Origin of the sequence: Coprococcus sp. HCN-4056, assembly GCF_037892645.1 — a bacterium.
Taxonomy (GTDB): domain Bacteria; phylum Bacillota; class Clostridia; order Lachnospirales; family Lachnospiraceae; genus Coprococcus; species Coprococcus ammoniilyticus.
The window spans coordinates 57,672-115,342 of record NZ_JBBKBL010000001.1 but is presented as its reverse complement, the minus strand read 5'-3'; the positions used below and the strand labels follow the sequence as shown (position 1 = coordinate 115,342).

The following is a 57,671-nucleotide window of genomic DNA, read 5'->3' as shown; positions in this document are numbered from 1 at the left end:
GTAATTTAATACATACCATATAAAAAACAGGCATATATCATTTTGATATGTGCCTGTTTTTTATATGCGTTATGCCGGCATTTGGTAACTGCAAGCCAACTGGTGCAGCGAACAGTCTGTATTTGACTGCTGCTGTGCTTATTTGTTATTTACCAGCTCCTCAATCATGCCGACTATAATTGAAGTGGAATCTGTAAGATTACTCTTCTCCATTGTTTCGATGTAAGTCTGTTTGTTGTTGTATACATCATCGATCGCAGCGAATAATGTTTCGGAGGATAATTCCTCTTCCTTTATCACATAGCTGTAGCCGCTCTTTTTGAAGGATTCCGCATTTAAGATCTGGTCGCCACGGCTTGCAGCAGCGGATAACGGGATCAGGATATTCGGCTTGCGAAGGGCAAGTAATTCACAGATCGCATTTGCACCGGCACGGGAGATCACGAGATCGGCAAGAGCGAGCATGCTGCTCAGTTCCTTCTTTATATATTCATATTGAGCATAGCCCGGCTTGTTATCTAAGCTGTGATCCAGATTATCCTTACCGCAGAGATGGATCACGTTGAAACGCTCCAGCAGTTTATCAATATTTTCGCGGATCGCTCTGTTGATCACGGCACTTCCTGAGCTGCCGCCAACGATCAGGATGACAGGCTTGTTGTCTGTAAATCCGCAGAAGTTGATCGCATCAACTGCATTTCCGTTGAAAAGCTCTTTACGGATCGGAGTTCCGGTCACAACTGCCTTGCCCTCCGGAAACATATCCTTTGTCTCCGGGAAGTTACAGCATACACGGGATGCCTTTGGAAGCTCCAGCTTATTTGCAAGTCCCGGTGTCATATCAGATTCATGGATGATGACAGGGATGTTGCAGGATTTGGCTGCAAATACGACAGGAACTGTTACAAAGCCACCCTTTGAGAATACGACATCCGGCTTCAGTTCCTTCATTAACTTCTTGGCTTCTCCCATACCCTTAATAACGCGGAATGGATCCGTGAAGTTCTTAAGGTCAAAATAACGTCTGAGCTTACCGGAGGAGATTCCATGATAAGGAATGTTCAGATCCTCGATCAGCTTACGTTCCATTCCGTTATAAGAACCAATATAATGGATATCATATCCAAGCTTCTGTAATTCCGGTATCAACGCTATATTTGGTGTAACATGTCCGGCAGTTCCGCCACCGGTAAGGATGATTCGTTTCATATATTTATGCCCCCTGAAGATAATTCTTAAGCGCCTTTGCTAACTGATCCGGACAGGATGTTGGCTTAAAGCTGCATGTTGTTCCTTCCAGTTTATCAATGACATCTTCTACTTTCATACCTTCGACTAAGGCACTGATACCTTTCAGGTTACCATTGCAGCCACCGGTGAAAGAAACATTTTTAACTTTTCCATCTTCTACTTCAAAATGAATATTAGTAGAGCAGGTTCCTTTTGTTTTGTAATCCATATTAAATTACCTCTTTTCTATTATAGTCCAAAATAACTATATACATTCTTAAATGGGTTCAAATCGAAACCAGTATACCAAAAATGAAAATAAAGGTAAACATTTGTCGTGTGATTTGGCTTGAAAAATCAAAAAATTCAAAACTATAATGGAACCACCCTGAATCCGGAGCGGGGTATCGGAACTGAAAACATGAAAAATTATTTGAAAAGGGGAAATGGTTATGTTTGGAACTATTTTGGAACAGAGTATTTTTTTGTATGTGATCGCGGCAACGGGAATATGCGGAATTACAGCAAAGCTGATAATGAATGGATTTTTAAAGGGGCTGGTCAGAGAAGTCGGAAGTATGAAAAGTACAAAAAAGAAAGCACTGGTGGAGATACGAAAAAGGTACGAGGAGTTATCGTATCTTGATGTGGGTATCCGGGATACGAGATCGTTTGTCGAGAAATACATATATAAACTGAAGCTTGGTAAGAGCTACGTCAGCTCCTGGAACAGCTTCTGCAGTAATATGATGATCCTTGCCGCCGGAACAGGCATGATCGGAACCTGGTGGGAATATCGGACAGGCAGTTCTATATTTGCAAGTACACAGATTGGCATGTGGGGCATTGTTGCATGTGGGGTTATGCAGATGGTCTACAATGTATTCAATACCCGGAGAAAATGTGAAATGCTATCAGCAGAACTTGTCAACTATATGGATAACAGCCTGGCAAACCGCCTGAAACGGGAACAGGAAAAACAGATGGAGAGCAGTAAACAGGAAGCAGAAGACAGAAGCCGGAGTGGTCTGAAACAGACAGCAGCGGCTATTATAGAGCCAAATGTGATCGATATTGATGCGGCGCTGGCACAGATGGGAGAGCAGAAGGACAGACGGAGCGAGAAACAGACAGAAGCAGAGCGTAAAAAAGGACGGGAAGCGGATAGCAAGAAGAAAAACATGCAGGAGTCTGATCCTGCACGGGAAAGAATCACGGCAAAATCGAAAAAAACAATGCGGGCAGAGCAACGCAGATCAGAGAAAAACCGGCGGCAGCCGGCAGCTGAAGAGCAGCAGTCTCTGAAACAGACCGCAAAGGCTGAAGAGCGGGAGGTAACGGAGGAACAGATTGCGGCGTGTGATGCATTATTTGACAAGCTGCTGCAGGGAATCAGTACAACCTGACAGGTATAGGTATAAACAGCAGAAGAAACAGCATATATTATATCCAAAATAACAATTGGAAGTGGTTGCAGTCAAAAAACTGTATGTAGTTTCGGGAATTATGATGTGTCTGTTTCTGACAGGCTGTGCCGGAATGGCAAAGAGCAGAGCTGGTAAAAACGGAAATGTAGCAACACCGGGAGACTGTCGGGTGCAGAAAGAGGGAAATCAGGCAGCTGATGGTTCCGGTGGACAAAATGACAGTACGGATGGACGAAAAGGAGGAAATGATAATGGAAGTGTAGAAGACCAGACAGAGGCGACGACGGAGGATATGACGCTGCTTCGGGATTATGATGCGGTCAGCAATAAGAAGTTTTCATGGTACATTGTACGGGATAAAAATCATGGGATCAGTGACTGCGATCACAGTTTTTCGATCGAACAGTATGATGCATATTATGTGGATCAGGATGCAGGAGATGACAAAGTTATGTATCTGACCTTTGACTGCGGTTATGAGAACGGATATACAGAACAGATACTGGACACGTTAAAGAAGCATAATGCAAAAGCTTGTTTTTTTGTTACACAGACGTATATCAGGGATAATGTGGAGCTGGTAAAAAGAATGAAAGAGGAGGGCCACCAGGTTGGCAACCATACCGTTACCCATCCTTCCATGCCCGGTATCAGTGTGGAGAAACAGAAGGAAGAATTGCAGACCTGTGCCGATTATATGAAGGAGGCCACGGGCTACCGGATGGATCCGTATTTCAGACCGCCAAGTGGTGAGTACAGTGAAAGGGTACTCCAACTGGCAAAGGATATGGGGTATAAGACCATCTTCTGGAGCATGGCATATTTAGATTATGATGTAAATAATCAGCCGGGGAAGGATTATGTGATCGAGCATTTTGATAAATATTATCATAATGGAGCGATCCCGCTCATGCATAATGTGTCGGAGTCAAATGCGCAGGCGTTAGATACGGTGTTGTCAAATTTAACAGAACTTGGTTACAGATTTGTATCACTTGATGAAATGTTCGAAAAATAGTTGATTATGGGGGTTCCTTTTGCTACAATTATCCATAGCTTTGAAAAATCATATAAGCAAGGAGAGATAATAAAATGGCAAAGACAGTAAGTTTCGATTTTAAGAATGTTGCTGGTATGGCTTCCGCTGAGGACATCGCAGCTATTAAGGAAGAAGTTGTTGCAGCAAAATCAACACTTGTAAACAAGACTGGTGAAGGAAACGATTTCCTTGGATGGATCGATCTTCCGGTTGACTATGATAAGGAAGAGTTCGCCAGAATCAAGAAAGCGGCAGCTAAGATCCAGTCAGATTCAGATGTTCTGGTAGTTATCGGTATCGGCGGTTCTTACCTTGGTGCAAGAGCAGCGATCGAAGCTTTAAGACACAGCTTTTATAATTCAGTAGATAAAGAGATCCGTAAAACCCCTGAGATCTATTATGCAGGAAGTAATATCAGCAGTACCTATATGGCACATCTGTTACAGGTGATCGGAGACAGAGATTTCTCTATCAACATTATTTCCAAGTCAGGTACAACAACAGAGCCTGGTATTGCATCCAGAATCTTCAAGAAGAAATTAATTGAGAAATATGGCAAAGAAGAAGCAGCTAAGAGAATCTATGCTACAACAGATAAGGCAAAGGGAGCATTAAAGACACTTGCTACAGAAGAAGGATATGAGACATTCGTAGTACCTGATGATGTAGGTGGACGTTTCTCAGTTCTGACAGCAGTAGGTCTTCTTCCAATCGCAGTAAGCGGAGCAGATATTGATAAGCTCATGGAAGGTGCTGCATCAGCAAGAAAGGATTGTCTTGCAGAGAACTTCGACGACAGTGATGCTATGAAGTATGCAGCAGTTCGTAATATTCTGTACAGAAAGGGCAAGTCTATCGAGATCCTTGCCAACTTTGAGCCGGCATTACATTTCGTAGCAGAATGGTGGAAGCAGTTATACGGCGAGAGCGAAGGAAAAGATGGTAAGGGATTATTCCCAACAGCAACTGACTTTACAACAGACCTTCATTCATTAGGACAGTTTATCCAGCAGGGTTCACAGAACCATTTCGAGACAGTAATCAATGTGTTACATCCAACATGTGAGATCGTTATGGAAGAAGAGGATTGTGATCTTGATGGTCTGAACTACCTTGCAGGCAAGACAGTAGATTTTGCAAATAAGAGTGCTATGAACGGAACAATTCTTGCACATGTTGATGGTGGAATCCCAATCATCCAGATCAACATCGACAAGATCGATGAGTTCACATTAGGTGAGCTGTTCTACACATTTGAGTTTGCATGTGGTATCAGTGGATACACACTTGGTGTAAATCCATTTAACCAGCCAGGTGTAGAAAGCTACAAGAAGAACATGTTCGCATTACTTGGCAAACCAGGAAACGAAGAACTTGGCAAAGAGCTTCTTTCCAGAATCAATGGTTAATAAAGTTAGATAGAAGATGACGATAAGCCGGCGGCATACGCATGAAAACGCGGATGCCGCCGGTTTTCAAAATAGTCGAAAGGTTTATTTTGAAGCACATGAAGATAGTATTTTATATAAAACAGGTGTTGAAAATGGCGATGCAGCAGATCTATCTGCCGATGCTCTACAAACGGTATGCCGGAAAGCCGGTCGAAAAGGGACTGGTAATTTTTGCCGATGCACATCATGAGGATCTACCTTTTTCCATGAGAAAAATGTATGAAACACTGCAGGGAGATCCAGAGTATAAGAATGAAACGTGGGTCACTGATTTTGGAAAGATGGGATATGGCAGTCTGTTAAAATGGTTGAAGCAGTTTATGAAACGGTATGCGGCCGCCGAATATGTGTTTATCTGTGATAATTTCCTTCCGGTTTCTGCCTGCACAAAACGTCCGGAGACGAAGGTTGTGCAGCTCTGGCATTCCGGAGGACTGCTTAAGAAAAGCGGATATGACACGACGGAAGATATTCCGAAGATGTATAAAGGTGATTCGGTTTACAAAAACTATGATTTGCTGACCGTCAGTGCACTATGCTGTGTGCCGGTATTTACAAAGACGATGCGGCTTGCACCGGGTGTTGTACAGGCAACCGGGATCAGCCGTTCAGACTGTTATTATGATGAAGCGTGGAATCAGGCAAACCGTGAGGAATTTTACCGGAAATATCCAGATGCAAAAGGGAAAAAAGTCATCCTGTGGGCTCCGACATTTCGTGGAAATGCAGCTATGCCGACGCTCTGTGGAATGGAAGAAATACAGAGAGCCATGAAAGAAACCTCAGACCGGTATTACTGGGTGATCAAGCTGCATCCGCATCTGGAAGAAAAGGGAATGAAGTCGAACTGCGATCTGCCATCCGAGAAAATATTTGCAGTTGCAGATCTGCTGATCACGGATTATTCGTCGGTATTATTTGACTATATGGTATATGAGAAGCCGTTTTTATTCTTTGCACCGGATTTTGATTCCTTTGACCATGCCAGAGGATTCTATGTTCCATATGATTCTTTCCCATGCCAGATCGTATCCGATGGAACGAAGCTGGTGGCTGCGATAGACCGGGAATTCACACAGGATCGGACAGATGAGATCCGGGAATGCCTGAAATACCATATGCAAATGTGTGATGGACAGGCAACGGAGCGGATTTTGGAGGTTGTGAAAAACCTATAGTTGAATTTTTTGTGAATACGTTATAATATTAATATATCTATGCAGAATGGGATAAGTATATACAGGAACATTCTGTGAGGGGATTGCCAGACGGCAGTCCGGTTTCATGAAAATAATTAGAGAAAAAAGGAGAAAACAGTAGATGAATATAGCAATTATTTTTGCAGGTGGAAGCGGAGTAAGAATGGGAGCAGGTGTCCCAAAACAGTTTCTTGAGATCAATGGAAAGCCAATTTTGATCCATACATTACAGTTATTTCAGTACCATGATCAGATTGATGCGATCTATATTTCTGTTCTGAAGGATTACATTCCTTATGTAGAGGATCTTGCAAACGAATATCACCTTACAAAGGTAAAGCATGTATTAGCAGGTGGAGCAACTTCACAGGATTCTATTTACAACGCACTTAAGATGGCAGAGTCAGAGTGCCCGGAGGATTCTATCGTGCTGATCCATGATGGCGTTCGTCCATATGTATCTTATGATGTTATTGCAAACAATATTGCAACCGTTAAGAAATATGGAAATGCGATCACATCAACAGCCTGCTATGAAACGATTATGATCAGTGAGGATGGTATCGAGATTGATTCCGTACCACCAAGAAAGGATACTTATTCTGCACAGGCTCCACAGTCCTTCTATCTGAAGGATATCATTGCAGCACATGATGTTGTCCGCGCTACACCAACCGGTTATGAAGGAATGGTAGATGCATGTACAATCATCAGAAGCCAGAATATCGTTGCACATATCGTAGAAGGCAACAGAGGAAATATCAAGGTAACAACACCGGAGGATGTATACATGTTCCGTGCGTTATTGCAGTATAAGGAAAATGAGCAGGCATTTGGTCTTGGAATTACAAACAAGATTGATACCAGAATGAGTCAGTATAAGAAAGACAATGAGAAATAGATCATAGACTCACATACAAATATGAATAAAGACAGGGCATTTTTCAGGATGCCCGGAAAGGATTATCTCCATGAATGATAACAGACATACAGACACCAGACATGAAATATATTTACAGATGCCGCTTTATGTGATCGCATTATTTGTACTTTGTGATATCTGGATGCTGACGGTCAGTGTTGTTGCAGGAATTGTAGGGATCATATTTACTGCAGTGTACTCGGTTGTGGTGATAGTCCTTTATATTTCTTCCAGAGTGTCCAGTGAAGCCGCATATGCAAATCGTGCAATGGAAAATGGGCGGGTTCAGAAAGATCTGATCCGTGAGTTCCCGATTCCATATGCGATACTGGATAAGACAGGCAGGATCGCATGGGCGAATGATGAATTTGCTCATATTACGAACACCAGCAAGCGGAAGCTGATGCGTCTGACTGCGATGCAGGTATTTGAGGGACTGACCCATGAGATGATACCGGGTGAGTGTGATGAGCCGGTACATGCGGATATTGAATACGATGGAAAAGAGTACAGGGTTGAGATTAAGAATATTCGGGTAAATCCGGATGGACCGGTAGACAGTGTCCAGGAACAGGAGACCTCAGAACATGAGGAGGAAATGGAGAATCTGCCGGTTACAGAGGACCAGCCACAGGAGAAGAAAACGATCAAACGGAAAAAACATACAGGAGTTACAAACTTCACCGCTATGTATCTGTTTGATATGACAGAACGGAATAAACTGGCAAAAGAGAATGAAGAGCAGAAGCTGGTGACCGGTCTGATCTACATTGATAATTACGATGAGATATTTGATGACCTGGAAGAGGTAAGACATTCTCTGCTGGTTGCTCTCGTCGATCGAAAGATCAATAAATATATGGCAAACGTAGATGCCATTGTACGTTCCTTTGAGAAGGACAAGTACATGTTTGTCATGCCGAAAAAATATCTTCCACAGCTTCAGGAGAATAAGTTTGCGTTGCTGGATGAAGTAAAAGCAATCAATATCGGAAATGATCTTCCATTGACGCTTTCAATCAGTCTGGGCACGGAATATAAGAGCTTTATAGAAGATTTTGAAGCTGCCCGTTCTGCAATGGAACTTGCACTTGGACGAGGTGGTGATCAGGTTGTATTAAAGTCGAATGACAAGATCACTTATTACGGCGGACGTAGTCAGGGCACTGAGAAATCAACCAGAGTAAAAGCCCGTGTTAAGACACTGGCATTCAAGGAATTACTGGAAACAAAAGAAAAAGTTATCATTATGGCGCATAAGAATCCGGATATGGATGCATTTGGATCGGCGATCGGCGTATACCGGATGGTAAATTCCATGAATAAGGAGGCACATATCGTAATCAATGAAGTGTCCTCTGCCATCAGTCCGATCTATGGTAATTTTACTGCCAACAGTATGTATGGGGATGATATGATCATCAACAATGAGCAGGCGATCGAGATGATCAATGCTGATACCATGCTGGTTGTTGTGGATGTCAATAATCCAAGTCTGACGGAATGTGAGGAGCTGATCTCCTATGCAAAGACGGTGGTTGTATTCGACCATCACAGACAGACCAAGGATGTCATTGCCAATGCAACCCTTTCTTATGTAGAACCATTTGCATCATCTGCATGTGAAATGATCGCAGAGATGTTGCAGTACATGGATGAAAAAATTAAGCTGCGTCCGTCCGAGGCGGATGCTATGTATGCCGGGATCCTGATCGATACGGATAATTTCCTGACAAAGACAGGCGTGCGTACCTTTGAAGCGGCCGCATATTTAAGAAGAAGCGGTGCGGATGTTATGCGTGTTCGTAAGATGTTCCGGAGTGATATTGATTCTTACAGACAGAAGGCAGATGGTGTCAGAAATGCCGAGATGGTTCTCGGAATGTTTGCGGTATCTGTATTTGAACCGAAAGAAGGTCCGGAGTCACCGATCGTATTGACAGCGAAGGTGGCAAACGAGATGTTAAATATAGCAGGCGTGCGTGCCTCCTTTGTCATTGCACAGCTTGGAGATGATGTTAAGATATCAGCCCGGTCGATCGATGATGTAAATGTACAGATCATCATGGAACGTATGGGTGGCGGTGGCCATGCGAATATTGCAGCCGCACAGTTTACGAATACAACAAAGGAAGAAGTAAAGGAACAGCTTGTCAATTTACTTGAGGAGATGTACAAGGAAGGAGATATTTGATATGAAGGTTATCTTACTGGAAGATGTAAAGAGTCTCGGAAAAAAAGGAGAGCTGGTAAATGTCAGTGACGGTCATGCCAGAAATTATATCATCCCGAGAAAGCTGGGACTTGAGGCAACACCGAAGAACCTGAATGATTATAAGTTAAAGAAAGCGCATGAAGAAAAGGTTGCAGCAGAGAATCTTGCAGCAGCAAAAGCGCTGGCAGCAGAGCTTGAAAAGGCATCTGTAGCCGTCGGTATCAAGGTAGGAGAAGGCGGAAGGGCATTTGGTTCTGTATCCTCCAAGGAGATCTCAGATGCGATCAAGAGCCAGTTGCATTATGATATTGATAAAAAGAAAATCGTGCTGAAGGATGCGATCAAAGCAATGGGAACATTTACTGTTAAGATCAAGCTGCATCCACAGGTACAGGCAGAGCTAACAGTAAAGGTAGAAGAGGCTGACTAATGGAAGACGCATTTATCAGGAAGAAACAACCATATAACCTGGATGCAGAACAGTCAGTTATCGGTTCTATGATCATGGATCGTGATGCGATCGTAGACGTATCGGATATACTTACGAAGGAAGACTTTTACAGTGCACAGAATGCAATTCTGTATGAGAACATGATCGAGCTGTTCAAGGAAGGAATGGCGGTTGATCTGATCACGCTGAATAACCGGCTCCGGGAGAAGAATATTCCGGAAGACGTGGCGGGTATGAGTTATATTGCAGATATCATAGCCGCAGTGCCAACCTCGGCAAATGCCAAGTATTATGCGAAGATCGTAGCAGATAAAGCGGTGCTTCGCCGTATGATCAAGATGTGTGAGGATGTTGAAAAGGACTGTTATCTGGATACGGATGACGTGGATGGTCTGCTTGAGACAGCAGAGAGTGGGATCTACAAGATCGTACAGCAGAGAAACGGTGCAAATGATTTTGCGTCGATCGATTCAATCGTATTAGATGTTATCGATCAGATCGAGGCTGCATCCAGACAGAACACCAGAGTTACCGGTGTGCCGACCGGATTTATTGATCTGGATAACATGCTGACAGGTCTGCATGGATCGGAACTGATCCTGGTAGCGGCTCGTCCTGCTATGGGTAAAACTGCATTTGTCTTAAATATTGCACATCATGTAGCTGTAAAGAAGCGTATTCCGGTAGCAATATTCAGTTTGGAAATGTCGAAGGAACAGTTGGTAACACGTATGATCGCGCTGGATTCACTTGTTAATTCACAGAAGATCCAGACGGGACAGCTTGTAGATGATGAATGGGATAAGATCATGGAGAGTACAGAGGTTATTGCTGATGCCCCGATCTTTGTTGATGATAATTCTGCGATCACGGTAGCCGACCTGCGTTCCAAATGCAGAAAATTAAAACAGAACAACGACCTGGGGCTTATCATCATCGACTATTTACAGTTGATGAGCACGAACAAGCATGTAGAGTCCAGACAGCAGTTTATTTCTGATACATCGCGAGCATTAAAGGTGCTTGCAAGAGAACTGAATGTTCCGGTTATTACCCTGTCACAGTTGAACCGTGCAGTTGACTCCAGACCGGATCATAAGCCGGTGCTTGCCGATCTGCGTGAATCCGGTGCGATCGAGCAGGATGCCGATGTTGTTATGTTCATCTATCGTGATGATTATTACAATCCGGATACCGAGAAAAAAGGTATCGCTGAGATCATCATCGCAAAACAGAGAAAAGGTGCGACAGGTTCCGTTGATCTTGTATGGATGCAGGATTACACGAAGTTTGCAAATAAAGAGCACCCGCAGATGTAACGGATCAGAAAAAAGATATTAATACGGAATGTATAAATATAAATCGAGAAAGAAAGTCCGAATAAATCGGAAGATCAGAGGAGAAAATTAAAATGGTAGTAGAACCAAGAGTAAAGGATTATATCTGTACCACCGCTCATCCGGTTGGTTGTGCAGAAAATGTAAAGAATCAGATTAAGTATGTAAAGGCACAGCCAAAGGTTGAGGGACCAAAGAAGGTACTTGTGATCGGAGCATCGACCGGATATGGACTCGCTTCCAGAATCGCAGTTGCATTTGGCTATGATGCAGATACACTTGGTGTTATGTTCGAGAAGGAATCCAATGGAAGAAGAACAGCGACCGCAGGCTTCTATAATACAAGAGCATTTGAAGAAGAAGCAAAGAAGGCTGGTCTGTATGCAAAATCCATCAACGGAGATGCATTCTCACTGGAGATCAAACAGCAGGTAATTGATACGATCAAGGCAGATTTTGGAACTGTCGATATGGTTATTTACAGCCTTGCAGCACCAAGACGTGTAACACCGGATGGGCATAAGTATTCTTCTGTACTTAAGACTGTGGGTGAGGAGTATTCCAATAAGACTTTAGTTCTGAAGGACAATACAGTAACAATGGCACATATCCCGGCAGCAACCGAGGAAGAGATTGAGAATACCATCAAGGTTATGGGTGGTGAGGACTGGATCGACTGGATGCAGGCATTATCAGATGCAGGTGTTCTGGCAGAGCATGTGACAACTGTTGCATATTCTTATATCGGACCAAAGATCACATTCCCAATCTATGCGGAAGGTTCGATCGGTATGGCAAAGAAGGATCTGTACAGATCAAGTGATATCATCAATGAGAAGTTTGCAAATGTTACATCTTATATTGCAATCAACAAGGCACTTGTAACACAGTCCAGTGCAGCAATTCCTGTTGTTCCGTTATACATCACGCTGTTATATAAGCAGATGAAGGCAAAGGGTGTTCATGAGGGCTGTATCGAGCAGATGGCAAGACTTTTCCTTGATAAGATGGCTGGAGAAGCAGAGACAGACGAGAATGGATTTATTCGTATGGATGACTGGGAAATGGCAGATGACATTCAGGAAGCAGTTGCAAAGAACTGGGATGCGGTTACCAGCGAAAATGTAAAAGAGCTTGCAGATATCGATGGATACTGGGATGAGTTCTACAATATGTTCGGATTTAAGATCGATGGTGTAGATTACAGTGCAGATGTAGATATTATGTAAGGAAACAATTGTGACAATAGACGGGTTCATCGGAAGGTGGATCCGTTTTTTACTTTATTCACAAAATATGTTCTGTAAAAAAGCGTTCCGGTCAGGTGTGAAAACCGCAAGGGTTTGGGCAAGGGTTTGGTTTTTATGTCTGAAAGGTTTGCTATACAAAAACAGGAATAAATAATATAATCTATAAGCGTCAGGGTTATGGGGGTATGTATGAAACAAATGAATAACGAGATAATTTATCCACGATCGGAAGAAGAAGTGTTGCTGATATTAGCGACAGCAAAAAAAGAAGGCCATCTGTTAGAGATTGTTTTTGATGAGTTTGTGAAGAAACCATTTTCCATGCCGGTACTTTGGGGGTGCCGGGCATATTTCTACGGGCTGAAAAAAGAAGAGCTGTCCGCACATCCGGTTCTGTTTACTCATCTTGCATTGCTATCTGCTATGGATGGGGACTTGAGTCAGGCAAAAACATATGTACAGTTTATGGGGAAGACACCGCGGCTGGTGAAAATGGATACATATGATATGATGGACATTTGTCGTATCAAAACAGAACTTGTCATGCCATATATAAGTGATGCAATGTTTTTTCGGATCGTAAGCTTTCTAATTGAAGAAGAACTGGTGCCCGTGATGGGTCTTACGCTTTCAGCATGCAGACCAAGTATACTGAATGGTTTTCGCGACTTTACAAGATATGGCAAATATCTGAAAAAAAGTAAGGACAGGATAACAGAAGCCGCATGCCGATTATATGGTGGAAGTGTTGGACAGAAAGTGTATGAGATCATGCTGGCAGAGTGGTATTATCAGAACAATAATTGTTTTGAGGCACTGATTCTTGTGACCGGAACGATTCCGTTGATCGAGCAGGAGAAGGATATGCGTTGTCTGTTTGTGGCACTTGCACTTCAGATGAAGATCCTTTTGGTAAATGGACAGACAAAAGCTGCACGTCCTTTGGTGGAAAAGATTCGGAAACGGATACAGATTACGGGATGGGATGAATTAACTTCAAGTCTGAATGCGATCGAATGTCTTGGTGCCTGTTATGATGGGCGACTACAGGATGTAGAGCGTTGGTTAGATGATATAGCACCGGATGAGAATAAGGGCATCTTCATGATGGATATGTATGCATGGATGGTTAAGGTGCGATGTTATATACAGACAGGCAAATATATGGCTGCCTATGTATTGACACACCAGCTTATTGCATTGTTGATTCCGGGCAGACGTTATATGGATTTGTGTGAATGCTATATGTTGTCAGCTATCATATATTATAAGATGAAGAATATGGAAGGCATGTGTGAGGAGCTTTCCAAGGCCATTGCGCTTGCAAAAAGGTGTGGTTATATCAGACTGCTTGCGGACACAGGCAATTGTATGGTACAAATGCTGGCAATTTATCAGAAAGAATATGAAGAAGATTCCTTCATAAGTGAGATTAAAGAACTTGCATATTCGGTCGGTACTTATTTCCCTGATTATTTAAAATCTCCATATGAATATTATGAACCTCTGACTCAGATGGAAGAAAAAGTCTTTCGTTTGATGGCACAGGGCTTAAGTAATGATGATATTGCACGACAACTGGGCAAAAAGACGGGAACCGTGAAGTTCCATAGTTGTAATATCTTTCGTAAGCTGCAGGTTCCGACGCGTCAGGAGGCAGTCGAACGCGGTCGGGAGATTGGTCTGTTATAAAACAGACGCTTTAATATATAAGAGCATTTGGCTCTTTTATATAAAAAAATAAAAAGGAGGAAATAAGATTGAAACAGAAAATTAAATTTGTGAAGCGTTTCATGTCAGTGGTAGTGGCTGCAACTATGGTGTTTGCAATGGTTGCAGGTATCGGTAACTTTTTTCCGAATATAAAGTCGGAAGCGGCGACACGTCAGACACTGTATATCTGTGATATTAAATCCGGTGGATTTGGTGCCAATTATGCAGGATATACAAGACTGTCTATTGATGGAAATGCGGGAAATGTAAACAGGGGATGTGGTAAAGGTTCAGATGAATACATCTGGGTAAAGACGACCACAGATCCGGCACAGGCATATACAAGGATATGGTCTGTATGGCAGAATAATTCAGGTACTTCAAGCAGTCTTGACGGATATAGCGTTGAGAGAAAGACGGGTGACCTGAATGATGGTGTAGGTTCAAAATCCGGTTATATCTACATCTATGCAACAAAGGACAGGAATGCTGGAGATCCAATCTCATCACTTGGTATCTGGAATGACACTGATAAAAAGCTGCAGTATGCCGGAGGAAATTCAGGAAGCAGTCTTAAAAGCCAGAATGCAGAGAGGGTCGAGAATGTTGACAGCAACTGGAACAAGATTGATGGAGATCTCAATAAAAATGCCGGAGGTGCATATATTTATCTTTATTGTAAGAGAGCACCTTATGTGATTCCAAATGATATAAGGATTACTTTTGATGGTGAATATCATAGGGGATATGTAGAGTCAAAGACATCCGGCGTATCGATCTCATATGATAATACCGGTATGTATCAGGTAGGAAGTAATACTACAAAATATGCGGTGTCAAAATCCGGTATGGAGACAGCATATGGTACATTTACAAATACGATCGCTGATCCATATGGCTATGACAAATATACGAAGCTGGAGGATGGACTCTGGCTTGGAGTAAAGAGCACAGCGGAAACAGCAACAAAAGATGACTATTCTTATTCGGAGACGGATGGACTTACGATCAAATCTGATAAGGAGATGATCCTGTTCGGAACAAAATCCGGTAAGGTTATGAAGGGTCAGATCAAGGCAGCAGGGGATATTGATGTGAATCTTGCGATCCGTAGTCTGACGATCACACGGAATACTCAGGGGGCAGCGATCACAGTAAATCCGGCAGAGGGTAAGACCGTGACGATCACTGCTTACGGAACAAACAATCTGACATCATCGGGAGCTTATGCAGCGATCCAGAAGAATGGAAGCGGTAAGCTGGTACTGACTTCTACGACGAAAGGTACTATAAATGCAACTGCCGGTAACAATGCGACATATGGAGCAGCCGGTATCGGTGGTGGTACAGACAAAACCTTAAAGGTTGTTTCAAATATTGAGATAAATGGAAATGTAATTATAAAAGCAAGGGGATCACAGCCATCAAATGAAAGCTATGCAGCATATGGAGCAGCCGGTATCGGTTCTCAGTACAATATGCCGGTTGATGGCATCCGGATCTCAGAAAATGCAGACGTAACAGCAATTGGTGCAAACGGAGCAGCCGGTATCGGTTCCGGTGCAAATGCTGATGCTGCCAATATCGAGATTGTAGGCGGAATCGTAAATGCAACAGCGGGAAGTGGAACGATCGGTTCTAAAAATATTGGCGGAGCCGGTATTGGTTCCGGTGCTTACATAAATGATGAAGCAAAGCTTGCTTCCGGTATTACCATTTCAGGAGGAACTGTAATAGCGACCGGTGGAGACGGCGGAGCCGGTATCGGTTCCGGATCTGATGTAGAAGCAACAGAGATTAAGGTAACAGGCGGTGTTGTAAAAAAAGCAACAGGCGGCACAGATGCAGCTGGTGTTGGCTCGGGAGCAAATGCAAAGGTATCATATATTATGATATCAGGTGGAACTGTAACAGCAGTTGGTGGAGCAAATGGAGCCGGTATCGGTTCCGGTCTGGCAGGTGCAGCCTCCGATATTTACATTTCAGGAAATGTAGCTGTAACGGTAACAGCAGGAACAGACGGAGCCGGTATCGGTTCCGGTAAGAATGCATCCGTTGATAATATCAATATTTATTTAGAGTATGCAGGAAATCTGACTGTCGATGGTACAGAAAACGGAGCCGGTATTGGTTCCGGAGCAACAGATACTGTATCAGAGGCAACAAATATTAATATTTCAAATACAGGTTTTATTAGTATCAGAGCAAGAGGAAATGGAGCCGGTATTGGAGCCGGTCTGAATTCAGAGACAAGGGATATTAATATTATCGGCGAGGTCGTTGAGACAAAAGGAAAGCTTATAGTTATTGCTGCAAATGGTCCGGCAATTGGTGCTTATGCAGGAGATGTTAAGAACGTAAATGTCTTAACAGATGCAACAGTCAACCTTAGTGCTGAAAATGGTATTGCAGTAGGAGCACTGAATGGCTCATCTGCTTCTGATATTACAATTATCGGTGATAATATCTGTGGAGCAAAGGCAGAGGATGTTCCTGTTCTGGGAACTGTTTCTAACTCTGTTCTGTTCGTAGGAAAGACATATGAGGTTTATGGAACAGCAACCATTCGCAAGAGTACACATATTAAAGCAGGAACAACATTAGAATTACCGTCATCATCCAAGCTGATCATTCCTAAGGACGTTGAACTTGTAGTTGATCCACAGCATGATGATGTACTTCCGGGTGCGCTTGTCTGGGCAGCTGACAGTGATGCACAGTTGATCATCAATGGTACTTTAACAGTTAATGGAACAATGGCGATGGATTCCGAATATGGTATCATTGTATTGAATGGTTCTCTTAATCTGGAAGAAAATGCTAATATTTACGGTAAGTTCTTTATGAATGGTAAATATACCGGAAATGGTGTTATCACAAAGGGAAAGAATCAGACTCCGGAGGAAGGGGAGATTGCTGTATACCTTGAACTGGATATTGATGATGGTGTAACCTACAATGCAAAGGGAAATCTTGCAGAGAACCAGTTGATCATTGATGAGTCCAGTCTGGAGGATACGGCAACCGGTACATACGCAATTAATAATATTGTTGCACATGACGGATTCCAGATCACAGATATCCTGTTGGATGGCAAGTCCATTATAAATGACAGCAGTTATGTTACAAAGAATCAGGAAACAGGAGAGTACAATGTAGTATTATCGGTATCTGAATATCGTGGTGAGACGATAAAATTTGCAGTTAAAGCAAAATCAACCGTAGAATCGATCAGCATCGAACGTTTCCCAAATAAGACAGCATTTGCCAAAGGGGCAGAGTTTGATCTGAATGGTCTGAAGGTAGTAAAGACATATAAGAATAAGAAGACTGCACCGGTTGATATTGATAAAGAGCTGAAGGTTACAGGCTATGATATGAACAGCGTTTCTGCACAGACGGTAACACTTCAGTATATTGCAGATGACAGATACAGTGATGATATTACAGCATCCTATGAAATAACTGTATTTGATTTTGCAGGTTTAAATAAGGAAAAGACCACACTTACTGCGGGCGGCGAATCATTTGTTGCTACAGATGTAGATAATGCGGAGCATGTTGTTAAGTTTGCATTAGGTAAGAATGTTGGTGATATCTCAGCACTGAAGGATAAGATCCGTCTTCAGGTACAGGGATTTACCAATTCAGTTGGTCAGATTGATTTTGTATCAAGTGAAGTAGTTGGACAGAATGCGGTTGAGGCAACATATGTAGCAGATATATATGTAGATAAAGCAAAAACAGTAGTGATCCAGTATACAATAGTGATCACACAGCCAACCTTATACTATGATCTTGCAGAGGCAGCAGTAGCAGTAAATGGCGAATATACCTATGATGGAACGCAGCAGACACCGGATAAGGAAAATATCGAAGTTACAATCGATGGCGCAGTTGTTCCGGACGATCAGTATACGGTAGAGTATGGTGAGAATGTGAATGCCGGTACCGGTAGACTTACGATCAAGGGTGATGGTATTCATACTACAAACAGTAAGGAAGAAACATTTACAATTGCAAAAGCGAAGCTTAAGAATATAGATGCACTTGTAAGATCAAATGAATTTACAGTTCAGAATGATGTGAAGCATGAGCTTCAGATAGAATTTGGCGAGATCGAAGGCCTTGCAGCAGATGAATATACTGTATCTTATAAGAAGATATCCGATCAGTCAAATATCGTGGCAAATGTATCAAACGGAGTTATCACGACTGCTTATGATACATCCTATTCAAAGGCAGGAACAGCAGAAATCGCTGTTAATGTAACAATTAAGGATAGTGCAGTAAACTATTATGCAGATTCTGAATTATCACATTCCATAAATGTTACATTAACAAAGTATGTAAAGGGAACCAATATTACGATCACTTCCGATTCTGATGATTTTGCGTGGGATGCATCAGCCGGTGAATATAAGGTGACGCTTTATAAGGGCGAAAAGATCTGGATCGATGCCAAACTTAACGATGGATCAACAGATGTTATTGACTATAAGGTCGCAGAAGGCGGCGAAGAGATAGCTGCTTGTGATGGAATTACCATTTCTGCGTTAGGCAAGGGATCGACCATTATCACTGCAAGTACAGGTAAGGGTGCTACAACAAAGAGGATTGCGGTAACGGTTCTTCCGACTATCAGACTTGAATTAACCGGTACGGAGGCTTATGAGAAGGTGTTTGGCGATAGCGCATTTACACTGGATGTGGCTTTAAAGGATACAGCGCTTGAATCCAAGCTCTCTGCATTACGGTATGTTTCGGCTGATCCGGAGGTTGCTGCTGTAGATGAGACCGGTAAAGTTACTATAATGGGATGCGGTGAGACTACAATTACAGTAACATCTTATACAGAAGAAAGAGCATATACATCTGACGAATATGTAGTAATAATCAAGGTTAAGGCACCACATACGAAACATATCAAAGATAATGGAACAAGAGTTGAGCCAACCTGTGAGAAAAATGGTTCTATCACATATAGATGTACCGAGTGTAATGAGGTTATAGATACAGAAGAATTGAAGGCAACCGGACATACATGGGATAAAGGAAAGGTTACAACACAGCCAACTACAAAGACAGAGGGTGTAAAGACATATACCTGCAGTGTCTGCAAAAAGACAAGAACAGAGCCAATCGCAAAGCTTCAGGAGCCAACACCGGTGAAGCCAACACCGGAAAAACCAATAGTAAAACCGATCAAGAAGGGGGATGTGGTTTCTGATGACAGTAAAGCTGCAAAGGTTCAGGTTATAAGCACATCCAAGAAAACAGTTGCATATAAAGCACCTGTAAATAAAAAGGCTAAGACTGTCAGCATTCCGGCAACCGTGAAGATCAGAGGTAAGAAATACAAAGTAACACAGATCGCAGAGGGTGCTTTCAAGAATAATAAGAAGGTAACAAAGGTTACAATCGGAAGCAATGTTAGTAAGATTTCCAAGAATGCTTTCAATGGAGCAATAAAACTTAAAACCGTTACTATGGGACAGAACGTAACGGAGATCGGAGCATATGCATTTAAGGGCTGCAAAGTTCTTACCGGTATTACGCTTCCGGCGAAGACAACGAAGATCGGAGATCAGGCATTTAGCGGATGTAAGAAGCTGAAGACAATTACAATTAAGTCTTCAAAGATAACCTCAAAGAAGCTTTCTAAAAATGCGTTTAAGGGTATAACCAAGGTTACAACGATCAAGGTACCTAAGAAGAAGGTTTCCTCTTATCAGAAGCTGTTTAAGAGCAAAGGCTTATCTTCCAAGGTCAAGGTAACAAAATAACAAAATAACAGTAAAAGCAAAGGACGCCGTTTGTGGTAGGAATATTACAGACGGCGTTTTCGTTTTATCTGGACAGTATGAGTCAAGGTGAAAAAAATTTTTAAAAAATTTGAAAACTTTAAAACCTTTTTCCATTTGCCCCTGTCTTATATAGTAGAAGGCAGGAAAATAAAATATTTCTCTTGCATCTGTAAATATTTATTGTAATATAAAAATATCACAAAAATGAAAAGGAGAAGAAGAATGATGAAAAACAAGAGCTTATGGAAAGGGTTAATTGTAATGCTGGCAGCAGCATTCGTTATGCTGGCAGTACCGGTGCAGAAGGTGTCTGCAGCAGAAACAAAACTGAAATGGGGCAGTACGTATAGTGGAAGTATAAATGTAAGTAAATGTTATAAATATGCATTTTCTTTGAAACAATCCGGAAATGTCACCTTTGTATTTCAGGTATCGGATGCTGGATATGCATTTACCAGTATGGATGAAATAACAGTTTTGGACGAAACAGGAAAAGAAGTATACAGGATTGATAATGTGGGAGATTGTAGTTTATCGCTGGATTTGCTGGCAGGTAATTATACATTAAGAATAGGCATGGAAGATGGTATGGATGGTTGTAATTTTACATTTACACCATCATTTAAGTCATCTAAGGAAACGAAGTCCGAGCGTGCAATGGCAAAGAATAATGAGATGGGAACAGCAACCTCTTATAAGATTGGTAAATCTGTAAAAGGACAGTTAGCGTTGAATGATGATATAGATATTTATAAGATGAGAGTAACAAAAAGTCAGTATCTGAATCTGACGGTATCTAGTAAGCTCCGTGAACTGAACATTAATTTGGTAAACACAAGTGGCAGTCGGAATGTTAGTATATCAGATATTGAAGCGGGACTTCATAAATACAGAGTATTTTTACCAAAGGGTACATATTATGTCAAGTTCAGAGGTGGTGTAAATTATGCAACGGACTATCATTATACAGGTAAGTATTCCTTTAGAACTTCTGTAACTGCAATACCAAAGCCAACTATTACTAAAACAAAACCGGATAATAAGTATAAGACGATGTATATACGGTGTAAGAAAAATTCATTGGCAAATGGCTATCAGTTCCAGATTGCAAGAGACAGAAAGTTTAAAAAGGGCAAAAAGACAAAGCAGGATGAATATACAGGAATGTATATGGTTGATTTGAAAAAAGGAACATATTATGTTCGTGTTCGTTCTTATGTGAAGATTGATAATTATGGTAGTACTCCGGATGAATATTATTATTCTTCTTGGAGTAAGGTTAAGACTGTTAAGATTAAATAATAATAAATACAACCCTACATAAATAAGTACAAAAACTGACATATGGATCATCATATTTTCGGAAGAAAAGATACCTGATCCGTATGTCAGTTTTTTGTTGCCTTTATTTTCTTCATCTTGCTATCCCCTGTGAACTACGTTACAATGAAATCTGGAGAGATTGTACTGAATATGCATAAGAAAGGCTATTCTTTGGATCAGATTGTCGAGATAACAAATCTGAATGTTAGTACAGTAAAAGCTATAATAGGTTAAACAGAAAAAACGGATCTGACATATTTCTATTAAAAGTATAAAAAAATGAAAAAACAGGCGTGTGGGAGGCTACAAATGATTTGCAAAACGTGTGGGAATGATCTGCAGGGAAATGAATATAACTGTCCGTTCTGTGGGGCGGCAGTCGATTATACAGAGGCGGTGGAGCAGGCAAAAGCCGGAAAGGAAGCAGGCTTTTCCTATCTGTATGAGATGACATATCGAAACAAACTGTATATAGCGATGAAATATATGAAGAATGAGGATGAAGCGATGGATGTTCTCCATGATTCCTATGTGAAAGCATTTGAGCGGCTTTCCGGTCTTCAGGATGCAAATTCATTTCCTGGATGGCTCAGTACCATTGTTGCAAATACCGCAAGGAATACATTGCGAGACCGCCATACAGTGAATTTTTCGGATATGCAGAGAGAAGATCAGGATGGGGAGGCATTTGAATATTCGATTGCAGATGAGAACATGACAGCCCAGCCGGAGATGGCATGTACAACGAAAGAAACGCAGGAAATGGTACAGGAACTGATCGGTTCATTGTCGGATGAGCAGAGAATGTGTGTGCTGATGTTCCATATTGAAGGATACAGCATAAAAGATATTGCGACAGTTCTTGGATGTTCAGAGAATACAGTAAAGTCCAGACTGAATTATGGACGTAAGAATATCAAGGCAAAGGCAGAGGAGCTTCAGAAGAAGGGCTACAAGCTGTACAGCTACACACCTATGGCACTTCTTACCTATCTGCTCATGGCAGAACGAGGAACTATGCTGGTAGCAGGAACCTTCGACAAGCTGGCAGGTGTTGGAAGTGTAGTCGGTGCCGGACTGATCCATGGTGGAGCAGCAGGTGCGTTATCTGCCGCCGGAAGTGCCGGAGCGACCGGGGCTGCAGGATCAGCAGTCGGAACAGGTGCAGCGGCAGGAGGAAAGACTGCGGCAGCCACAGCGGCAAAACAGACCTTTTTAAAGACAGTAGCCGGTAAGATCACGATGGCGGCAGCCGGGGTAGCAGTAGCAGGTGGAGCAGCCGGAGTAGCAATCTATAATCACAATAAGAATACCTGGCAGGATGCATATACAGAGGTGCTGAAGGAATATAGACAGGAAATTCAGGATTATGGCTGGCAAACTTCGCAGATGCGGGAGAATGAACCGACGTTGGTAGGAGAATCCAGAGCGATTACTGTTGCTGATATTATGGGAGATGATACTCCTGAACTGATCTTTGCGGTACAGGATGAATCAGATCCGAATAAAGCTGATCTTTATATATATACATATATAGATAATGAAGCAATACAGGTCTATAGTGGAGAACTTGATACAAGGTCAGATGAGAATCGGGACAAATGGGGATCAGAAGGAACACCATATGTATTAGTTTGCACTAGAGAAGTTTCAGAAAATGGATGCCGGATGTATATACTTTGCAGCGATGGACAAAGTGATAATACAGAGATTGGTGTCATAGATAAGATGATAGAATTCGATGTGGCTTCATCTAGTGGAGATTATCTGCAGCCGATTGTCTGGACCTGTCATGCAGAACAAGTGGGGGATGAAGAAACAGCACTGCTTGCAGAACGGGACGGTATATCTGTGGCCTGGGAGGAATATCAGACAAAACGCGACGAAATATATCAAGAAGTGGATAGTGAGGTTCTGAAGAACATGGCGGCGACAGCTCCTTATGGCATATATGATCAGTTGGCAGATATTAACAGAGATTCGTCAGGAAATATAACGGCAGATCGAAATTTAGGAGGAGTAAGTGACGGATGTGAAATGTCCTATGCAGGTGCATTGAAATATTTTAAAGAGAGCAAATAATAAAAAATTATTAGCGTGCCTTTGGCTGTTTATGAGGATCAGTCAAAGGCATTTTATTTTATAAGAGAAAGTTCATTCTATAAAAAAACTCTCCGACTGAAAATACCGAATCTCTCCGATTGTATTTCCAAAAACTCTCCGATTGAAAATGCCAAAACTCTCCGATTATACTTAAAAAATGGTGTCTGAAAAATTTTTAAAAAATTTCAAAAAATATAAAACTTTTTTGCAACCTCTGTGTCATATAGGTGAAACGATACAGAGGTTGCATTTTTTATGGATGAATTTCCGGATGAAATGTTCCTCAGATAAAGAAAAGGAGAATAAAAAAATGAAGAAAATGAAAAGAATCGAAATCGCACAGTACATCGCATTGGGAGCAACTTGTTTAACCGTTTTAGGATTTGTCCTTTCCGGTATTTTTGGTGGCAGGATCCCGATGACCATGATGGGGTATGGAGTTATGGCAGGTATTGTTTCCTACTTCTTCGGAGGGTTTGGAACTGCGGTGAGAATGGCAGGCAAGATAGCAAAATGGGGCTGGCTCATCGTACCATTTCCATATGACATCGTTACAGGTATGGTATCCTTCTTCATCTCGATCATGGTCTTTATCGGATTGCCGATCATCCCGATCCGTAAGGCATACAAAGAGCAGATGATGGATGTTGAAGTAGTTGAGTAAAAAGAATGTAGAAAGAGAGGACAGATTATTATGAGTAGAAAAATGAAACAGATCATGTTAGCAGTAATTTTAATGGTGATGATGTGTGCAGTAAGTCCTGCACGAAAGGTATCCGCAGAGGTGTTAAACAGTCCACAGCAGATCGTATGGGGACAGAGTTACAGTGGCGAGCTGGAGGATGCACAGAATACATATGAGTATACATTTACGATGAAGAAATCCGGTACATTTTCTCTTGCGATTGCGACGGAGGAAATTGGAAAGACCCACACCGGGCTTAATTATATAAAAGTCAGCGATATGTATGATAATGAGATCTATACAGCATCAGTCAGTGAAGGAAATGGCAGCTATAAGGCAGAATTATTAGCAGGTGATTATAAATTATCACTGTGTGCAGGTTTTTATACCGGCTGCAAGTTTACATTTACCGCATCATACAAGGCATCCGGCGAGACACGTTCCGAGGCATGGCTGTCACAGAACGATGAGAAAACGATGGCATTTACCTATAAGGCAGGTACGACCTATAAAGGACAGTTTGCATTTAACGAGACAACAGATATCTATAAGATGAAGATGACAAAGAACCAGTACATGAACATTCAGATCAACAGCAAGATCAAGGAAATGAATGTTGTGATCGAGAATACGAATGGTGACATTCACTATATTCAGACGGGTGTTACACCGGGAACCAGAAAATACACATTTTTCCTGCCAAAGGGAACCTACTACATCACGATGACCAAAGGCTGGCCATATAGTGTTGATCCAAATTATGCCGGAATGTATACATTTAAGACGACATTTACAGATGTTCCGAAGACCACTGTAAGCAAGGTAAAGAATCTTTCATCCGGAAAGTTAAAGGTAACATGGAAGTGCAAGAGCAAGGCGACCGGATATCAGATCCAGATCGCAACGGATAAGAAATTCAAAAAGAATAAGAAAGTATATGATGCGCCATTTAAGAATTACAATAACTGTACATTCTGGGATCTGAAAAAGGGCAAGACTTATTATGTCCGTGTCCGTTCTTATGTAAAGGCAGGTTCCCGCGAGAAGAAATGTTACTCTGCATGGAGCAAATATAAGACTGTAAAGATAAAGAAATAGAATATAATGTTATCCTGATTTTGTGGTATGCTATAATAAAGCAAAAAATATCCAAAAACTTAAAACTTTTTACCCACCTGATCTGTCCAATAAACAGGAGGTGAGATATATGGATGTGTGGAAGGCAGTGCGCGCGTTTGTTGCATTGTTAAGAAAAGAACGAAAGGAGCTGCCGGACGATCCGGAACGCAAGAAAGAATTATTTGACCGGATCGAGCATGACAGGCAGTCCAGATAAATAAAGGTATAAAGATAATATATAAATTACAGAAATAAGATAAAAAGCAGGAGGAGCAGGATAACATGAAGTGCAGAACATGTGGAAATGATTTACAGGGGAATGAATACAACTGTCCGTTTTGCGGAAGCTGTGTGGATTATACACAGGCAGTGGAACAGGCAAAGGCAGGGCGTGAAGAAGGATTTACGTTCTTATATGAGAATACATATCGGAATAAACTCTACATTGCAATGAAGTATATGAAGAATGAGCAGGATGCAATGGATGTCCTTCAGGATGCCTATATAAAGGCATTTGCCAGATTAGATAGTTTGCAGGATGCAAATGCATTTCCGGGATGGATGAGTACCATCGTGGCAAATACTGCGATCAATGCACTTCAGAAGAAAAAGGCAGTCTTGTTTTCTGATCTGCAGAATGAAAATGATGAAGGGGATGTCTTTGAGTATAATCTGGAAGATGAAAACATGAGTACACAGCCGGAGATGGCATGTACCGTGCAGGAGACACAGGATATGGTGCGGGAGCTGATCGATTCCCTGTCGGATGAACAGAGAATCTGTGTGCTTATGTTCCATCTGGAGGGTTACAGTATCAAGGATATTGCCACAGTACTGAACTGTTCCGAGAACACCGTAAAGTCCAGACTGAATTATGGACGTAAGAATATCAAGGCAAAGGCAGAGGAGCTTCAGAAGAAGGGCTACAAGCTTTACAGCTACACACCGATGTGTCTTCTTGTATATCTGCTTATGGCAGAACGTGGAAATATGATCGTTACGCATGTATTTGAGCAGATGGCAGGCATTGGTGGAAATGTTGCAGCCGGCATCATTCATGGTGGTGCTATGCAGATGGCAGGCAATGTTACAGGCGGGGCTGCACAGGTAGCAGGAGGAGCTGCACAGGCAGGAGCCACAGGACAGGCAGCAGGAGGAGTCACTCAGGCAGGAGCCGCAGGATCGGCTGTTGGTGCAGTAGAAGGCGGAAAGGCTATCGCAGCTACAGTTGGAAAACAGGCATTTATAAAAACGGTAACAGGCAAGATCGTGATCGCAGCCGCTTCCGTTGCCCTGGTAGGAGGTGCGGTCGGAGCAGGATTTGCATATAAGCACTCACAGGATAAGAAGAAAGATCAGAATGCAACAACAGAAGTCACTTCGGAAGCAAGTGATGATACTGTTACAACAGAGGTGACAACAAAGGCAGAGGTAACCACTGAAGTTACAACGGAAGAACCAACAGAGGTAACGACAGAGGCAGCCATTGATGAAAGTCTTTATAAAGCAGCATACAAAGAGGTACTTGAATCCTATAAGACACAGATCGACAATTATTTCTGGCAGTATGAATATGATTATTCCACAAAGACTGCAAAAGAGGAACAGACACCGATCGTATTTGCCGATGTTACAGGTGATGGTGTGCCGGAGATGATCCTGGTAAGATCGGAACAGAACGAAGCTTCAATTGCGCAGATGGATATATATAGCTTTGACGGAACAAATGCAAAAAGAATCTTTGGAACGGATATGGAAGAATATAGTGGCTGGGATATAAATGCCGCTTCCGGAACCAGTTATTATCTGTTTACGACTAAGAAGGGAACCTTATATGCATATAGTGGAATCGGAGATGAGGGATATACGGATCAGTATATCAAATTTGCATTAGATGATTCCGGTATGCTTCAGAAAGCAACAACCTGGGCAAGAAAAGAAGGACCAAATGAGGATTATTCGGCAACGGTTGTTTCATGTACCAAGAATGGATCTGAGATATCAGAGGATAAGTATGATACGCAGGTAAAGAAATTACAGAAGAATTTTGATACCTTGTTAATGTATAATGGCCAGGGCAAGGATAAAGCCAAGGAGGTTCTTGGTACGCTGGATGATACCGCCATGACCTATGATGAAGCTATGGAATATCTGGGAAAGATCACACAGAAAAAAACGGACAAAACGGCATCTGACAAAAAGCAGGAGAAATCTGCCGATAAGAAAGAAGTCTCTGCCGGAAATGCAGGAGAGGTAGCAATGACATTGCCGGAGGATCTGCCTGAGAGCTTTACTATGTCAAGCGGAGTAGGAGCATGGGCTTCTGGTATTAATATTAAGCCGGATGGAACATTCACGGCATCTTTCCATGACAGTAATTATGAAAGCAGTTCAGTTTCCAGTGGTTCCGGGACATTTAAGAATATTGAACAGGTGGATAAATATACCTATACGATGGAGTTGGATACTTTAAAGTATGATGATGAGATCGGTAAAGTGGTTGCAAATGATAACGGATACAAAACCACATTTACAGAACTTTACGGAATTGCGGGTGGAACGACATTTACAGTGTATCTTCCGGGTGCACCGACAGCAGATATGCCGGAAGGGATGCAGCGTTGGTTAGGTTTCCATTATTACAGTGTGCCTATACCGGAGGCACTTGACTGCTATGCAATCTATAATGTGGACACAGAATACGGATATTTTAATACAGGGTTACAGTAAATAGATAAACCTTACCCTCTCCAGTGTTTCAAGAAAGGCGATAACGCGTTTTAACATATCAGGAGCTTCTTCGGGGAACTGTTCTTCCATGATGGATACCAGATTGAATACCGTGTTGTCGCCATTTATATGAACCCATAAGGTACTGCCATATCGGTCAAGCCTGATATGGCTTTTCTTTGGTTTGTGAAAATATTTCTGGGCGATCTTGTGATAAAAACCGGTATGCGGCATCTCGATCACAATAATTCCATCGGGCGACTGTTCCCATGTATAATTCAGATTGATGCAGGGGATTTTGTCCATATAGTTTGCAGTATGGGAAAGAAAACCGGATTTTGATCTTTTTATAAAAAATTGCGAGAGGGTATCTTTACGATTATGGTTCTGTTTTGCAATGACATTTTGTATATTATATTTTTGCATGAGAAAATAAATCCTTTCCGGGTGAAGATATTAAAGTGTGTTATTGGATGATTGTTTATCCTTCGTTTTATGGATCATGTAGATCATACTGAAAAGCAGGGCAAGGAAGAACAGGCAGCCGCCCCATTTTCCAAGATGGAATCCCATAAGTCCCAGATTGATCCGATCACTTACGCCGAATACGGCAAGGACGGCAAGCAGGATTCCGACCAGCCCTTCACCTGCGATCATACCGGAGGAGAAAAGAATACCGTTATTACGGACGGTTTCGCGGGAACCCTCATCGGCAAAGCGGCGTTTCTCCACGAAAAGGCGGATCAGACCACCGATCATGATCGGAACTGTCAGGTAAATCGGAAGATACAGTCCGATGGCAAATGGCAGAACCGGGATACCTAAGATCTCGACAACGACAGCAATGCAAATGCCGACAATAACAAGTCCCCATGGAAGATTGCCATTCATAACACCTTCAACGACCATTTTCATAAGGGTTGCCTGCGGAGCAGGAAGCTCGGTAGAACCATATCCCCATGCGGCATTCAGCAGATAGAGAACACCACCGATCGTAAGACCGGATGCGATCGATCCGATCAGTTCGCCAATCTGCTGCAGATATGGGGTTGCACCGACGATATACCCCGTTTTTAGATCCTGCGAGGTGTCTCCGGCCATGGCTGCAATTATGCAGATAACAGTACCGATGCAGATGGCAGATGTCATACCCCGGTATCCTGCTATGCCGGCTTGCTTTAACAGGATCGTTGCAAATAGCAGGGTTGCGATCGCCATACCGGACACGGGGTTATTCGATGAGCCGACGACACCGACCATTCTTGCAGATACGGTTGCAAAGAAAAATCCGAAAATAATGATCAGAATGGATGTGACCGGATTGATCGGAATATTTGGAAAAGCACTCAGACCAAATGCTACGATCAGGATACCGCCGATTGCATAAGGAAGCGGAATGTCTTTGGATGTTCGCGAATTTCCATCTGTATGTCCAAAGCCTTTCAGGGCTTTGGCAAATGTGGATGCGATCAGCGGAAATGATTTTAGCAGGCTGAAGATACCACCGGCTGCCACCGCGCCTGCGCCGATATACCGCACATAATTTCCCCATAACTGATCGACTGACAGTTCGCGGATCGGAACGGAAGCGGGGAACAGGATGTTGTCACCGCCAACAAGAACGAGCAAAGGCATGATAACAAACCATCCAAGCACAGCACCGCTTAACAGATACGAAGCAACCTTTGCACCACAAATATAGCCGACACCGACCAGCGCAGGGAGGACATCCATACCGAAGCCCGATCCTTTATAAGAGGAAATCGTCCATGTGATCTCACTTGGAAACAAATGCAGACCATCAGCGATAAATTTATAGACAGCAGAGATGCCAAGCCCGGAAAATACCTGCATGGATTTGTGACCGCCGGTTTCTCCGGCGAGCAGTACTTCAGCGCAGGCAGTTCCTTCCGGAAATGGAAGTGTACCATGTTCTTCTACGATCAGAGCGGTACGAAGTGGGATCATGAACAGAACACCGATCAGTCCGCCACAGATGGCGACAAATGCAATCATCAGAAAAGATGGAGGTTTTATATCGGGATTTTCATCTGTCCACATGAACAGGGTCGGCAGCGTAAAGATAGCTCCGGCAGCCAGAGATTCTCCGGCAGAGCCGATCGTCTGAACCATATTATTTTCAAGAATTGAATCGCGGCGCATGATCATGCGCACAATACCCATAGAAAGAACGGCAGCAGGGATGGAAGCGGATACCGTCATGCCGACCCGTAAGCCCAGATATGCATTTGCACCGCCGAACACGATCGCCAGGATAATGCCTAGAATCACAGAAGTAGGTGTAAGCTCCGGCATCACCTTATCTGCCGGAATATATGGTTTAAACTGTTTCATAAACAAGCCCTCTTTAACATTTTTATTTTCCTAGTATGCACAGAGTTTGGTGAAAACATACACTGAAAATCAGATCGCAGTCGTTGTTTTTGTATTATGGCTCGTAGGCTTTGGCGGTTATGTTATTCAGACCGTTGCGTTTTCTGTTCTGTGCGCAGGTGCATGAGCGAATCAGGCATATGCATCTTGCAGAAAACTTTGTGATCTTTGATGAAGTTCCACGGGCAGATCAACTAAGTGCCGGCAATACAGGTCATCCGGGGTACTACAAATGTCCGGTAAAGCCAGCGACTTGCAACGTTCGGTATCAATGTTGTTGAGAGAAAAAAGGATCTATGCTACAATGGTGGCGTGAATTTTGAACGGATAGAAAGGCAACACTATGTATAAATACTATTTATTTGACCTGGACGGCACAATAAGCCAGTCCGAGCCGGGCATTCTCAACTGCATCCGCTATGCTCTGGATGCAGCCGGACTGCCGGAGCCATCGGAGAAAGTGTTAAAGACATTTATCGGACCATCGTTGTACGATTCCTTTACATCCAAATGTCATGTTGACCACGATCAGGCACTCTGGCTGGTAGCGAAGTACAGAGAACGATACAATGTGACAGGTCTATATGAGACATCTATCTATGGTGGAATCCCAGAGACACTCAAAGCCTTAAAAGAAAGAGGCGCAAAGATTGGAGTGGCGACATCCAAGCCTACAGCACCGACGGAAAAGATACTTGAGAAATTCGACCTTGCAAAGTATTTTGATGTTGTGGTAGGAAGCAACCCGGATGGAACCGGCTCGGACAAGCAGGTGCTGATCGCAGAGTGCCTGAAGCGGTTGAAGGAAGCCGATGCGGAAGGTACGGATATGCCACAGGCAGACCGGGAAGAGGCAGTCATGATGGACGATTCCAAGCCAGAGGTTAAGACACAGATACATGAAAAGGATGCCGTGATGATCGGTGACCGGATGTTTGACATTGATGGTGGACATGCCTGCGGAATTGATACGGTCGGTGTTTTGTATGGATATGGAAACCGTGAGGAATTTGAAAAAGCCGGCGCGGAATATATCATTAGCCGCCCGGAAGAGCTCCTGACATTGTAAGGGAGATCAGACAGAGGCCCTTTTGATATTATAAGGAGACTTTTAATGGGTATTCATAAGGATATTAAGGGTATATAGAAGGCAAATGCAGGCATATACCATAAAAGAGGAGACGAAAACGTGAGAAAATTATTGACGCTTGAGGATATCCATGAGCGTGAGAAAACAATGGTGTTCATGTTCCATGATCTGTGTGAGAAGCATGGGCTGCGGTATTATCTGTGCGGCGGCACGCTGCTTGGAGCAGTCAGACATCAGGATTTTATTCCGTGGGATGATGATATCGACATTCTGATGCCACGACCGGATTATGAGAGATTACAGGAAGTGATCAAAGAGCAGCCGTTTCTGCCGGAGCATAAGTTCCTGTCAACAAGCCTTGGCAATCTGGATGAGCCATATACGAAGCTTGCGGATACGAGGACAAGGCTGGACAAATATTATACGAAAGACAAATACGACATTTATCTATGGATGGATATTTTCCCGATGGACGGACTACCGGATGATGATGCCGAGATTGAACGGATCTATAAAAAGGCACATTGGTATCGCCGCATCATCCAATATCTGAAGATGAAGACAGGGCGGGGCGGTAATCTGGTCAAGAAGATCGTGAAGCCGATCCTGAAACCATTTGCGCATTTGATATGGGGCAAGAAGCGGACAGTGAAGAAGCTGATCCGGTTATGTACACAATATGATTTTGAATCATGCAAATATGTTGGCGGCATTGCCTGTGGCTATGGTCCGCAGGAGAAGATGCCAAGGGAAGAATATGTAAAACCAATGAAAGTGACATTTGGCGGACGGGAGCTGATCGCACCGGGTTGTACCGATTACTATTTGACATCCCTTTACGGCGACTATATGAAGCTTCCGCCAGAAGAAGACCGGAAAGCTCACATTATCAAAATGTATCAGGTAGAGTAAGCATATAGATATTTGTATAAGGAACAGAGTAAACGGTGGACAACATGAATAGTACAAGTGTTTTCCATATCAAGACGAAAATAAATAAAAATCATTCAGGAGGAAATAAAAATGAAAGATAAGATTTTAGAAGAGGACCTGTTGTATATTGCAAATGCAGGTGGAGATTATGAGAAATTATACGGCAAATCCATCTTGATCACAGGAGCAACCGGACTGGTTGGTTCACAAATCGTAAAGGCACTGCTTAAGATGAACGAAGTAAAGCATGCTGATATCACGATCTATGCATTTGTCAGAAATGCAGAAAAGGCAGACAAGATCTATGATGAATTTGCAAAGGATAAGCTGGTGTATGTGATCGGTGATGTCGGAAATCCGGTTACCGATGAGACTGTAACCCTGTCAAATGGCAAGAAGATCTCAGAAGTACAGATCAACTACATCATCCATGCAGCAAGCCCTACAGCATCCAAGTTCTTTGTGGACTATCCGGTGGAGACGATCATGACTGCGGTAAATGGTACAAAGAATATGTTAGACCTTGGTAAGGAGAAGCAGTCCGAGGGTGTTGTATATATATCATCGATGGAAGCATTTGGCGCACCGGATCCTGAAAAGCCATATGTAAAGGAAGATGATCTGGGATACATCGATATCCACAATCCAAGAAGCTGTTATCCGGAGGGCAAACGTCTCTGCGAATGTATGTGTTCTTCTTACGCAAGTGAGTATAAGCTGCCGGTTCGTATTGCAAGACTGTCACAGACATTTGGCGCAGGTATCAGCTATGAAGAGAATCGTGTATTTGCACAGTTTGCAAAGGCTGCTATGAATAAGACGGATATTGTTCTGCACACAGCCGGAAAATCCGTTGGTAACTACTGCTATACCAGAGATGCCGTTATGGGTATTCTGCTCCTTCTTGTAAAGGGAAATGATGGTGAAGCCTATACCGTAGCGCATCCGGAAGCACATATCACGATCGGAGATATGGCAAAGATGGTTGCAGAGAAACTGGCAAATAATGAGATTAAGGTTGTATTTGACATACCGGAAAGCGCCATGACATTTGGCTATGCACCGGATGTAAATATGCGCTTGAATTCAGATAAACTTCAGGCACTTGGCTGGAAGCCGGTGATCGGTCTGGAGGAAATGTATACCCGCATGATGAAGAGCATGGAGTATACAAGATAAAGATTGGAAGAAATAAGCAGAAATTGCTGCTGCAGGGGACGATCTGTTCTATGGTAGCAGCAGTTATTTGCATTACAGGAAAGTCTGGGATAAAGAAAACAGGAGGACGTGGCAGTTGGTAAACAGGATCGTAGTCGGAGCGGACAGCTTCAGTATACATGGAAAATTTGATGAGCAGGGGATGTTCCTTTTGATGGAAGAGGGCGATATCCTTTCAGATGAGGATTTTGCGCGTATCGTGACCTTTGTTGATGACCACAGGAACGGAGATATCTTTCTGTTGCCGAAGAAATACGGACCGAGTAGGAACGGCAAGAAGGGAATCATGTATGCACCGTTTTCCGCATATCGCGAGAAAGGAAAGCATGCGCCTTGGCTTGCGCAGAAGCTGGACAGAGATCAGGAATTTCATGGTGTCTATGAGCAGCTTACAAATGGTGTGATCTCTACGGAGATTTTAAGATTCCTGCACGGATTTACACCATTCGGTATGGTGTTTAAGGGAAGCCTGTTAAATCAGTTGATGGAGATCGCAGATGCCGGAATACAGAGTAGTTCTGCCGGAATACAGAATGCCGGACAGGATGCAAATGTGACATTCGGAAGCCCTGCGCATACATTGGAGGACGTTCTGGTAAAGGGATCATTTCCGGTATTAAAATGGCTGTTTGCGGTTCAGGCAAGAGCCTGTCTGGATGAGAAGCTCTATTATATCGATGGTGTTGACTATACTTTGAAAAACAGCTTTGAAGGGGATAAGACCTTTTTTGAAGGAATCTATGACCGGGCATGGTATAAGGATACCGTTGATCAGTTGATCGAATGGTTAAAGGAAATGTCCATCCATCAGGAAACCCTGCAGATGCTTGTTATGCAGCATGCACTGTTCATTGTAAAATATATGATCCAGGCAAATCTCGATAACCTGAACAAGCATTTATTTGAAGAGACCGACGGCGAGGCTTTTTTGTGGAGGCTTGGGGAAGTGCTCTCTTATATAGATGATTCGATCATTTGTGAGAATCAGGGATACCATGTGGATATGAAGAATGAAGACTGTCTGGTATGGGTATTGCTGATCTTAAAGTATAAGGACACCGGTCTGGAATTTGATTTTGCAGATGGCTGCTACAGCTATAATGATATCCAGATTGGAGAGCTTACGAAGCCGACGGCGGACATTCAGTTTATGGACAATAAAGATATGGAGGATCACACAGAGCTTACGATCGAAGGACGGTTATCGCCTATTCTTTTGATGAATGGAGCAGAGTTTGGTGTTCTGGTCGGTGACCGCTTCTATCCGGCAGAATATAATGAGCGGTATGCACATACAAAAGCATTTGGTATGTCGATCTTCAAGCTTCGGGCATTTACGATCCGGGTGGAGCTTCCATATGGACAGGAAACAGAACTGGCTTATGTAACAAGAGTCCGGGCGGATGTCTTTGAAAATGGTGAAACGATGGGAATGTCGGTAGAGGATCTTCCGGTCACTCTGGAATTCGATTCTCATTTCAGCCGTTTGTGCGACCGTTTCCGTCACAGCTATTGGAAGATCAATAAGAAGCTGTATATGTATAAGACAGAAGCCAATATCATGAAGGTTGATCCGGTAAAGCATGGGAAGATCGCAGGCAGAGAACTGACGTTATGGCGGGATATGTTTGCAACCGGACAGAAGAAGGTTATTAAGTTTATCATTGTCCGGGCGTTCTTAAAGGCAAAGCCGGTTTTAAAGCATCGTCCGATCTGGCTCTTTTTTGATAAGATATATAAGGCGGGGGACTCCGCAGAATACATGTACAAATATGCAAGAAGCAAGAAGGATGGCATCAAATGCTATTATCTGGCAGATGGGGCATCGGAAGATTATGCACGTCTGGAACGCGAAGGTATGAAGCCGGTCAAACGGAGAAGCATCAAGCACCGGTACGCATTTTTGTATGCGGATATGGTGATCGTGTCAAACTCTACCGTCTACGCATTTAATGATTTCGGTACGATCAATTCGGCACTGATCCGTGATCTGATGAACTTCCATGTAGCCTGTGTCCAGCATGGTATGTCTATCCAGAAGATTGCAGTTGCGCAGAACCGGTTGAGAGATAATACACGGTTGTATTTCTGTGCATCTAAATATGAGATTGAAAATCTGTCGAAGCCGATCTACGGCTATGAGGGTTATGATGCATTGAAGCTGACCGGAGTACCGCGTTATGATGGACTTATAAATGAAGATAAACGGCAGATCCTGTTATCCCCGACCTGGCGGATGCAGGCAGCAGTTCCGGTTACAAAGAATGAGGGTGTGAGCCGTGACTACAATCCACTTTTTAAGGAGACAACCTATTATCAGGTATATAACAGCCTTATTAATGATGAGCGTCTGATCGCTGCGGCAAAGAAATATAATTATAAGATCGTCTATGTACTTCATCCGATCGTCAGCCCGCAGATCGATGATTTTGATAAGAATCCTTCGGTAGAGATCATTCCGGCGGTTGCCGTTCATGGACATTCCGGTGTCAATTATGAGAAGGTGTTCCGGGAATCCAGTCTGATGGTTTCAGATTTCTCCGGCGTTCAGTTTGATTTCGCTTATATGCGTAAGCCGGTGGTCTACCTGCATCATCACGATATACCGAAGCATTATGAGGAAGGAACCTTCCACTATGATACGATGGGATTTGGCGAGATCTGCGAGGACAACGACGAATTGATCGATGTTCTGATCTCTTATATGCAGAATAACTGCGAGATGAAACCGGAGTATCGCAGACGTGCCGATGATTTCTTCCGGTTTGACGACCATGACAACTGTGAACGGATCTATGATGTCATGATCGACTACCAGAAGACAAAGATTCATTAAGATATAGCTTTTTCTATAGCATCAACTATGATCTCCAGGGTTTTTAACCGGGCATATTTTTTATCGACTGATTCGATGATGTGCCATGGAGCATAGGTGGTGCTTGTTTTTTGCAGCATTTCATTGACGGCTGTTTCGTATTGATCCCATTTTTCACGGTTCCGCCAGTCCTCATCTGTGATCTTCCATTGTTTTTCCGGTGTATTCTGACGCAGCGTGAATCGTTCAAGCTGGGTGTCTTTATCGATCTGTATCCAGAATTTGATGATCACAGCACCCCAGTCATACAGTTCTTTTTCAAATTCGTTGATTTCGTTGTAAGCACGTTTCCAGTCATTTTCACTGCAAAATCCTTCGATCCGTTCTACCATGACTCTGCCATACCAGGTTCGGTCGAAGATGGCTACATGACCGGAGCGTGGAAGCCTGGTGAAGAAACGCCAGAGAAAATGTCGGGATTTTTCATACGGAAGAGGACTTGCGATCGGAAATACTTCGTAACCGCGAGGATCTAATGCTTCCGTTACACGCTTGATATTGCCGCCTTTTCCGGCAGCATCCCAACCTTCGTATGCAATGATGACAGGAATCTTTTTGTGGTAAATGCTGTTGTGCAGCTCTCGAAGTTTTCCCTGTAATTCTTTCAGACGTTTGGAATATTCTTCATCAGATACCGTCTTGTCCTGTAAAGAGATATCTGACAGCTTCGGCATGTCCATAAGAGGGAATACATTCTGCGGGATCGGAACTGCCAGTGAATGATTCTGTAGGGCAACATCGATTCCCTCGGTCAGGATTTCCAGAACCTGAAGCTCCGCCCATTTCTTGGAGCGGCCATCGATGATATACCATGGCGCGCGGGAAGAATCGGTAGCATCTAAGAATTTGTCAAAGATGTCCATGTATTTGTCATAATGTTTGTTCTGTGCCAGGTCGGTATCGGTCACTCTCCATTTGGTTGCAGGATCATCGGCAAGCGTCCGGATCCGTTTCTTCTGTTCTTTCTTCGAGATGTTCAGGAAGAATTTGACAACCAGATAGCCGTTATCGGTCAGCTGCCGTTCAAATCTCCGAACATTGGCAATTCGAAGCTCGTAGTCTTTTTTTGACAATTCTTTGTGTGCGTATTCACGCGTAAGCTGATCCATCCAGCCGGAATCCATAAAGACAAAATTGCCGGCTTCCGGTATCTCTTTTACAAATCGCCAGAGAAATGGTTTCCGCCTGTCCTCTTCTCTGACCTTTTCCAGCGATGCAACCCGGTAAAAACGTGGATCGATATTGTTGATGATCCGTCCGACCAGACTGCCTTTGCCGGAAGTACCCCAGCCTTCTACCAGAACGATGACCGGAAGCTTGTGTTCCCGGACAGCCAGCGTCTGCGCCGCCAGCTTTTTCTGCAAAGCCTTTAACCGTGTATTCATTTCCTCGTCCGATGGCTTTTCCTTCATAATTCGATTATTCAACATACATAACACTCCCTGTGTAATAATGATCTGCTATGCTGGGGATACCTTTAACATTACCAATCAGGGGATGCTTCCGCTCGTTTTCCCGCTGTGTAACTTCGAACTAACCTCGGATAAACCTCGGTAAGGTCTCAGTTAGGTCTGCAACGGTACTAAGATGCCGCTAATGCACCATCTAAGGACCGGCGACCTCAAATGCCCCTGTATTGGTAAGTTAAGGTATCCCCAGCATATTCACATTATGATTATATTAAATAGTTATTTTTATTATTTTCCGGTTATATCATAAAGTCAATGGACAAAATGTTTAAATTATCTAAAGGACACGCATATAAAAAATTTTTTTAATGTGTTAACAAATTCTATTGTCATGCCGACCGTTATATTGTAGAATATACATGAGGTTAGGGTTGGATTCTTGTAGAATTTATTTTGTGCTGAATTTTGAAATAATATTGAATGAAAGCATTCTTTTTTTTTCAGAAAGAATGCACATAGGAATGATACAGGAGGGACACAGACTATGACATCAGGTGAAGAATTATTAGAATTAAGAAAGTCTACAGGAATGAACAGACGCGAATTTGCTGAGTATTTCGAGATACCGTATAGAACTGTACAGGACTGGGAACTTGGAAATAGAAGAATGCCATATTATCTTCTTCGTCTTATGGTTTACAAAGTAGACAAAGAAAATCTTGCAAAGCAGGACTGATTCAGGTAATTATTTTTTAAACAGATGATGGGCGAATAGGTATTGAAAAATCACGGGCATGTTATGTGTCCGTGATTTTTTAAGAAAAACAGAAAATAAAGCACACAAAACAGGGAGTAGAAACAGTGGCAAAGCAGTACGTGATGATCAATGACATAATCGAAGAACATAATGCGAGAATGTATAACTTAAGAAAATACTACCCGTTTTTTGTGTTATCGGAAACTGCATTTACACAGTACAAGGATGGACGATATAACAGTCTGGATATGGGATATATCACCATGGCGGTACTGCGTTTTTTTATTGAGGAAAACAACTTCAACGAGAGGGACATCACATATCCCCAGTGTGAAGCATTTATAAAAGAGCTACTGATCCGTGATTTCGATATTGAGATCGAGGACGAGGATATGGCAGACCTGATCTTATATATATTTGACAAGATCAGAAATGATGGAAAAGCATTTGAATTTACATTTTACGATCCGGGTAAGAAGCAGAAGAAGACCGGGCGTGTCAGACTGATCGACAGCCGGATCACGGATGGAAAAGTGCTCTATTACATAACTGCGGATGGGATAGAATTCTATCTTGATACCAAGGAGATCAAGGATGAGAGCAAGATCAATGTAGAACAGGTTTTGCTTGAGAAGATGATCACCGGAGAGAATTTCAAGGGAGGTATCGAGGTTGTCAAGCGGATCAACAGCGAAGTGAACCGGCTTGTAAGAGAAAAAGACGATATCGTAGATCTGCTTTCTTACGATGTATTTGCCGGGGCAGAAGCTTATGAGAAATATATGAAGACGGTTGGCAAATGGTTTTCCGAGGAACAGAAATTATTTGCGAAGAACAAGGCACTGGTCGATAAGGCAGTTGCGAAAGCGAACTTTGACCATCTGGCAAAAGGTTCTACGTTGTTGGATGAGATCAGTCAGTTGGAGCTGGAATTGAAGAAGACCATATTAAAGCATGGAAATCTGATCAACAGCACCATGGAATTACAGAATATATCGGACAACATCATTCAGAAGGCGAAGTTAAAGCGTCTGCGTCCGGTATTTGACTTTGAAAAAGAATTACAGAAGATGATCAGGGAGGATCGGCCGGATAAGATGGGCATGATTCTTGCTCCTTTATTTGCACCGGCGATCACGAAGTCGTTCTCGATGACATCGATCGACAATCTTCTTACGCTCAAATCAGAGGATGAGGCGAAGATGGTGACAGCAAAGAAAGAAGATGTAAATGCGAACTTCCGTTACGAGGACGAGATTGAAGAAGAACGCTCCGGCAGAAACTATGGCAAGTTATTCTTTGAACTGATGGATGTGCTTGCCCGCTGGAAGAAGCTCAGCCTGAAAGAATTCAACGGATTCCTAGAGATACGATTTGGAAAAGAAATCTATGAGAATGCCGATTATTACGCATTCCTTACCCATCTGGCACAGAAGAAGGAATATGATATCAGCCGGATGTTAAAGAAGCAGGATACCATGCTTGAAAAGCTGGTAGTTGACAGTATTCGGGAATATCAGAAGGTGCGGGACAGCATCGGAGAGCAGCAGATACCACAGGCTACAGCCGACAGCATTTCAACTGTAAGCGTACCGGATATTTATTCGGAAGATGCTTATGCTCCGGATATCTCATTTGAGCCATACAAAGATATGCGCTTCACGCTGACCTTTGACAGCACTGAGGAGATCCCGGTTGGAGCAGATATGTATGTTACGAACATAATATTTGAATTGCAATAAAAATACATGTGAGGAAAAAAGATGGACAGCAGAAATTTGGATAAGGCGATTGAGATCTACGCCAGACTGATACAGGGCGAAACGATCGCGAAAGCAAGCAGAGAAAACAGTGCTCTGTACGAAGATTATTATGGAAATGCAGAGGTCTACGAGATTGTAGGCAATCTGTTAAAGAAACTGAATCTGAGTATTTACGAATACAACGAAGCACTTTATATCACTCCGGGTGAAGGCAACCGGGTATTTGGTTATACAAATGACGATATGAAGCGCATACTTGGACTGCGGCTGAATAAAGAATTGTTCCTGTGCTATTTCCTCATGTATGTGATCCTGCTGTATTTTTATAAAGATTCCGGAAGCTATCAGTTCCGTGAATTTATCAAGCCGGAAAAGGTGATCGAAGAGGCGGACAAATATCTGGCAGATGTGACGAAGCGGTTGTCTGTATTTTCAGCAGAGGATGTCGGGGCAGAGAGCTTTAAAGCGGTTGGGCTGCTGTGGGATGAGCTTCCGGCAGTCAGTCATGCAGTCTATGACGGAGAAAAGACGAAGGCGTCAAAGGCATCCAAATCCGGTTATGTGAAGCTGACATTTAACTTTATGGTCAGCCAGAAATTATTTGTTGAGAATGAAGAACGCTACTATCCGACCGATCGGTTCAAGGCGTTATGTGAGAATTATTTTGAAGAATACAGGGGACGTCTGTATCAGCTGCTTGGAGGTGAAGAGGATGCCGTGCATTAACCGAATACGAGTAAATAATGTAAAATACAACTTTGGTACACAGCAGTACGATGATTTTTCGATGCGTATGTATGGAAAGAACACGCTTTATGACCTTGCAAACGGTGGAGGAAAGAGTGTGCTGATGCTTCTTCTGCTTCAGAATCTGATACCGAATTGTACGTTAGATGATAAGCAGCCGATCGAGAAATTATTCCGGAATGGCGGCGGCAATACGACTATTCATTCCCTGATCGAATGGAAATTAGACGACGCGGAGATCAAGGATGGATATCGCTACATGACGACCGGCTTCTGTGCCAGGAAAGCAAAGGAATCCGACGAGGGAGCATCACAGGACGGACAGACGGCGGCGATCGAGTATTTCAATTACTGTATTTTCTATCGGGATTATAATAAGAACGATATCATTAATCTTCCATTGTCAAATGGTAATGAAAGAATTACATACAGTGGTCTAAAATCCTACATTAAGGAGCTTGGACATAAGGATATGAGCCTTGAAGTGCGCTTATTTGAGCGGAAAGGGGAGTACCAGCGGTTCATCAGCGAATATGGTCTGCATGAGAGCCACTGGGAGATCATCCGTGGAATCAATAAGACAGAGGGTCATGTCCGTACTTATTTTGAGACGAATTATAAGACAACCAGAAAAGTAGTAGAAGATCTGCTGATCGAGGAGATCATAGAGAAAGCATTTCTGACCCGTACCGGTAGGGATGGGGATGAGAGCACGATGGCAGAAACGCTGCTTGATATTAAGGATAAATTGAACGTGCTGGCACAGAAGAAACGGGATATCGCGAACTTCGATCATCAGATCGAGCTGATCAATGTCTTGCAGGCAAAGGTCAATTCCTGTATTAACCAGTACGAGGCACATGAAGATATCACAAGGCAGCTTGCGGATATCTATGTGACGGGAAAAGAACTGACATCGAGAGAAAATGAACATCTGGAAGAACTGCTTGTGGCAAAACAGACTGCATTTGAACAGAAGGAAAGCCAGAAGAAGCGGTTGGAGAATCTGAAGATCACCAGAGATGGTTTCCGTCTGCAGGAACTCCGGGATAAGTCAGAACAGTTAAATGCAAATCTTGCTGAAAATGAACGACAGGTATCGGCATTAAAGCAGGATATGAATATGAAAGAAAGTATCAATGATTATCTGGGTTATCTGGAAGACAGAAAACAGTTATCCGAGAATCAGAAGATCATCGATCATATTTTACAGAATACCGGGGCAGACCGTGAGAAAATGACGGTCTATGCCTATAACAGAAAGCTTCGGGATGATGCGCGTTTGAAAGAGCTTCTTTTGGCAAAGGAGGAGGTCGAGCAGTCGCATGAGCATGCGGTGAAAGAGGCTGATTACTGCATGAAATGTATCAAAGAGGGCGAGATCGAGCTGGCTGTATCCGGGGATAATCGGAAAGCGGCTTCGGACAAATTACAGTCCTTAAATAACAAGATATCCGAGCTGACCTCACAGGTTGCCCTGCTTGTTGTGTCGGATGCGGCAAACGTGATCGAAGCATCCGAAGAAAAGGCAGCAGAATTTGAGGCATCCTTACAGGCACTTGCAGAGAGCATACGGGAAGATCAGGAGCAGGTATTTGAAGACCGTTACCGGTTGTCACTTGCGGAAAACAGTCTGGAAACACTGGAAAAAGAATATGAGACAAGCCATCTGGATGCAGAGGAATATCGTCAGGCAGCTAAGAAGTTAGAAAGCATTATGGCGGTATATAGTGTAGAGAAAGCAGAAGAAATCATAGATGCGATCAATGCAAGGATCACAGGAACGCTGACCGAGACGATCACCAGAAAACAGGAGATTGACCGTTTGCTCGAAAGACGCAAATATCTGGAATCCGGACGTTTATTCGGACCGAGTGCAGGAGCATCGGCAGTTATTGATTATATCGTGACCAGACATGGACATATGGCGATGCACGGAGCTGATTATCTGGCAGCACTTAAGTCGGAGCAGCGGTCGGAGATCTTGAAGAAAAACAGAGCACTTCCGTATGGAGTAGTCGTGAAGAATTTTGCTGATATTGCAGAGGATATCAATCTGGATTCGATTCAGACAGACAATGAAATGGTTTTGATCTACGATATGGATGACCTGTCTGAAAAGGCAGTTACCTTAAACGAAAATGCCGTTATGGTCTGCAGAAAAGGCGAATATTTCACAGACGATGAGATTCTGAAATCGTTAAAAGAAGAACTGACGATCCAGATTCGTGGCCTTGAGGATGAGATATCCCTGATTGATGAGAAGCTTGCAACCTACCGGGAAGATCTGGCATTTGTCAGTCATCTGGCAGATGAGAGGCACCTGGATGCGGCAGATATCGAACGAAAGTTGAATCAGGATCTGTTAAATAAAAAGGATGAGGTCCGTGAGCTTCAGGATCGTATAACAGAACGGACAAGCCGGATCACCCAGCAGAAAGAAGATGAGGCATCCGTAAAAGAAAAGCTGCATGAGCTGGAGGAAGACAAATCAATCCTGCTTCGTATTAAGGAGCTTTCTGATCTGGCAGTTGAGGAAGAATCCCGTTATACGGAGAATGTTCAGAAAGAACAGCGGATCACCGGACAGATCGAGAAACTGAAGCGGGATGCAGTCAGATGGAATACAACTGTGAGCGAGACGGAGACACGGATGCTTGCGATCGCAAACAGTATTCAGGATATACAGGATAAATGGCAGAATTATTTTAAACCTTATTACCCGGAGGATGGAAAAGTAGATGTGTCACTGGATCCAAAACAGAAGATTCAGGTGGCACTTGGACAGGAAACGGAAGATGTATCCAGACGGGATATCGAGATCCTTACGATCTCTGATGAAGTGCTGGAGACAGAATTTATGGCGATGTATGCAGTAGCAAATAAAAGTGCACCGGATGTAGAGGATAAGAAGAAGTTGGTTCAGGCATTGTCACAGTCAATGGATCGTATCCTGCATACGATCGAGAAGCGTGGCGTGAAACTCTCGGATCTGGAAGCACAGACACAGTTATTTGCCACATCTGAACAGCAGTTACAGGCACTTTCTGATGAATTGATGCGTCTGGAACTGGTATCAGCATCCATGGCGGAAGAACTGAAGAATGTATCAAAGGCTTCCGGCAGATTGGAAGGAAATATCGAATATGCGGTTGCCAGTCTGAAAAAGATTTATGGTGAAGATGCATATGCAGAAGAACAGATTTCTCTAAGTGAAGCAGAGCAGGCGATCGCACAGGGCGATCAGATCCTTGCCGAGCTGGAACAGAGTTATAAGAAGACCGCAGAGGAATATGAGACCTGTAACAAAGAGCAGGGCTATATGATCGAGCTTTATAAAGATGTAAAACGTATCGTAGATACAAATGACATCAATGTAGAAAATGGTAAGCTGTTAGAAGCCGGAAAAGAGGAGCTGCGACAGGCATTTGAGACCAGTTTGTTACGATATGACAGAAGCCGCAAGAATTTGGAAAAGACAAGAAATGAACTGATGCGGTTCAAGGGACAGACAGCGGAAGCACTCAGTGAAATGGGTGTATTCGAGATGGCAGAAACGATCCGCAGAGATGTCATCATACCTGAAAACTACTATGATGCAAAGGCGTTACTTGAAAGCCTGTTACAGATCATTTCCTATATCGATCTGGAAAAGGAAAGAGTGGAAAAGGGAATCGAAGATATGGTTGCGATCAAGGAGAATTTTTGCAGTCAGTGTTTACAGCGTTGTATGGATGTAAAGACCGAGCTTGAGAAGCTTCCAAAATTATCGAAGATCACCGTTGGAGAAGAAGTCATCCGTATGGTTGATCTGACGATCCCATATGTGAAAGAAGAATTCCTTGCACAGCGCATGTCTGATTATATTGACGATATCGTAAAGGGCGCAGATGCCTATGAGGATGAGAGGAAGCGTGTCCGTTATATCCGTGACTGTCTTGCATTGAAGCGGTTATTTGGCGTAATGGTCACAGACATGAATGCGATCAAGCTGAAACTATATAAGAGAGAGCGTATCAAGGAGCAGAGCCGGTATCTTCGTTATGAAGAAGCGGTTGGTAGTACCGGACAGTCACAGGGTATCTACATTCAGTTCCTGGTTGCGATCATCAATTATATTGCAGGTATGTATTCTTATGGTGCGGAGGGTGAGATCTCTACAAAGACGATCTTTATTGATAACCCATTTGGCGCGGCAAAGGATATATATATCTGGGAGCCGATCTTTGCCATGCTTGCAGCTAATCATGTGCAGTTGATCGTTCCTGCCCGTGGCGCAACTCCGGCGATCACCGGCAAATTTGATGTGAACTACGTTCTTGGTCAGCAGATGGTCGGTAACCGACAGCAGACGGTTGTTGTCGATTACACCAGCAAGACCTCGCAGGAGGAACTGGAATATCAGGACATCACCTACCAGCAGGCAACCTTCGACTTTATATAAGGTGTTATACCGTACAAACAAATGCCGAACATACCATTTGTTACGCAAAACACTTGCGTTCGATTCTCACGCAGCGGTGCTAAACTCACTGCTTAAGCAGTTCGTTAAGAACCGGCGTTCGAATAGGTTTGCTACACAAAGGTATGTTCGGCATTTGTTCTGATATGATTGTCAAACAGATCTATAACCCCAAAAGCAGGTATAGAACCAAAATGTTAGAATTGTTTTACAATAGCCCCATGCATATTATAGTCTGTAAGCTTTTTCTGCATTTACGCAAAACACTTGCGTTCGAATAGGTTTACTGGTGGTAGTAGCTTAAGAAATCAGCAATTCTTCCCATAGCGGTTTTAAGCTGCACGATATTTGGCAGATATACGATACGGAAATGATCCGGGTCTGTACAGTTGAAACCGGTACCACAGGTGATCAGGATCTTCTTCTCACGGAGAAGATCAAGGGCAAACTTCTCATCATCCTTGATATGGAACTTCTCCTGATCCAGTTTCGGGAATATGTAGAAAGAAGCTTTTGGTTTCACAACGGATACACCGGGAATGTCACAGAGGGCATTGTAGATATATTCACGCTGTTCGTAGATTCGTCCGCCCGGAAGCAGGAGTTCATCGGCACTCTGATAACCGCCCAGAGAAGTCTGAACGATACTCTGTGCAGGAACATTTGAACAAAGACGCATTGAAGACAGAAGATTCAGACCTTCGATGTAGCCTTTTACATGATCCTTTCTGCCGCATAGACACATCCAGCCGATACGGTAACCGGCTACACGATGGGATTTGGACAGACCGTTGAAGCTGATCGTGAACACATCCGGTGCCAGAGATGCGAGTGCAACATGCTTTCTGCCATCCATAACCAGTCTGTCGTAGATTTCATCTGCAAACAGGATCAAATCGAATTCTCTTGCAAGATCAACAATCTGTTCCAGAATCTCCTTTGGATATAAGGCACCTGTTGGGTTATTTGGATTGATCACGACGATACCCTTTGTATTTGGAGTGATCTTACTTCTCATATCATCGATATCCGGATACCAGTCACTCTGTTCATCACAAATATAGTGAACAGCAGTACCGCCTGCCAGTGTGACAGAAGCTGTCCATAATGGGTAATCAGGAGAAGGAACCAGAATCTCATCTCCATTATTTAAAAGTCCCTGCATAGACATGGTGATCAGTTCACTTACACCATTTCCGGTATAGATATCGTCAATTCCGACATTTGGAATATGCTTTAACTGGCAATACTGCATGATAGCCTTTCTTGCGGAGAATAAGCCCTTGGAATCGGAATATCCTTCGGTGTCTCTCAGATTGTAAGACATGTCTTTGATGACTTCATCCGGTGCGTGAAAACCAAATGGTGCAGGGTTTCCGATATTCAGTTTCAGAACATCAATGCCCGCTGCCTGCATGCGGTTTGCTTCGTCCATAACAGGACCTCTTATGTCATAACAAACGTTATCGAGTTTCGTTGATTTTTCGTATGTTCTCATGCGATATACCTCTCTTTATAAGAATTTATCCGGCTCCCAAAACCGGAAGTTAAGCAACCTTAAGAATCCATTCTTGTACAGGAAACTGTTGTTATGGGAATCTGCCGGACTTTATAAGATGACAATAAAAAAGCCCAAGCAAATAAATTTTGCTTAGGGCGAACTTATTATTTTTATAGTCCGTGTTACCACCTAACTTCAGGAAAAACTTCCTGCACTCTGTACGGCCAGATCTCTTAACCGTTGTTCCTGTAACGTGGAACCTTCCGTTGACTGCTAATCTAAAACCTATTTCGCAATCACAGCTCGGGGACTGCTTCCTTAAGATGTTCTACAGGCTCACACCAGCCGCCTGCTCTCTGAAGTAACACTTGCTTAAGTACTCCTTCCTGTCATAGCCTTTGATTTTTCTAAAAGTCTAGCACTGCACAGGGGAAAAGTCAACTTAATTTTTATGGAATTATAATTGTTTAAAAAATATATACAATTAATACTACAATACAACATTTGAATACAAAAAGACAAAATAAATACAATAAAATGATTAAATTGTCAAAAAATAATGTTGACAAAATGGGTATTATCACATATAATAAAGATACATTAAAGAACGGTCATCAAACAGATGCCACCTGGATAAACAGATCGAGGTCCGGTACACGGAAACTGGTCAAAAGTAAAAGGTGTTTTCCAGAAGTTCAAGGAAGGAGGAGATTCCGTTGGATACAATTGAAGAACAGTTTTATCGTAGCAGCATACATGATTGGGAAGTTGTTTCCACACGGGATGCCTTATCGATATAACTTGAAACAAGTCCCCACACAGATGCCGGTTCGGCATAGATTGAAGTATCGGGACGTAGGTATTAGATTACCGGTTATGTTCTGCTAGGATTGTTCAAAACACAAGATATAGGTAGTGTTTCAAGGGCATTAGGCTATATCACATAGACGCTTAGAAGTTGTTGGAAGGATTGGTACAACATAGTATCTGTTCAGGCAGTGACTGTTACAGATGCCACTTGTTTAGATTCGTTATAAGCAGGAGTTTATATAATATGTACCATTGCGGTATAACATTTCACATCTTTTGAAATATTGTACCATACATCTAAAATTTGAATGATGCAGTTGCATCGGGAGCATACATAATTGCTCATCCTTCAGTAGAATTTATTTATAGATTTTATATAAAATGGCGTTTTATATGGCGGGTGTGGAAACCTCGAATATTTACAGAATACTTCGACAATAATCTAAAATTAAATACATACAAAGACCCAGGTGCTTATGCATCTGGGTTTTTGTATGTATTTAAATTGATCCGGTTTCAAATATTTTAAAACTTTTAGTTCACATGATCTGTCATATAAATAGCGGCAGAAAATCTGTAAGTGGATTTTGCAAAATAAACAGTGTAGCCGCTTGCGTTTGTTTTTGCAAACGACTATATTAAATATTAGAGAAAGCGAAAGCTGAAAGACCTGCATAAGGACATTTTATTACAAAGAAGAGGAGACGAGAAAATGGCTACAAATGAAAACAATAATGTTCAGGAAACGACCGGACAGACACAGAACACGGCAACAGCGACACAGACGCAGCCGAATACAGCTGCAGCACAGAATGTGTATGGAGCACAGCAGGGCTATACATATGGAGCATATGATACGAATGCACAGAATAATGCATACTATCAGCAGAATGCCTATTATAACAATGCACAGGCAAATCCGTATAACACAAACTACTATACACAGGCAACACAGCAGCCAACTGGTGCAAATAATAATTATTATGACAACCAGGTTTCCGGGGATGTTTTTGATGAGGTATTTGTAGAAAAGGATGAGAAGCCGGTTGCAACTCTGAGCAATGGACTTGTATTGAATCTGTTATCTGGAGAAGGCCTTCGGAATGAGCAGGCAGTTCTGACAGACAAGCGCCTGTATTATAATCATCGTGAAGGATTGATCAACAGGATTTCGACCAGAGAGATCATAAATACAGATGATATTACCGGAACAAAGATTACAGATAATAAACCGTATTCCTTATTAATCTGGGCAGCATTGATCTTTATAGGAACACTTATAACATCGATTCAGTTAGATGATTCCACTGCTATTGTCTGTGGTATTATAGTTGCTATCGTAATGGTAATATTATTCCTTGTACTGATCCAGAAATGGCTGTTGGTCGAATATGCAGGTGGTCGTATCAGACTGAGTGTTAAGAAATATGGCATGAATAATATTATTGCATTCCAGAAAGCAATCTACAGAGTAAAGGCAAGCAGCAAGTAAAATATTCTTTATTTAGTCGGTGGGATAAAGATCGGGAGATTCGGTGCATTATAAGAGAAAACAGCGGTGATAAGGATAAGTCCGATCAGAAGAATATAACCGATACTATATACCCATTTTGGAATCTGGTGGAGCGAAAGCAGGTGAATCACACTTAGAAGCTGCCCTGCCAGAATACCGATGCCATAGGCTGTAAGGTCGATAGACATTCCGGTAAGTCCGAATCCGCCGGAGAACACATAATAGATGCTGACAATGATCAGATCTGAGATGCAGACGCTGGCTGAGATCATCAGGATCACTTTATGGATCGAAGGTCCACAGGGAATAAAATGCAGACCATAAAGGATCAGCATAACGATGAGCACCGGATACAGGGTAAGCTTCAGATGCTCCCAGATACTTTCATTGATCGGTGTGCACCAGGCGACCAGATTACTTTTCTCTAAGATGACATATAGAAAATGCCAGCCGCTTCCAAGTATCACAATACAGATGGAAGAGAAAACACTCCAGATAAAAAAGTTGTGTTTAACAGACTGATTCATTGAAATCCTCCATATTATTTTGTGGTATTAATTGCTGTTATATGCCAGCAATTTATGTTATTATATCTATATAATATATTCACAAAAACTAGAATATATGCAGCCATATAGAAGATGGCTTCAGATATAATAATCAATGAATAAAGGAGTTATACAAATGGATTACAATAGCCTGAGCTTAAAGATGCATGAGGAGAATAAAGGAAAGGTTGAGGTCATCTCAAAGGTTAAAGTCAAAGACAGAGACGACTTAAGTACAGCATATACACCGGGTGTTGCAGAGCCATGCAGAAAGATTCGAGACAATAAGGCTGATGTATACAAATATACATGTAAGGGCAATATGGTAGCGGTTGTTTCCGACGGAACTGCAGTTCTCGGACTTGGCGATATCGGACCAGAGGCTGCGATTCCTGTTATGGAAGGAAAAGCTATCCTGTTTAAAGAATTTGGCGGAGTAGATGCATTCCCTATTTGTCTTGATACAAAGGATGTAGATGAGATTGTAGAAACCGTAAAACGAATCGCTCCTGTATTTGGCGGTATCAATCTGGAGGATATATCAGCACCAAGATGTTTTGAGATTGAGAGAAGATTGAAGGAAGAATTAGACATCCCTGTATTCCATGATGACCAGCACGGAACAGCTATTGTTGTATCCGCAGGTCTGATCAATGCACTGAGGTTGGTAGGTAAAGATTTTGATAAGGCAAATGTTGTAATCAATGGTGCAGGCTCAGCCGGTATCTCTATCTGTAAGCTGCTTCTTCAGCTTGGCATCGGAAATGTAGTTCTGGTTGACAAGCAGGGTGCACTCTGTCCGGGTCAGGACTGGATGAATCCGGCACAGGCAGATATGGCAGAGATCACAAATAAAGACAGACAGACCGGAAATCTTGCAGAGATCATGAAGGGGAAGGATGTATTTATTGGAGTATCAGCACCGAATATCGTAACGGCAGAGATGGTAGCATCCATGGCAGCCGATCCTATCGTATTTGCTATGGCGAATCCGACACCGGAGATCATGCCCGAGGAAGCAAAGAAGGGCGGCGTTCGTGTTATGGCGACTGGACGTTCTGACTATCCAAATCAGATCAACAATGTTCTGGTTTTCCCTGGTATCTTCCGTGGCGCACTGGATGCAAAGGCTACAGGAATTACAGAGGAAATGAAGATGGCAGCAGCAAAAGCAATCGCATCAATTGTAACCGATGAAGAATTAAATGAAGAATATATTATTCCGGGTGCATTTGATGACAGAGTAGCAAAGGTGGTTGCCAAGGCAGTTGCGGATGAAGCACACAAGCTTGGTATAACAAAATAATAAAGGCTTGCAGAAATGTCCACTGGCAGAAAAGTCGTGGTAATTCTTATAAGGTAAGCAGGTTTTGACAGAAAGGAGACCTAATATGACAGATGATTTTGTGACACTTACGATTGAGAAACAGAAGAATATTGCACTGATCGCACATGATAGCAAAAAGGCTGAGATGATCGAGTGGTGTAATGATAATAAGGACATACTGAAAAATCATTTTCTCTGCGGAACCGGAACAACAGCCCGGATGATCGCAGATAAGACAGGACTGCCGGTGCGAGGTTACAACAGCGGACCATTAGGCGGTGATCAGCAGATCGGTGCCAAGATCGTAGAGGGCAGAATCGACATGGTGATCTTCTTTTCGGATCCTCTGACAGCACAACCACATGATCCGGATGTAAAAGCGCTGCTTCGTATCGCGCAGGTGTATGATATTCCAATTGCAAATAACAAGTCGACTGCAGATTTTATGATCAATTCCAAATACATGGATCAGGAATACGATCATAAGGTGATCAATTTCAAGAAGAATATCAGACAACGTGCAGAAAGTCTGTAAACGGTATATCTTATAAATTTACAGGAAAGACAAACATATAAAAATAAAAACAGTGCCTGGTTTTAATACTGTCAGATTCACGGTGGATTCGTGGAAATGGTTGTATCGGTCAGGCACTGTTTTTGTATGCAGAAAAAAATGAAAAGAAAAACGCTCTGCGCAAAAAACAATTTAGAAATTCTACTGCTGGTTAGAAAATGCTTCGTTGGTTTGTTCTATAAAAAGACAAATTTTGACAGAATACAAAAGAGAAGGTTGAAGCATATTAATCCGGAAAGCAATATGGAGAAAGATTAGTGAAGATTAACAGAACGTTTCTAGGACAACGGTTGAAAGAAGCAAGAAAGAAAAAAGGTCTTACCCAGCAACAGTTGGGAGAATTGACTGAACTCAGTGATAAATATATCAGCAGGATCGAAACAGGTAAGGCAGATATGTCACTGGATTGTTTTGTTGCATTGATCAATACGTTGGAGATATCTGCTGATTATGTTCTTCAGGACAGTTTGTATATGGATTATGAAATTGGGGATGACGAGAAGAAAAAACATATCTCATATCAGAGATTTGGGGCTGAGAAAACAGAACAGTTGTTATATATGCTTGATAAACTTACAGCAATGATGAAATAAGTACAAATTATATTATGGGGGGAAATATTATGATTCGGATTGCGGTTTGTGATGATGAGCAGCATGTTCTGGACGAGATCAGTCAGATGACAGCAACGTATATGAGAAGCTGTAATTTCAATTTTCAGATTGATACATTTTGCAGTGGCGAGGAGCTGCTGATGGAGATCGACCAGAGCGGGATGTATCAGATCGTATTTCTGGATATTGAGCTGACGGAGATGAATGGGATCCGGGTGGCAGTACAGCTTCGGAAACAGTATCCATCTATGCTTCTTGTATTTGTGTCCGGGTACAGTGAATATTATCGGGCGGCCTTTGATGTCCAGCCATTTCAGTTTTTAGATAAACCGGTAAATGAACAGACCTTTCTTCCTTTGCTTGACAGAATTATATGTCATGTCAGAAACAATATGGAAATTCTTCCATTCTATTATAATCGCACGTATTACGCTATTAACATTGGAGATATTATTTATCTGGAGAGTAACCGCCGGGTGATCACGGCTGTTTGTGTCTCCGGAATATTTGAATTTTATGATAAACTTGAGAATCTGGAAAAATATCTGGAGGAGCACCAGCAGCATTTTGTCCGGATCCACAAATCCTATCTGGTCAATACCAGTCATATCAGGGAGCTTCGATACTCAGAAGTTATCATGAGTAATGGGATGGAGCTTGCCATCAGCAGAGACAATAAGAAATATGTCCGGGAATATTATATGGACTGGATCGGGGGAGCAGGCATTTGAGTTCTATTCTGTCGCTGGCATCTAATCTTTTTTATATCTGGACAATCCGGTTATTTGGAAGTTCTGGTTGTATATCCGGAAAATGCAGGAAAATAGCCGGGAAATCTCAATATCCATGGAAACAGGCGGCTGTTACAGGCATTTATCTGGCAGTGTTTATGATCGCTGCGGAAAAGCTTGTTTATCGTTATTTTATTATGGTTGGAAGCCATGCTGATGTTGGAAAAGAAACTTTTATAAGGCTTCAGATATCTGCTGTATCTATTTCAAGAATTATCCTTTTAGTATTTATAAAATTGAATATTCTGGCGTGGAGAATGCTGTGGAGAAGTCATCATGCAAATGTTGGTGCACCCGATATGGATGAGACTTGTCCGGATCCACTACTGGTCTTGCAGTATAAGGTGACGTTTGGAGATTTTGTGGAGGTATTTTGTGTTCCGGTAATAACCTTGGCATTGTTTACACATTTTCGGACGGCATGTGGAGGAAAACATTTTCCGACCATTGTACTGCTTCTGTATGCGGTCAATATATTATCCAGTAACCTGTATCGTCAGGAAAGAAATGGACAGATACGGGAAGTGAATGTCCGGACGATGCGTGCGGAAGCAGAACAGTATAAGGCATATAGTTTTTCTCTGGGAAAGGTCTGGCAGGAATTTCGGAAATTTCGTCATGACCTGAAGAAGCAATATATGCTGGAATGTGTGTATCTGGAAAATGGTCAATATGAGCTGCTGCATCAGGAATATGAAAAGGCACTGGCAGTTGTGGTGGCAAAGGAGGTGATTTCCGGGCATGTTCTGATTGATGCAATTTTGTCCTATAAAAAGCGGGAAGCATCCGAACGGGGAATTGAGATCACGACATGGATATCAGTGCCGATCGATCTTGCGATCAATGACCATCATTTGAATATGCTGCTTGGAAATATACTGGACAATGCCGTAAAATATACGATTCGTGGGGGAAAAATAGGGATCAAGATTTTATATGACAGGAGCAATCTTATGATCGTATGCAGGAATACGATCAAGGAAATGACGGTAAACAGCATACAGATCAGCGGGTCTGTCGGCGGGGCAGAAAAGCAAATACCCGGATTGCGTAACGGGCAGGTGGAGCGGAACCCGCATGGTCTGGGCCTTCAGATTGTGCAGGAAGTAGTGGCATTTTATAATGGAACATTTGAAATAAAAAAGAGTGAATTTGAGTATGTAGTGCGTGCTTTTTTGGAATTGCAATACCAAAAGTTACATTGAGACATGCTATTTATTACATCAACGGTTTTTCGCAGGTGATTTTTTGTATAGTGATGTTACGGGATATATGAAGGGATTCCGATAAACAAAAATGGAAGGAGGGTAGTGACAACATAAAAAAATAAACCAGAAAAATTTATAAGATGTCAAAAATGGTGCAGGTCTGGAAGCGCAGCATATCGGGAGATTCGCTTAGCTGCTTCAGGTCTGCACTGTTTGTATGTATTAATTCAGACATAACGTTCAAATGTCAGATAGATCCTGCCTTTCCGGGTTTCATGTCCACAGCCTTTATAGATGAATTTGCCATATCCGCGGATGGACAGAGTATCCTCCGGTTTCAGGTTATAGCTGTTATTTTCAAGAACGCGATTGTTTAAAAATACTTTTTTTTCACGGAACAGGGCGACAGTCTGGCTTCTGGAGAGCTTCGTGATAGAAGCAATGGCAGCATCGATCCGTTCTGAGGCAGCAATGCACTGAAATTCTTCCAGTGTTGGTACAATATCCGGCAGGTCATCATCCGGGCAGATGATACAGCGGACATTGGTATGTTTGATGCGGGTAAGATTATCAGTGATGTAATCTGCGATCGAAGATACACAGAACACATAAGCGGTATTTCGTTTTCCGCTTCTGGAGGATTCTTTCATAACAATATCACCGGTCATTTCACGTTCAATACCAAGGTTCATTAGAGAACCCAGAACGTCGCGGTGAGTCAGCTCGTCTGAAAATTTGTCCAGTAATGGTGTGATCTGAAGTATGGTGATCGGAAATGGAAGTTCATATCCGGTCATATCCTCTGATCCAAAGCGGATCATAACACGGTCACATCCTTCCCGGCCACCGAAAATCTGATATGGTACATGGTTGATGTCCGGCAGGATAGAATAGAAAATATCCAGATCGGATGCAGACAGAAAATTTGTAAAGGTATAGATATTCTTCTGATAGGCTTTATTTGCCAAATCCTTGAATCGTCCCTGTAATAATGCATCTGTATTCATGTGGTTTTCCTCCTGCGCGGCTGTGTTGTGTTCTTTCAATCTATGTAGAATGATAGGATTATTGGAACAATTTGTAAAGGGGGGAAAGAAATCTTAACTTTTTTGAAATATTCTTGACAAAATCTATACAAACGTATATATTGTGTAAAGCGTCTGGCGCGATAGAAGAGGATTCCGAATACGGGGTCAGTAAGATTGTGACAGACGTTATATATTTGCATAGTATTTTTTTCGAAAGATGAGGAGTTCAGTTTTGAGCTCCTTTTTCTTTATATCTGACGGAGAAATTAGGTATTGTTACATTCCGGATTTTATTTTTTAAGAAGAAAATATAAACGCTTCGCGATATAAAAAAGTATTCTGAACAAAAAATGGCATTTTTCACAATATTTTCAAATTTTTGCTGCTGTAAAAAATCGTAAAATGTCGAAAAGTATCGCACGCAAATCAAATTTTATTTGATTGAATTTGGCTGTTTGAGTAAAGAAATAGTAAATTTGACAAAATGAGACAGGCAAAATCCGTCAAAATATTCATAAAGCTATCATATATAGTAAAATTTGTGCAAAAAGAACCATAAAACCCGGAAAACTTTATTTATTATGCAATATTTACAAATTTGAATGAATTTGTTATCATAGCACCATAAGAGATGGACAGGAAATAAAAACGAACATCTTGAAAGAAGTTACTACAGTGTAGTAAGTTAAAAAAGACAATTACTTAACATTTGAATAGATATGATGGAGGATTCCCAATGCACGAATTCGTATAATCCCTATATTACGATGTAATGTACCCCATAACCCCCAAACCCCCCCAAACCCCCCCTTTTTGGAATCCTCCATGACCTCTCCTTTAAGAATGAGCCTCAGTATTAATTACTGGGGCTCAAGCCCTTTCTATACACAATTTTAATTTCTCCCGGATTTTTATTTATGATTTAATTGATACAGCAGAAGGAATGGTATAAACCGATTGCTGGATGTCGATACTCTTTTATAAAGAAAGGAAGCCGGAATGGCTTATATACATGGCGGTTTCTTTTTGTATGAAAAGAGGAATGGGATATGTTATTTAATAGAAGAAACAGGACTGCAGATCAGGTATATCCGGGGATGCGCCAAAGCCGGAAGCATGGTGTGGATAAGAAGCGCCATTTGGGTAAACAGAAGGGCGTGGATGCGGTTCAGGCAGAACTGATGGAGCATTATCAAGATTATATGGAAGAATTTGCGGATGAGCTGTCGGCGTTTGGGGTTGTGCAGGAGATGGAGAAGGACCGGGAGATGCTGGAGGATGAGCAGTAGTTTGCCTGATTCGCATATGCTCCTGCGCAAACTCGCCTCCGGCTCAAACATGCGCCCGCATATGCTGGCAAGCTGTATTTTATAACGAAAATCTTACTGATATTCATTACAGGGGATGTTCAACTAGATAATGCATCTGTGAAAAAATATGCGTACAAAGGCAATTCGAATATCTACAAATGCAAAAACTATTTGCTTAAAATAGTATGAATTTCTGTTGGGTGGCTGTCGTTCAAACACTAAAAGCAAGAGCGCCAGCCACTTTAAATTTTTTACAAATTCAAATGTAACAAATACTATTATTGAACATTCGCATTATACAGTTCCTTAAAATAAGAATCTGTATGTAATAGTTCTTCAAAAGTCCCTTGTCCGACAATCTTCCCTTCTCTAAAGAGAATAATTCTGTCAAAACCGGCAATGGAATTTAATCTATGTGCAATCGCAATGACCGTTTTATCTTTCATTTTTTGCATAACCGATTTCATTACAATCTCTTCTGTTAAATTATCCATTGCAGATGTTGCTTCATCCAAAATGACAAGTTCAGGGTTTTCAAACCACAAGCGGGCGAAGGCAAGTCTTTGTTTTTCTCCACCTGATAAGCAGGTTCCTTTCTCACCAATTTCAGTATCTAAGCCTTCCGCAAGATTCTCAACCAAATGAGATAGTTGCACTTCACTCAATGCGTCCAGCATTTGTTCTTTTGACACGTTCTTTTCAAATACCAGATTTTCTTTTATTGTTCCATCAAAAACGGGAACATCCTGCGATATATAGCTGACTTTGTCATACAAATTATTAAGGCAAATTCCACTT

At 42.4% G+C, this 57,671-nt stretch carries 42 protein-coding genes and 1 other annotated feature (2 of these 43 cut by a window edge); of the genes, 33 read left to right on the top strand and 9 right to left on the bottom strand.

The genetic code is table 11. From position 1 onward, the window contains the following. Positions 1-4, top strand: partial view of a hypothetical protein gene (locus WKT03_RS00400; RefSeq protein WP_021944639.1) — the 3' portion only. Its footprint begins 464 nt before the window's first position; the window shows 4 of its 468 coding nt (coding positions 465-468); its start codon lies off the left edge, out of view; it ends in the stop codon at positions 2-4. A 134-nt stretch (positions 5-138) separates the two neighbouring features. Here WKT03_RS00400 and WKT03_RS00395 read toward each other — a convergent pair whose 3' ends face one another. Together WKT03_RS00395 and WKT03_RS00390 are read right to left on the bottom strand one after the other, a co-directional pair. Next, entirely contained in the window at positions 139-1,209 is a 1,071-nt protein-coding gene (locus WKT03_RS00395) for an undecaprenyldiphospho-muramoylpentapeptide beta-N-acetylglucosaminyltransferase (RefSeq protein WP_021944640.1), read from the bottom strand. 4 nt (positions 1,210-1,213) lie between these two features. Further along, positions 1,214-1,459: a TIGR03905 family TSCPD domain-containing protein gene (locus tag WKT03_RS00390; RefSeq protein WP_008402427.1), complete on the bottom strand. Its 246-nt coding sequence runs from the start codon at positions 1,457-1,459 to the stop codon at positions 1,214-1,216. A 223-nt stretch (positions 1,460-1,682) separates the two neighbouring features. Here WKT03_RS00390 and WKT03_RS00385 point away from each other — a divergent pair, with 223 nt between their 5' ends. The 17 genes from WKT03_RS00385 to WKT03_RS00305 all read left to right on the top strand — a co-directional run bounded on the left by WKT03_RS00385 (position 1,683) and on the right by WKT03_RS00305 (position 28,001). After that, a complete protein-coding gene (locus WKT03_RS00385; RefSeq protein ID WP_340390757.1) occupies positions 1,683-2,636 on the top strand; it encodes a hypothetical protein in 954 nt (317 codons plus the stop codon). A 133-nt stretch (positions 2,637-2,769) separates the two neighbouring features. Continuing rightward, a complete protein-coding gene (locus WKT03_RS00380; RefSeq protein ID WP_243100452.1) occupies positions 2,770-3,675 on the top strand; it encodes a polysaccharide deacetylase family protein in 906 nt (301 codons plus the stop codon). 74 nt (positions 3,676-3,749) lie between these two features. Further along, a complete protein-coding gene (locus WKT03_RS00375) occupies positions 3,750-5,105 on the top strand; it encodes a glucose-6-phosphate isomerase (protein WP_008402430.1) in 1,356 nt (451 codons plus the stop codon). A gap of 134 nt (positions 5,106-5,239) precedes the next feature. Next, entirely contained in the window at positions 5,240-6,325 is a 1,086-nt protein-coding gene (locus WKT03_RS00370) for a CDP-glycerol glycerophosphotransferase family protein (protein WP_340390756.1), read from the top strand. A gap of 142 nt (positions 6,326-6,467) precedes the next feature. Continuing rightward, complete coding sequence (locus tag WKT03_RS00365) at positions 6,468-7,247, top strand: IspD/TarI family cytidylyltransferase (protein WP_021944644.1); 780 nt, start codon at positions 6,468-6,470, stop codon at positions 7,245-7,247. Between the two features lie 70 nt (positions 7,248-7,317). After that, a complete protein-coding gene (locus WKT03_RS00360) occupies positions 7,318-9,462 on the top strand; it encodes a DHH family phosphoesterase (RefSeq protein ID WP_021944645.1) in 2,145 nt (714 codons plus the stop codon). A 1-nt stretch (position 9,463) separates the two neighbouring features. After that, positions 9,464-9,913 carry a 50S ribosomal protein L9 gene (gene rplI / locus WKT03_RS00355; RefSeq protein ID WP_021944646.1) on the top strand — a complete coding sequence of 150 codons (450 nt, stop codon included), beginning with the start codon at positions 9,464-9,466 and terminating at the stop codon, positions 9,911-9,913. Next, positions 9,913-11,253, top strand: a complete 1,341-nt coding sequence (gene dnaB, locus WKT03_RS00350; protein WP_021944647.1) for a replicative DNA helicase — start codon at positions 9,913-9,915, stop codon at positions 11,251-11,253. The genes rplI and dnaB overlap by 1 nt, the downstream gene beginning before the upstream one ends. Before the next feature lie 92 nt (positions 11,254-11,345). Next, positions 11,346-12,500: an enoyl-ACP reductase FabV gene (fabV, locus tag WKT03_RS00345; protein WP_340390755.1), complete on the top strand. Its 1,155-nt coding sequence runs from the start codon at positions 11,346-11,348 to the stop codon at positions 12,498-12,500. 210 nt (positions 12,501-12,710) lie between these two features. Then, positions 12,711-14,213 (top strand): LuxR C-terminal-related transcriptional regulator, encoded by a 1,503-nt coding sequence (locus WKT03_RS00340; protein ID WP_340390754.1) that lies wholly within the window; start codon positions 12,711-12,713, stop codon positions 14,211-14,213. 68 nt (positions 14,214-14,281) lie between these two features. Continuing rightward, positions 14,282-20,020 carry a leucine-rich repeat protein gene (locus tag WKT03_RS00335; RefSeq protein ID WP_340390753.1) on the top strand — a complete coding sequence of 1,913 codons (5,739 nt, stop codon included), beginning with the start codon at positions 14,282-14,284 and terminating at the stop codon, positions 20,018-20,020. Positions 20,021-20,263: 243 nt separating this feature from the next. Further along, the gene (locus tag WKT03_RS00330; protein ID WP_117784493.1) at positions 20,264-21,343 is read left to right on the top strand and encodes a hypothetical protein; all 1,080 of its coding nucleotides are present in this window, start codon (positions 20,264-20,266) and stop codon (positions 21,341-21,343) included. A 330-nt stretch (positions 21,344-21,673) separates the two neighbouring features. Beyond that, a complete protein-coding gene (locus tag WKT03_RS00325; protein ID WP_340390752.1) occupies positions 21,674-23,446 on the top strand; it encodes an RNA polymerase sigma factor in 1,773 nt (590 codons plus the stop codon). 331 nt (positions 23,447-23,777) lie between these two features. After that, positions 23,778-24,131, top strand: coding sequence for a hypothetical protein (locus tag WKT03_RS00320; protein WP_340390751.1), 354 nt, complete (start codon positions 23,778-23,780; stop codon positions 24,129-24,131). Positions 24,132-24,161: 30 nt separating this feature from the next. Then, a complete protein-coding gene (locus WKT03_RS00315; protein ID WP_340390750.1) occupies positions 24,162-25,250 on the top strand; it encodes a fibronectin type III domain-containing protein in 1,089 nt (362 codons plus the stop codon). Positions 25,251-25,359: 109 nt separating this feature from the next. Then, positions 25,360-25,488 (top strand): hypothetical protein, encoded by a 129-nt coding sequence (locus WKT03_RS00310; RefSeq protein ID WP_021944656.1) that lies wholly within the window; start codon positions 25,360-25,362, stop codon positions 25,486-25,488. A 65-nt stretch (positions 25,489-25,553) separates the two neighbouring features. Beyond that, positions 25,554-28,001, top strand: a complete 2,448-nt coding sequence (locus tag WKT03_RS00305; protein ID WP_340390749.1) for an RNA polymerase sigma factor — start codon at positions 25,554-25,556, stop codon at positions 27,999-28,001. On the opposite strand, the gene WKT03_RS00300 is transcribed toward WKT03_RS00305, so the two are convergent. Continuing rightward, positions 27,993-28,307: a PqqD family protein gene (locus tag WKT03_RS00300; RefSeq protein ID WP_173784022.1), complete on the bottom strand. Its 315-nt coding sequence runs from the start codon at positions 28,305-28,307 to the stop codon at positions 27,993-27,995. The two genes, WKT03_RS00305 and WKT03_RS00300, sit on opposite strands and share 9 nt — an antisense overlap. Before the next feature lie 150 nt (positions 28,308-28,457). Continuing rightward, positions 28,458-30,356, bottom strand: a complete 1,899-nt coding sequence (locus WKT03_RS00295) for an OPT family oligopeptide transporter (protein WP_117784485.1) — start codon at positions 30,354-30,356, stop codon at positions 28,458-28,460. A 382-nt stretch (positions 30,357-30,738) separates the two neighbouring features. Between WKT03_RS00295 and WKT03_RS00290 the strand changes: the two genes are divergently transcribed. The 4 genes from WKT03_RS00290 to WKT03_RS00275 all read left to right on the top strand — a co-directional run bounded on the left by WKT03_RS00290 (position 30,739) and on the right by WKT03_RS00275 (position 36,472). Then, the gene (locus WKT03_RS00290; protein WP_117784723.1) at positions 30,739-31,464 is read left to right on the top strand and encodes an HAD hydrolase-like protein; all 726 of its coding nucleotides are present in this window, start codon (positions 30,739-30,741) and stop codon (positions 31,462-31,464) included. A gap of 120 nt (positions 31,465-31,584) precedes the next feature. Beyond that, on the top strand, positions 31,585-32,397 hold the full coding sequence (locus WKT03_RS00285; RefSeq protein WP_340390748.1) for a LicD family protein: 813 nt from the start codon (positions 31,585-31,587) through the stop codon (positions 32,395-32,397). 111 nt (positions 32,398-32,508) lie between these two features. Next, a complete protein-coding gene (locus WKT03_RS00280; RefSeq protein ID WP_340390747.1) occupies positions 32,509-33,597 on the top strand; it encodes an NAD-dependent epimerase/dehydratase family protein in 1,089 nt (362 codons plus the stop codon). Between the two features lie 115 nt (positions 33,598-33,712). Beyond that, a complete protein-coding gene (locus tag WKT03_RS00275; protein ID WP_021944664.1) occupies positions 33,713-36,472 on the top strand; it encodes a CDP-glycerol glycerophosphotransferase family protein in 2,760 nt (919 codons plus the stop codon). Here the strand turns inward: WKT03_RS00275 and pap are convergent. Beyond that, a complete protein-coding gene (gene pap, locus WKT03_RS00270) occupies positions 36,469-37,941 on the bottom strand; it encodes a polyphosphate:AMP phosphotransferase (RefSeq protein WP_021944665.1) in 1,473 nt (490 codons plus the stop codon). The two genes, WKT03_RS00275 and pap, sit on opposite strands and share 4 nt — an antisense overlap. Positions 37,942-38,464: 523 nt before the next feature. Between pap and WKT03_RS00265 the strand changes: the two genes are divergently transcribed. From WKT03_RS00265 to WKT03_RS00250, 4 genes are all read left to right on the top strand, one after another. Further along, positions 38,465-38,656: a helix-turn-helix domain-containing protein gene (locus tag WKT03_RS00265; protein ID WP_008402480.1), complete on the top strand. Its 192-nt coding sequence runs from the start codon at positions 38,465-38,467 to the stop codon at positions 38,654-38,656. A gap of 125 nt (positions 38,657-38,781) precedes the next feature. After that, positions 38,782-40,419, top strand: coding sequence for a hypothetical protein (locus tag WKT03_RS00260; RefSeq protein ID WP_340390746.1), 1,638 nt, complete (start codon positions 38,782-38,784; stop codon positions 40,417-40,419). A 21-nt stretch (positions 40,420-40,440) separates the two neighbouring features. Continuing rightward, positions 40,441-41,166, top strand: a complete 726-nt coding sequence (locus WKT03_RS00255) for a DUF6063 family protein (RefSeq protein WP_008402483.1) — start codon at positions 40,441-40,443, stop codon at positions 41,164-41,166. Continuing rightward, positions 41,153-45,631 carry a hypothetical protein gene (locus WKT03_RS00250; RefSeq protein WP_340390745.1) on the top strand — a complete coding sequence of 1,493 codons (4,479 nt, stop codon included), beginning with the start codon at positions 41,153-41,155 and terminating at the stop codon, positions 45,629-45,631. Before WKT03_RS00255 ends, WKT03_RS00250 begins: the two co-directional genes overlap by 14 nt. Positions 45,632-45,932: 301 nt before the next feature. Here the strand turns inward: WKT03_RS00250 and WKT03_RS00245 are convergent, their stop codons facing one another. After that, the gene (locus tag WKT03_RS00245; RefSeq protein WP_021944668.1) at positions 45,933-47,147 is read right to left on the bottom strand and encodes an aminotransferase class I/II-fold pyridoxal phosphate-dependent enzyme; all 1,215 of its coding nucleotides are present in this window, start codon (positions 47,145-47,147) and stop codon (positions 45,933-45,935) included. A 151-nt stretch (positions 47,148-47,298) separates the two neighbouring features. Further along, positions 47,299-47,552, bottom strand: a binding site (T-box leader). 1,120 nt (positions 47,553-48,672) lie between these two features. On the opposite strand from WKT03_RS00245, the gene WKT03_RS00240 reads away from it, so the two are divergent. Next, positions 48,673-49,452, top strand: a complete 780-nt coding sequence (locus tag WKT03_RS00240; RefSeq protein WP_340390744.1) for a hypothetical protein — start codon at positions 48,673-48,675, stop codon at positions 49,450-49,452. Between the two features lie 8 nt (positions 49,453-49,460). Here WKT03_RS00240 and WKT03_RS00235 read toward each other — a convergent pair whose 3' ends face one another. Continuing rightward, a complete protein-coding gene (locus WKT03_RS00235) occupies positions 49,461-50,000 on the bottom strand; it encodes a DUF6512 family protein (RefSeq protein WP_118674683.1) in 540 nt (179 codons plus the stop codon). Between the two features lie 157 nt (positions 50,001-50,157). Here WKT03_RS00235 and WKT03_RS00230 point away from each other — a divergent pair, with 157 nt between their 5' ends. From WKT03_RS00230 to WKT03_RS00210, 5 genes are all read left to right on the top strand, one after another. After that, complete coding sequence (locus WKT03_RS00230; RefSeq protein ID WP_117784475.1) at positions 50,158-51,327, top strand: NAD(P)-dependent malic enzyme; 1,170 nt, start codon at positions 50,158-50,160, stop codon at positions 51,325-51,327. Positions 51,328-51,412: 85 nt separating this feature from the next. Continuing rightward, entirely contained in the window at positions 51,413-51,883 is a 471-nt protein-coding gene (locus tag WKT03_RS00225; RefSeq protein WP_021944671.1) for a methylglyoxal synthase, read from the top strand. A gap of 296 nt (positions 51,884-52,179) precedes the next feature. Continuing rightward, entirely contained in the window at positions 52,180-52,515 is a 336-nt protein-coding gene (locus tag WKT03_RS00220; RefSeq protein WP_021944672.1) for a helix-turn-helix domain-containing protein, read from the top strand. 29 nt (positions 52,516-52,544) lie between these two features. After that, entirely contained in the window at positions 52,545-53,267 is a 723-nt protein-coding gene (locus WKT03_RS00215) for a LytR/AlgR family response regulator transcription factor (RefSeq protein ID WP_181985671.1), read from the top strand. Beyond that, a complete protein-coding gene (locus WKT03_RS00210; RefSeq protein ID WP_340390743.1) occupies positions 53,264-54,532 on the top strand; it encodes a GHKL domain-containing protein in 1,269 nt (422 codons plus the stop codon). The genes WKT03_RS00215 and WKT03_RS00210 overlap by 4 nt, the downstream gene beginning before the upstream one ends. 230 nt (positions 54,533-54,762) lie before the next feature. Here the strand turns inward: WKT03_RS00210 and WKT03_RS00205 are convergent, their stop codons facing one another. Next, on the bottom strand, positions 54,763-55,542 hold the full coding sequence (locus WKT03_RS00205) for a YlmH/Sll1252 family protein (protein ID WP_173789181.1): 780 nt from the start codon (positions 55,540-55,542) through the stop codon (positions 54,763-54,765). 1,070 nt (positions 55,543-56,612) lie between these two features. On the opposite strand from WKT03_RS00205, the gene WKT03_RS00200 reads away from it, so the two are divergent. Then, positions 56,613-56,852, top strand: coding sequence for a hypothetical protein (locus tag WKT03_RS00200; RefSeq protein WP_021944676.1), 240 nt, complete (start codon positions 56,613-56,615; stop codon positions 56,850-56,852). A gap of 299 nt (positions 56,853-57,151) precedes the next feature. Here the strand turns inward: WKT03_RS00200 and WKT03_RS00195 are convergent, their stop codons facing one another. Continuing rightward, positions 57,152-57,671, bottom strand: partial view of an ABC transporter ATP-binding protein gene (locus WKT03_RS00195; RefSeq protein WP_117784471.1) — the final stretch only. The gene runs 1,166 nt beyond the window's last position; only the last 520 of its 1,686 coding nucleotides appear in the window; its start codon lies beyond the right edge, outside the window; its stop codon occupies positions 57,152-57,154.

Coding starts and splice junctions, on each gene's coding strand:
- WKT03_RS00340 (WP_340390754.1), top strand. CDS start 12,711: ATGAAACAAATGAATAACGAGATAATTTATCCACGATCGGAAGAAGAA.
- WKT03_RS00310 (WP_021944656.1), top strand. CDS start 25,360: ATGGATGTGTGGAAGGCAGTGCGCGCGTTTGTTGCATTGTTAAGAAAA.
- WKT03_RS00200 (WP_021944676.1), top strand. CDS start 56,613: ATGTTATTTAATAGAAGAAACAGGACTGCAGATCAGGTATATCCGGGG.
- WKT03_RS00295 (WP_117784485.1), bottom strand. CDS start 30,356: ATGAAACAGTTTAAACCATATATTCCGGCAGATAAGGTGATGCCGGAG.
- WKT03_RS00300 (WP_173784022.1), bottom strand. CDS start 28,307: ATGGACAAAATCCCCTGCATCAATCTGAATTATACATGGGAACAGTCG.
- WKT03_RS00360 (WP_021944645.1), top strand. CDS start 7,318: ATGAATGATAACAGACATACAGACACCAGACATGAAATATATTTACAG.
- WKT03_RS00290 (WP_117784723.1), top strand. CDS start 30,739: ATGTATAAATACTATTTATTTGACCTGGACGGCACAATAAGCCAGTCC.
- WKT03_RS00365 (WP_021944644.1), top strand. CDS start 6,468: ATGAATATAGCAATTATTTTTGCAGGTGGAAGCGGAGTAAGAATGGGA.
- WKT03_RS00375 (WP_008402430.1), top strand. CDS start 3,750: ATGGCAAAGACAGTAAGTTTCGATTTTAAGAATGTTGCTGGTATGGCT.
- WKT03_RS00370 (WP_340390756.1), top strand. CDS start 5,240: ATGGCGATGCAGCAGATCTATCTGCCGATGCTCTACAAACGGTATGCC.
- fabV (WP_340390755.1), top strand. CDS start 11,346: ATGGTAGTAGAACCAAGAGTAAAGGATTATATCTGTACCACCGCTCAT.
- WKT03_RS00390 (WP_008402427.1), bottom strand. CDS start 1,459: ATGGATTACAAAACAAAAGGAACCTGCTCTACTAATATTCATTTTGAA.
- WKT03_RS00225 (WP_021944671.1), top strand. CDS start 51,413: ATGACAGATGATTTTGTGACACTTACGATTGAGAAACAGAAGAATATT.
- WKT03_RS00280 (WP_340390747.1), top strand. CDS start 32,509: ATGAAAGATAAGATTTTAGAAGAGGACCTGTTGTATATTGCAAATGCA.
- WKT03_RS00330 (WP_117784493.1), top strand. CDS start 20,264: ATGATGAAAAACAAGAGCTTATGGAAAGGGTTAATTGTAATGCTGGCA.
- rplI (WP_021944646.1), top strand. CDS start 9,464: ATGAAGGTTATCTTACTGGAAGATGTAAAGAGTCTCGGAAAAAAAGGA.
- WKT03_RS00235 (WP_118674683.1), bottom strand. CDS start 50,000: ATGAATCAGTCTGTTAAACACAACTTTTTTATCTGGAGTGTTTTCTCT.
- WKT03_RS00315 (WP_340390750.1), top strand. CDS start 24,162: ATGAGTAGAAAAATGAAACAGATCATGTTAGCAGTAATTTTAATGGTG.
- WKT03_RS00395 (WP_021944640.1), bottom strand. CDS start 1,209: ATGAAACGAATCATCCTTACCGGTGGCGGAACTGCCGGACATGTTACA.
- WKT03_RS00240 (WP_340390744.1), top strand. CDS start 48,673: ATGGCTACAAATGAAAACAATAATGTTCAGGAAACGACCGGACAGACA.
- WKT03_RS00250 (WP_340390745.1), top strand. CDS start 41,153: ATGCCGTGCATTAACCGAATACGAGTAAATAATGTAAAATACAACTTT.
- WKT03_RS00380 (WP_243100452.1), top strand. CDS start 2,770: ATGGCAAAGAGCAGAGCTGGTAAAAACGGAAATGTAGCAACACCGGGA.
- WKT03_RS00320 (WP_340390751.1), top strand. CDS start 23,778: ATGAAGAAAATGAAAAGAATCGAAATCGCACAGTACATCGCATTGGGA.
- WKT03_RS00245 (WP_021944668.1), bottom strand. CDS start 47,147: ATGAGAACATACGAAAAATCAACGAAACTCGATAACGTTTGTTATGAC.
- WKT03_RS00265 (WP_008402480.1), top strand. CDS start 38,465: ATGACATCAGGTGAAGAATTATTAGAATTAAGAAAGTCTACAGGAATG.
- WKT03_RS00305 (WP_340390749.1), top strand. CDS start 25,554: ATGAAGTGCAGAACATGTGGAAATGATTTACAGGGGAATGAATACAAC.
- WKT03_RS00255 (WP_008402483.1), top strand. CDS start 40,441: ATGGACAGCAGAAATTTGGATAAGGCGATTGAGATCTACGCCAGACTG.
- WKT03_RS00385 (WP_340390757.1), top strand. CDS start 1,683: ATGTTTGGAACTATTTTGGAACAGAGTATTTTTTTGTATGTGATCGCG.
- WKT03_RS00230 (WP_117784475.1), top strand. CDS start 50,158: ATGGATTACAATAGCCTGAGCTTAAAGATGCATGAGGAGAATAAAGGA.
- WKT03_RS00215 (WP_181985671.1), top strand. CDS start 52,545: ATGATTCGGATTGCGGTTTGTGATGATGAGCAGCATGTTCTGGACGAG.
- pap (WP_021944665.1), bottom strand. CDS start 37,941: ATGTTGAATAATCGAATTATGAAGGAAAAGCCATCGGACGAGGAAATG.
- WKT03_RS00325 (WP_340390752.1), top strand. CDS start 21,674: ATGATTTGCAAAACGTGTGGGAATGATCTGCAGGGAAATGAATATAAC.
- WKT03_RS00205 (WP_173789181.1), bottom strand. CDS start 55,542: ATGAATACAGATGCATTATTACAGGGACGATTCAAGGATTTGGCAAAT.
- dnaB (WP_021944647.1), top strand. CDS start 9,913: ATGGAAGACGCATTTATCAGGAAGAAACAACCATATAACCTGGATGCA.